At 71.4% G+C, this 54717-nt stretch carries 58 protein-coding genes and 2 tRNA genes (1 of these 60 cut by a window edge); 38 read left to right on the forward strand and 22 right to left on the reverse strand.

Features of this window, described 5'->3' with window-relative positions; all coding sequences use genetic code 11:
- Positions 1–618, reverse strand: a 618-nt coding sequence (locus tag FFT09_RS23240; RefSeq protein WP_244231275.1) for a DUF3662 domain-containing protein, incomplete at its 3' end; no start/stop codon positions are given.
- 125 nt (positions 619–743) lie between these two features.
- On the opposite strand from FFT09_RS23240, the gene FFT09_RS08410 reads away from it, so the two are divergent.
- The 5 genes from FFT09_RS08410 (at position 744) to FFT09_RS08430 (ending at position 4405) form a co-directional block, all read left to right on the forward strand.
- Positions 744–829, forward strand: a tRNA-Leu gene (locus FFT09_RS08410).
- Positions 830–899: 70 nt separating this feature from the next.
- A complete protein-coding gene (locus FFT09_RS08415) occupies positions 900–1952 on the forward strand; it encodes a trans-sulfuration enzyme family protein (protein ID WP_138382322.1) in 1053 nt (350 codons plus the stop codon).
- 133 nt (positions 1953–2085) lie between these two features.
- Positions 2086–3279, forward strand: coding sequence for a thioester domain-containing protein (locus tag FFT09_RS08420; protein ID WP_138382323.1), 1194 nt, complete (start codon positions 2086–2088; stop codon positions 3277–3279).
- A 168-nt stretch (positions 3280–3447) separates the two neighbouring features.
- On the forward strand, positions 3448–3705 hold the full coding sequence (locus FFT09_RS08425; protein ID WP_138382324.1) for an AfsR/SARP family transcriptional regulator: 258 nt from the start codon (positions 3448–3450) through the stop codon (positions 3703–3705).
- Between the two features lie 160 nt (positions 3706–3865).
- Positions 3866–4405 carry a hypothetical protein gene (locus FFT09_RS08430; protein WP_081192808.1) on the forward strand — a complete coding sequence of 180 codons (540 nt, stop codon included), beginning with the start codon at positions 3866–3868 and terminating at the stop codon, positions 4403–4405.
- Here the strand turns inward: FFT09_RS08430 and FFT09_RS08435 are convergent.
- Entirely contained in the window at positions 4385–5263 is an 879-nt protein-coding gene (locus FFT09_RS08435) for an HpcH/HpaI aldolase/citrate lyase family protein (protein ID WP_081192810.1), read from the reverse strand. The genes FFT09_RS08430 and FFT09_RS08435 overlap by 21 nt on opposite strands.
- A 303-nt stretch (positions 5264–5566) precedes the next feature.
- On the opposite strand from FFT09_RS08435, the gene FFT09_RS08440 reads away from it, so the two are divergent.
- Both FFT09_RS08440 and FFT09_RS08445 read left to right on the forward strand, forming a co-directional pair.
- A complete protein-coding gene (locus FFT09_RS08440) occupies positions 5567–6226 on the forward strand; it encodes a hypothetical protein (protein WP_081193493.1) in 660 nt (219 codons plus the stop codon).
- A gap of 10 nt (positions 6227–6236) precedes the next feature.
- Entirely contained in the window at positions 6237–6899 is a 663-nt protein-coding gene (locus FFT09_RS08445) for an NAD(P)H-binding protein (protein ID WP_138382325.1), read from the forward strand.
- Here FFT09_RS08445 and FFT09_RS08450 read toward each other — a convergent pair.
- A complete protein-coding gene (locus FFT09_RS08450) occupies positions 6896–8209 on the reverse strand; it encodes a D-arabinono-1,4-lactone oxidase (RefSeq protein ID WP_138382326.1) in 1314 nt (437 codons plus the stop codon). The genes FFT09_RS08445 and FFT09_RS08450 overlap by 4 nt on opposite strands.
- A 79-nt stretch (positions 8210–8288) precedes the next feature.
- Here FFT09_RS08450 and FFT09_RS08455 point away from each other — a divergent pair, with 79 nt between their 5' ends.
- A complete protein-coding gene (locus tag FFT09_RS08455; RefSeq protein WP_425273050.1) occupies positions 8289–9485 on the forward strand; it encodes an alanine racemase in 1197 nt (398 codons plus the stop codon).
- 23 nt (positions 9486–9508) lie between these two features.
- Here FFT09_RS08455 and FFT09_RS08460 read toward each other — a convergent pair whose 3' ends face one another.
- The 3 genes from FFT09_RS08460 to FFT09_RS23245 form a co-directional block, all read right to left on the reverse strand.
- A complete protein-coding gene (locus FFT09_RS08460) occupies positions 9509–10150 on the reverse strand; it encodes a TetR/AcrR family transcriptional regulator (RefSeq protein WP_081192816.1) in 642 nt (213 codons plus the stop codon).
- A gap of 399 nt (positions 10151–10549) precedes the next feature.
- A complete protein-coding gene (locus tag FFT09_RS08465; protein ID WP_051473432.1) occupies positions 10550–10888 on the reverse strand; it encodes a hypothetical protein in 339 nt (112 codons plus the stop codon).
- Positions 10889–10901: 13 nt separating this feature from the next.
- Complete coding sequence (locus FFT09_RS23245; protein ID WP_420852696.1) at positions 10902–11198, reverse strand: hypothetical protein; 297 nt, start codon at positions 11196–11198, stop codon at positions 10902–10904.
- Between the two features lie 304 nt (positions 11199–11502).
- On the opposite strand from FFT09_RS23245, the gene FFT09_RS08475 reads away from it, so the two are divergent.
- Positions 11503–12873 carry a helix-turn-helix transcriptional regulator gene (locus tag FFT09_RS08475; RefSeq protein ID WP_081192818.1) on the forward strand — a complete coding sequence of 457 codons (1371 nt, stop codon included), beginning with the start codon at positions 11503–11505 and terminating at the stop codon, positions 12871–12873.
- Positions 12874–12906: 33 nt separating this feature from the next.
- Positions 12907–13794 (forward strand): phosphotransferase family protein, encoded by an 888-nt coding sequence (locus tag FFT09_RS08480; RefSeq protein WP_138382327.1) that lies wholly within the window; start codon positions 12907–12909, stop codon positions 13792–13794.
- A 117-nt stretch (positions 13795–13911) separates the two neighbouring features.
- On the opposite strand, the gene FFT09_RS08485 is transcribed toward FFT09_RS08480, so the two are convergent.
- Positions 13912–14970, reverse strand: coding sequence for a copper resistance D family protein (locus FFT09_RS08485; RefSeq protein ID WP_081192822.1), 1059 nt, complete (start codon positions 14968–14970; stop codon positions 13912–13914).
- A 146-nt stretch (positions 14971–15116) separates the two neighbouring features.
- Here FFT09_RS08485 and FFT09_RS08490 point away from each other — a divergent pair, with 146 nt between their 5' ends.
- Positions 15117–16766 carry a BCCT family transporter gene (locus FFT09_RS08490; protein WP_138382612.1) on the forward strand — a complete coding sequence of 550 codons (1650 nt, stop codon included), beginning with the start codon at positions 15117–15119 and terminating at the stop codon, positions 16764–16766.
- 56 nt (positions 16767–16822) lie between these two features.
- Here the strand turns inward: FFT09_RS08490 and FFT09_RS08495 are convergent, their stop codons facing one another.
- The 3 genes from FFT09_RS08495 to FFT09_RS08505 are packed head-to-tail and all read right to left on the reverse strand — an operon-like array spanning position 16823 to position 18737.
- Positions 16823–17449 (reverse strand): copper resistance CopC family protein, encoded by a 627-nt coding sequence (locus FFT09_RS08495; protein ID WP_138382328.1) that lies wholly within the window; start codon positions 17447–17449, stop codon positions 16823–16825.
- Positions 17446–18168: a YcnI family copper-binding membrane protein gene (locus tag FFT09_RS08500; RefSeq protein ID WP_138382329.1), complete on the reverse strand. Its 723-nt coding sequence runs from the start codon at positions 18166–18168 to the stop codon at positions 17446–17448. The genes FFT09_RS08495 and FFT09_RS08500 overlap by 4 nt, the downstream gene beginning before the upstream one ends.
- 41 nt (positions 18169–18209) lie before the next feature.
- Positions 18210–18737: a hypothetical protein gene (locus tag FFT09_RS08505; protein WP_024876940.1), complete on the reverse strand. Its 528-nt coding sequence runs from the start codon at positions 18735–18737 to the stop codon at positions 18210–18212.
- 121 nt (positions 18738–18858) lie between these two features.
- Between FFT09_RS08505 and FFT09_RS08510 the strand changes: the two genes are divergently transcribed.
- From FFT09_RS08510 to FFT09_RS08525, 4 genes are read left to right on the forward strand one after another with little or no spacing between them, the layout of a single operon-like run.
- Positions 18859–19506, forward strand: coding sequence for an ABC transporter permease (locus FFT09_RS08510; protein ID WP_024876939.1), 648 nt, complete (start codon positions 18859–18861; stop codon positions 19504–19506).
- A 4-nt stretch (positions 19507–19510) separates the two neighbouring features.
- Complete coding sequence (locus FFT09_RS08515; protein WP_024876938.1) at positions 19511–20683, forward strand: ABC transporter ATP-binding protein; 1173 nt, start codon at positions 19511–19513, stop codon at positions 20681–20683.
- On the forward strand, positions 20680–21456 hold the full coding sequence (locus FFT09_RS08520) for an ABC transporter permease (RefSeq protein ID WP_024876937.1): 777 nt from the start codon (positions 20680–20682) through the stop codon (positions 21454–21456). Before FFT09_RS08515 ends, FFT09_RS08520 begins: the two co-directional genes overlap by 4 nt.
- A complete protein-coding gene (locus FFT09_RS08525; protein ID WP_138382330.1) occupies positions 21453–22442 on the forward strand; it encodes a glycine betaine ABC transporter substrate-binding protein in 990 nt (329 codons plus the stop codon). The genes FFT09_RS08520 and FFT09_RS08525 overlap by 4 nt, the downstream gene beginning before the upstream one ends.
- 57 nt (positions 22443–22499) lie before the next feature.
- On the opposite strand, the gene FFT09_RS08530 is transcribed toward FFT09_RS08525, so the two are convergent.
- Positions 22500–22997, reverse strand: a complete 498-nt coding sequence (locus FFT09_RS08530; protein ID WP_024876935.1) for a DUF6474 family protein — start codon at positions 22995–22997, stop codon at positions 22500–22502.
- A gap of 112 nt (positions 22998–23109) precedes the next feature.
- Between FFT09_RS08530 and FFT09_RS08535 the strand changes: the two genes are divergently transcribed.
- Positions 23110–24747, forward strand: coding sequence for a TM0106 family RecB-like putative nuclease (locus FFT09_RS08535; RefSeq protein WP_138382331.1), 1638 nt, complete (start codon positions 23110–23112; stop codon positions 24745–24747).
- A gap of 7 nt (positions 24748–24754) precedes the next feature.
- Here the strand turns inward: FFT09_RS08535 and FFT09_RS08540 are convergent, their stop codons facing one another.
- Entirely contained in the window at positions 24755–25513 is a 759-nt protein-coding gene (locus FFT09_RS08540; RefSeq protein ID WP_138382332.1) for an SDR family NAD(P)-dependent oxidoreductase, read from the reverse strand.
- A 142-nt stretch (positions 25514–25655) separates the two neighbouring features.
- Between FFT09_RS08540 and FFT09_RS08545 the strand changes: the two genes are divergently transcribed.
- Positions 25656–27440 carry a gamma-glutamyltransferase family protein gene (locus tag FFT09_RS08545; RefSeq protein WP_138382333.1) on the forward strand — a complete coding sequence of 595 codons (1785 nt, stop codon included), beginning with the start codon at positions 25656–25658 and terminating at the stop codon, positions 27438–27440.
- A 41-nt stretch (positions 27441–27481) separates the two neighbouring features.
- Here the strand turns inward: FFT09_RS08545 and FFT09_RS08550 are convergent, their stop codons facing one another.
- Positions 27482–27850 (reverse strand): ester cyclase, encoded by a 369-nt coding sequence (locus FFT09_RS08550; RefSeq protein ID WP_081192838.1) that lies wholly within the window; start codon positions 27848–27850, stop codon positions 27482–27484.
- A 101-nt stretch (positions 27851–27951) separates the two neighbouring features.
- Between FFT09_RS08550 and FFT09_RS08555 the strand changes: the two genes are divergently transcribed.
- Positions 27952–28848 carry a hypothetical protein gene (locus FFT09_RS08555; RefSeq protein ID WP_138382334.1) on the forward strand — a complete coding sequence of 299 codons (897 nt, stop codon included), beginning with the start codon at positions 27952–27954 and terminating at the stop codon, positions 28846–28848.
- 152 nt (positions 28849–29000) lie between these two features.
- On the opposite strand, the gene FFT09_RS08560 is transcribed toward FFT09_RS08555, so the two are convergent.
- Positions 29001–30296 carry a flagellar basal body protein FliL gene (locus FFT09_RS08560; protein ID WP_081192844.1) on the reverse strand — a complete coding sequence of 432 codons (1296 nt, stop codon included), beginning with the start codon at positions 30294–30296 and terminating at the stop codon, positions 29001–29003.
- 141 nt (positions 30297–30437) lie between these two features.
- Positions 30438–31748 carry an alginate O-acetyltransferase AlgX-related protein gene (locus FFT09_RS08565; protein WP_244231277.1) on the reverse strand — a complete coding sequence of 437 codons (1311 nt, stop codon included), beginning with the start codon at positions 31746–31748 and terminating at the stop codon, positions 30438–30440.
- A 144-nt stretch (positions 31749–31892) separates the two neighbouring features.
- On the opposite strand from FFT09_RS08565, the gene FFT09_RS08570 reads away from it, so the two are divergent.
- Both FFT09_RS08570 and FFT09_RS08575 read left to right on the forward strand, forming a co-directional pair.
- A complete protein-coding gene (locus FFT09_RS08570; protein WP_138382335.1) occupies positions 31893–35159 on the forward strand; it encodes a glycosyltransferase in 3267 nt (1088 codons plus the stop codon).
- Positions 35160–35162: 3 nt separating this feature from the next.
- Complete coding sequence (locus FFT09_RS08575; RefSeq protein ID WP_138382336.1) at positions 35163–36311, forward strand: acyltransferase family protein; 1149 nt, start codon at positions 35163–35165, stop codon at positions 36309–36311.
- Here the strand turns inward: FFT09_RS08575 and FFT09_RS08580 are convergent.
- A complete protein-coding gene (locus tag FFT09_RS08580) occupies positions 36262–37365 on the reverse strand; it encodes a hypothetical protein (RefSeq protein ID WP_138382337.1) in 1104 nt (367 codons plus the stop codon). The two genes, FFT09_RS08575 and FFT09_RS08580, sit on opposite strands and share 50 nt — an antisense overlap.
- Positions 37366–37447: 82 nt before the next feature.
- On the opposite strand from FFT09_RS08580, the gene msrA reads away from it, so the two are divergent.
- Genes msrA through FFT09_RS08595 form a run of 3 tightly spaced genes read left to right on the forward strand, consistent with a single transcriptional unit; the run spans position 37448 to position 38704 of the window.
- Complete coding sequence (msrA, locus tag FFT09_RS08585; protein WP_138382338.1) at positions 37448–38107, forward strand: peptide-methionine (S)-S-oxide reductase MsrA; 660 nt, start codon at positions 37448–37450, stop codon at positions 38105–38107.
- A 58-nt stretch (positions 38108–38165) separates the two neighbouring features.
- Positions 38166–38417 carry a type II toxin-antitoxin system Phd/YefM family antitoxin gene (locus FFT09_RS08590; protein WP_138382339.1) on the forward strand — a complete coding sequence of 84 codons (252 nt, stop codon included), beginning with the start codon at positions 38166–38168 and terminating at the stop codon, positions 38415–38417.
- A gap of 20 nt (positions 38418–38437) precedes the next feature.
- Positions 38438–38704: a type II toxin-antitoxin system RelE family toxin gene (locus FFT09_RS08595; RefSeq protein WP_138382340.1), complete on the forward strand. Its 267-nt coding sequence runs from the start codon at positions 38438–38440 to the stop codon at positions 38702–38704.
- 74 nt (positions 38705–38778) lie between these two features.
- On the opposite strand, the gene FFT09_RS08600 is transcribed toward FFT09_RS08595, so the two are convergent.
- The 3 genes from FFT09_RS08600 to FFT09_RS08610 form a co-directional block, all read right to left on the reverse strand.
- Complete coding sequence (locus FFT09_RS08600) at positions 38779–39039, reverse strand: Txe/YoeB family addiction module toxin (RefSeq protein WP_081192862.1); 261 nt, start codon at positions 39037–39039, stop codon at positions 38779–38781.
- Positions 39036–39278 (reverse strand): type II toxin-antitoxin system Phd/YefM family antitoxin, encoded by a 243-nt coding sequence (locus FFT09_RS08605; RefSeq protein ID WP_081192864.1) that lies wholly within the window; start codon positions 39276–39278, stop codon positions 39036–39038. Before FFT09_RS08605 ends, FFT09_RS08600 begins: the two co-directional genes overlap by 4 nt.
- Before the next feature lie 127 nt (positions 39279–39405).
- A tRNA-Gly gene (locus tag FFT09_RS08610) sits at positions 39406–39478 on the reverse strand.
- A gap of 173 nt (positions 39479–39651) precedes the next feature.
- Between FFT09_RS08610 and FFT09_RS08615 the strand changes: the two genes are divergently transcribed.
- The 10 genes from FFT09_RS08615 (at position 39652) to FFT09_RS08660 (ending at position 49506) form a co-directional block, all read left to right on the forward strand.
- Positions 39652–41232: a sigma-70 family RNA polymerase sigma factor gene (locus FFT09_RS08615; protein ID WP_138382341.1), complete on the forward strand. Its 1581-nt coding sequence runs from the start codon at positions 39652–39654 to the stop codon at positions 41230–41232.
- A 56-nt stretch (positions 41233–41288) separates the two neighbouring features.
- The gene (locus FFT09_RS08620) at positions 41289–41729 is read left to right on the forward strand and encodes a hypothetical protein (protein ID WP_024876918.1); all 441 of its coding nucleotides are present in this window, start codon (positions 41289–41291) and stop codon (positions 41727–41729) included.
- 6 nt (positions 41730–41735) lie between these two features.
- Positions 41736–42620: an Fpg/Nei family DNA glycosylase gene (locus tag FFT09_RS08625; protein ID WP_138382342.1), complete on the forward strand. Its 885-nt coding sequence runs from the start codon at positions 41736–41738 to the stop codon at positions 42618–42620.
- Positions 42621–42730: 110 nt separating this feature from the next.
- Positions 42731–44014, forward strand: a complete 1284-nt coding sequence (locus tag FFT09_RS08630; RefSeq protein WP_081192870.1) for a sensor histidine kinase — start codon at positions 42731–42733, stop codon at positions 44012–44014.
- A gap of 60 nt (positions 44015–44074) precedes the next feature.
- Positions 44075–44917, forward strand: a complete 843-nt coding sequence (locus tag FFT09_RS08635; RefSeq protein WP_138382343.1) for a S49 family peptidase — start codon at positions 44075–44077, stop codon at positions 44915–44917.
- Positions 44918–45000: 83 nt separating this feature from the next.
- On the forward strand, positions 45001–45831 hold the full coding sequence (locus FFT09_RS08640) for a LytR/AlgR family response regulator transcription factor (RefSeq protein ID WP_081192874.1): 831 nt from the start codon (positions 45001–45003) through the stop codon (positions 45829–45831).
- 6 nt (positions 45832–45837) lie between these two features.
- Positions 45838–46338 (forward strand): hypothetical protein, encoded by a 501-nt coding sequence (locus FFT09_RS08645; protein ID WP_138382344.1) that lies wholly within the window; start codon positions 45838–45840, stop codon positions 46336–46338.
- Between the two features lie 31 nt (positions 46339–46369).
- The gene (locus FFT09_RS08650) at positions 46370–48139 is read left to right on the forward strand and encodes a sodium/solute symporter (protein WP_138382345.1); all 1770 of its coding nucleotides are present in this window, start codon (positions 46370–46372) and stop codon (positions 48137–48139) included.
- A gap of 43 nt (positions 48140–48182) precedes the next feature.
- Positions 48183–48536: a rhodanese-like domain-containing protein gene (locus FFT09_RS08655; protein ID WP_024876911.1), complete on the forward strand. Its 354-nt coding sequence runs from the start codon at positions 48183–48185 to the stop codon at positions 48534–48536.
- Positions 48537–48618: 82 nt separating this feature from the next.
- Entirely contained in the window at positions 48619–49506 is an 888-nt protein-coding gene (locus FFT09_RS08660) for a DUF4328 domain-containing protein (RefSeq protein WP_081192878.1), read from the forward strand.
- A gap of 8 nt (positions 49507–49514) precedes the next feature.
- On the opposite strand, the gene FFT09_RS08665 is transcribed toward FFT09_RS08660, so the two are convergent.
- Genes FFT09_RS08665 through FFT09_RS08675 form a run of 3 tightly spaced genes read right to left on the reverse strand, consistent with a single transcriptional unit; the run spans position 49515 to position 51778 of the window.
- A complete protein-coding gene (locus FFT09_RS08665; RefSeq protein WP_138382346.1) occupies positions 49515–50681 on the reverse strand; it encodes a cytochrome P450 in 1167 nt (388 codons plus the stop codon).
- 60 nt (positions 50682–50741) lie between these two features.
- Complete coding sequence (locus FFT09_RS08670) at positions 50742–51215, reverse strand: GNAT family N-acetyltransferase (RefSeq protein ID WP_138382347.1); 474 nt, start codon at positions 51213–51215, stop codon at positions 50742–50744.
- On the reverse strand, positions 51191–51778 hold the full coding sequence (locus FFT09_RS08675) for a GNAT family N-acetyltransferase (protein ID WP_081192882.1): 588 nt from the start codon (positions 51776–51778) through the stop codon (positions 51191–51193). The genes FFT09_RS08670 and FFT09_RS08675 overlap by 25 nt, the downstream gene beginning before the upstream one ends.
- Positions 51779–51802: 24 nt before the next feature.
- Between FFT09_RS08675 and cutA the strand changes: the two genes are divergently transcribed.
- The 5 genes from cutA to FFT09_RS08700 form a co-directional block, all read left to right on the forward strand.
- Positions 51803–52129 carry a divalent-cation tolerance protein CutA gene (gene cutA, locus FFT09_RS08680; protein WP_138382348.1) on the forward strand — a complete coding sequence of 109 codons (327 nt, stop codon included), beginning with the start codon at positions 51803–51805 and terminating at the stop codon, positions 52127–52129.
- A gap of 109 nt (positions 52130–52238) precedes the next feature.
- Entirely contained in the window at positions 52239–53117 is an 879-nt protein-coding gene (locus tag FFT09_RS08685; protein ID WP_081192886.1) for a DUF5926 family protein, read from the forward strand.
- Positions 53118–53129: 12 nt separating this feature from the next.
- The gene (locus FFT09_RS08690; protein ID WP_138382349.1) at positions 53130–53489 is read left to right on the forward strand and encodes a DUF952 domain-containing protein; all 360 of its coding nucleotides are present in this window, start codon (positions 53130–53132) and stop codon (positions 53487–53489) included.
- A gap of 90 nt (positions 53490–53579) precedes the next feature.
- Positions 53580–54173, forward strand: coding sequence for a SigE family RNA polymerase sigma factor (locus tag FFT09_RS08695; RefSeq protein WP_081192890.1), 594 nt, complete (start codon positions 53580–53582; stop codon positions 54171–54173).
- Positions 54170–54717 carry the 5' portion of a hypothetical protein gene (locus FFT09_RS08700; protein ID WP_138382350.1) on the forward strand. 292 nt of this gene lie beyond the right edge of the window, so only the first 548 of its 840 coding nucleotides appear in the window; it begins with the start codon at positions 54170–54172; its stop codon lies off the right edge, out of view. Before FFT09_RS08695 ends, FFT09_RS08700 begins: the two co-directional genes overlap by 4 nt.

A 54717-nucleotide genomic window follows, 5' to 3' on the forward strand; every position in this document is an offset into this window, starting at 1 on the left:
GTCGTAACCCGGCTGGCCGTAGCCCTGGTCGTAACCGCCGGGCTGGCCGTAACCCTGGTCGTAACCCGGCTGGCCGTAGCCCTGGTCGTAACCGGGCTGTCCCTGTCCGTAGCCGTACTGGCCCTGCTGGCCGTACGGGTCACCCTGGTCGTATTGGCCGTAGCCGCCGGGCTGGCTCATTGGTCGGTCTCCTGCGTCGCTCATTCGTGCCGACCGCGCGGGGGGCCCGGTGTCGCTTGCCTTGACGTCCGGGTCGACGGTCGAGCGGGTTCTGAACTTTCCAGTATGCAGCGCCTCGTTGCGCTCTAGCGAAACTACGACGTCACCATAGGTGTCCCAGCCGTGCTCAGCGAGGTGCTCGGAGACGGCTTCGGCGAGCATGCGGGTGACCCGCTGTTCCTCCGCCGCCATGCGGTCGTAGTCCCCGGCGCCCAACGACACGACGTAGTGGTTGGGAGCGAGCTTGCGCCCGCCCGCGAGGTCCCTGACGTTGTCCTCACACTCCCGCTCCAGTTCCAACGCCACTTCCTGAGTGACGACGTTGCCACCGAATATCCGGGCGAAGGCATCACCCACGAGGTTCTCGAGGCGCCGATCGAAGCGCTGCACGCGTCCCACCGGTGACCACCTCCTTCCACGTGTGCCTTCGAGGCGATCGTATCGGGTTTTGCCGGTGTCACACCGGGCCCCGTGAAAGGCGTCTCGACAGGCTTGCTACGCTGTCCTCACTGTCGCAGTTGCTCGGGCGAGTGGCGGAATGGCAGACGCGCACGGTTCAGGTCCGTGTGTCCGGAAGGACGTGAGGGTTCAACTCCCTCCTCGCCCACCACAGCGAGAACGCCGTCGGGGAAGTCTCCCTGGCGGCGTTTTTCGTTGTCGGCCTGGTTACGGTGTCCCGCATGAGCGAACAGTGGTCGGCGCGTACCAGGGCGATCGTGGCCGGACGGCCCTCGGGGCAGGGGCAGCCGATGAACACCCCCATCGTCCCCGCCAGCATGCTCGGGCTGGACTACGCCCGGCAGGACGGAACCCCGACCTGGGCCGCGTTCGAGGCGGCGATCGGCGAGCTGGAGGGCGGCAGGGCGACGGCGTTCGCCTCCGGTGTGGCCACCGTCTCCGCCGTCCTGGACGGTCTCCGCGCGGGTGCGACGGTGGCCGTGCCGAGCGACAGCTACGCCGGGACCCGCAGCCACCTCGCCCACGAGCAGCGGGCGGGCCGCATCACCGTCGTGCCGGTGGAGCCGGGGGACACCGCCGCGTGGCTCGCCGCCGCGGGCGAGGCCGACCTGCTGTGGCTGGAGTCACCCACGAATCCGAGCCTGCACGTCATCGACATCCCGCGCATCACGGCGGAGTTGGCCGGCCGGGAGCACGCACCGCTGGTCGTGGTGGACAACACGTTCGCCACGCCACTCGGGCAGCAGCCGCTGGCGCTCGGCGCGGATGTCGTGGTGCACAGCGTGACCAAGTTCATCGGCGGGCACAGTGACCTCCTGCTCGGTGTGGCGATCGCCACGGACGACAAGCTGGCGAATGCGCTGCGGGACGCGCGTACCCGGATCGGTGCGACTCCAGGTGCCCTGGAGACGTTTCTCGCACTGCGGGGGTTGCGTACGTTGCCGGTGCGATTCGCGGAGGCCTCCCGCTCGGCCGCGCTGCTCGCCGAGCGGTTGTCCGGTCATCCCGCCGTGAGCGCGGTCCGGTACCCGGGGTCGGGTGCGATGATCGCGTTCGAGCTGCCGGACGCGGGCCGCGCCGACGCGGTGTGCCGCACGCTGGAACTCGTGCAGCACGCCACCAGCCTCGGCGGCGTGGAGAGCACGGTGGAACGGCGCGCGTCGCTGGCCGGCGACGAGCACGTCGCACCCGGCCTGATCCGGTTCAGTGTCGGGCTCGAGGACCCCGAGGATTTGTGGGCCGATTTAAACCGTGCGTTGTGTTCACTGAACTGACGAACAGTGGCTTCGCTTGTTCGGACGGTGGTTTCACGGGAAATTGACACCCTGTGTATGCTCCGCATCGCTGGGTGTCTGATCTTCACCTGACTGGGTTTTCCCCTTCCACCGTTGTGCTCTTAGGAGACTCATGAACAGCAGAAGAACGTTCGCCAGACTCGGTGCGTTCGCCGGAGCCACCGCGCTCGCCCTCTCCATCGGTTCCGTTCCCGCCGCCGCCGACGAGGGCAAGGCCGACTTTACCGACGGCGCCACCACGGGCTACCGGGTCAATGTGGACGGTGGCTTCCAGAACACCACACTGTTCGCGCTCGACCACAACGGCAGCTCGCTGGGCGCGTACTGCGTGGAGATCAGTGTCCGCGTCGACAAGAACCGGTCGCTGTTCGAGACGCCGTGGGACGAGTTCCCGAACCCGGACTCGCCGTTCCACGCCAACCGCGACCACATCAACTGGGTGCTGCACCACGGCTTCCCCGTCCAGGACCTGGGTGCGCTGGAGCAGACGCTGACCGAGCAGGGCGCGGAACTCCACGACGGATTGAACAAGCGCGAGGCCGTCGCCGCCACGCAGGCGGCCGTCTGGCACTACAGCGACGGCAAGGACATCGACCGCGAGGACCCGGTCCGATCGGACGACCCGGGCGCCGACGCCGACGTGCTGGCGCTCTACGACTACCTGACCGGTGAGTCCAATGTGGGCGTCTCCGAGCCGAACGCCTCGCTGGAGATCGGCCCCGAGCACGCCACCGGCGAGGCGGGTGAGCGCATCGGCCCGTTCACGGTGACCACCGGTGGCCAGATCGACGAGCTGGCCACGAACGTTCCCGAGGGCGTCACCGTCACCGACGCCGAGGGCAACGAGCTGACCGCCGGCGACATCACCGACGGCACCGAGCTCTACCTCGACGTGCCCGCCGAGCTGGCCGAGGGCTCGGGCGAGTTCGCGCTGTCCGCGACCGCCCAGCTGCCCACCGGCAGGCTGTTCGTGAGCGAGGGCTACGACCGCAAGCCCGCGCAGTCGCTCATCCTCGCGTCCTCTGAGGACACCAAGCTTTCCGCGATGGCCGGTGCCGAGTGGACCGCGGCGCCCGCGCCGACGACGCCGGAGGAGCCGACCGAGACGACGCCCACCGCGCCCGGCACCACCGAGTCGCAGCCCGCGCCGGTGGAGACCTCGCAGCCCAGCGTGACGCCCCAGGCGAACTCCGACGACCTGGCTCAGACCGGGTTCTCGGCGCTGACGCCGCTGCTGATCGGTGTCGGCCTGGTCGGCGCCGGTGCTGGTGCGATCTTCCTGCAGCGTCGCCGCAAGAGCGCCTGACGCCCGAAGCAGCTCTTCACGGCTGAAACGGCCACCTCTCACCCCGGGTGTGGAGGTGGCCGTTTTTTTGGTTGCACCGATCGTCGGCACGCCATTCCTCCAAAAGCACTATCCCGCCGTTGTGGTGTTGTTATCGTCAGCGGCCGGACATGGTTTTGTGGGGGTGCCGTGGAAATCCGCATTTTGGGCCCGTTGCAGGTGGTCGACGGTGAACGGGACATCGCTGTCCCGGCCGGCAGAATCCGGGCGTTACTGGCGGTGCTGGCCTGCCGGGCAAACCGCGTGGTATCGGTGCCGGAACTGGTCTCACAGCTCTGGGACGAGCCCGGAGCGGGCGCGCACAGCACCGGGCGCTCGTACGTGCGCAGGCTGCGCACTGCGTGCCCGGTGCCGCGAAGGCCACCCTCGCTGCGTCTGGCGCCGTGAAGGCCACCCTCGCTGCGTCTCATGCAGTGAAGGTGGCCTTCACGGCACCACACCCACCCGTCCGGGCCTGGCATACGATGGCCGCGACCGAGTCCCGCCACCCCGCCGCGAGGAGCGCCCGATGGCCGCGAGCGTGTTCGATCCCGGAGCCGGGTAGGCCATGGCCACGGACTTCCTGCGCGACGGACTGTTCCTCGTCGCCTGGTTCGGGTTGATGACGTGCGTCTGGCTCGGCTGGGCGCAAGAGGCGCCGCCGAAGCGCGCGGTGGGCTGGCTCGGGCTCGGCAGCGTTCTCGGGACCGCTGCCGCGGCGGCCGGTGGATACGCCGTCTGGGCGCACTGGGACGGCGCGTCCGCACTCGAAGGCCGGTTCGCGTGGTTCGGTGTGCTCGTCGGCGCCGAGGTGGTGGCGGCGGCGGTGGCCTGCCTGGTGTTGTGGCGCCAGGGAAGGGCGCGCTGGTTCTCCTTCGCGGTGGCGCTCGTGGTGGCGGCACACTTCGTTCCGCTGGCCGTGTTGCTGCAGGACTGGGCGTTGGCGATCCTCGGTGTGCTCCAGTTCGCGCTCGTGGTGGCTGCGGCGCGGTTCGCACGGCGGTGGTCGCTGACACCGAGCTTCCCGATCGGCGTGGCGATGGGCTCGACGCTGCTGCTGGCCTCGGGACTGGCCGCGCTGTGGTGGCTACCGGCCGGTCTCGCCTGACTCGCGAGCGGTCACGGCCTCGTGCAGGGCGAGGACCCGCCGCGCCTGTTCCACGTGCAGGTTCTCCACCATGCGGCCGTCCACTGTGACCACGCCCCTGCCGTCCGCCACGGCCCGTTCCAGGGCCTCGATGACGCGGCGGGCGTGCTCCACGTCGGCTTCGGACGGTGCGAAGACGCGGTTGCAGACGTCGAGTTGGTTCGGGTGGACGAGTGTCTTGCCATCGAACCCGAACTGCCGGGCCTGGACGCACTCGGCCTCGAAACCCTCAGCGTCGCGTACGTCGTTGTAGACACCGTCCACGATGGACTTTCCCGCCGCGCGGGCGGCCAGCAGGCAGAGTGACAGGCTCGGCAGCAGCGGTGCCCGGCCGGGCACGAACTCGGCGCGCAGTTCCTTGGCGAGGTCGTTGGTGCCCAGCACGAGCACGGTGAGCCGCTCGGACGCCGTCGCGATCTCCTCGGCTCGCAGCACCGCCGCCGGGGTCTCCACCATCGCCCACACCGCGGTGCGGGCGGGAGCACCGGCGTCGGTGAGTGCCCGGTCGACGGCGTGGACGTCGGCGGCCGAGCCCACCTTGGGCACCACGACGGCGTCCGGCCCCACCGGGGCCACCGCGCGCACGTCGGCGTCGTGCCAGGCCGACCCGAGTCCGTTGATCCGTACGGCCGTCTCTCGCTCGCCGTAGGCGCCCGAGGCGACGGCCTCGCACACCCGGTCGCGGGCGGTCGCCTTGGCATCGGGCGCCACGGCGTCCTCCAGGTCGAGCACCAGGGCGTCGGCGGGCAGGGTCCGCGCCTTCTCCAGCGCGCGCTCGTTCGCGCCGGGCAGGTAGAGCACGGAGCGGCGCGGTCGCATGGTGGCCTCCTCGTCACGGCGCCCACGGTGGGCGGCTCGCCGCCACCGTAGTGCGGGCGGCGGCTCCGGCGCTGCGGTGCCGGTCACCGGTACCGGGGGCCGCTCGCCCGGGGCATCACCCATACGGCCGCACCGCCCGACCGAAGTCACTCAGCCGCCCACCGACCGATCACCGACCGTGGGACGCCGCCGATCGCAACCGCGCCCGTGGAGCGCAGACGACGCCCGTTTGCGCTGGTACTCAGGTCACGTGCCGTTTTCGGCGCGGTGATCCGGCAGGCGAACTTCAGGGAGGCGGACTTCGTGGCGGTACCACCTGGGCAAACCGCGACAACGAGTGAGTCGAACGGCGTCCGGTCGATTCCCGGCCGAGTCAGCCCCACCATCGAGCTCCCGTCCGATCCCGCGGAGCTGGCCTCCCGGGCGGCGCCGCTGCTCGGCTGGCAGGGAACGGTGCTGCCGCAGCTGACGCTGTTCGGCCGGCGCGTGTTCGTGGTGGCGCGGCTCCGGCCCGACGCCCACGCGGAGCGCATCGCCACGGGGCTGCGGCCGGTCACCGACAGGGCCACGGTGGCGACCTGGACGTGGCCGGAGCTGGCGCGGGTCGCGCCTCCGCCCGCGGTCCACATCGCCGGGGTGCTCGCCGTGGCCCGGCACTGGCGCACGGGCATGGCGGCGGCGGTGCCGTTCGCCCGCTACGGCGAGGCCGCGATGGTGCTGCCGACGTCGATCACCATGAGCCACGACTACGTGGACCACTGCCTGCCCCGGGCCAGGATGTACGGCATCGGCACGGTCGCCGCCGACGAGAACGCCACGGTGGACCTCGACGTGACGTGCGGCGAGGACCGCATCATGCTCGGGGACGACGAGGTGTGGCGCTGGGTTCACGAGGTCGCCTACGAGCGGTTGCTGGCCTGCGAGGCGGCGGGCTCCACTGCCTGTGAACGGCGGGACGGCTAGCCTCGACGGTATGCGAGTCGTCATCGCCGGAGGACACGGCAAGATCGCGCTGCGCCTGGAGTCGTTGCTCGCCGCCGCGGGTGACACCGCCGTGGGGATCATCCGCACGGCCGAGCAGGCGGGGGATCTGCGCGAACGCAGTGCCGAGCCCGCGGTCCTGGATCTGGAGACCGCCACCCTGGACGAGGCCGTCGGCGTGCTCTCGGGGGCCGACGCCGCCGTGTTCGCGGCGGGTGCGGGCCCGGGTAGCGGGCTCGCCCGCAAGGACACCGTGGACCGGGCGGCTGCCGTGCTGTTCGCCGAGGCCGCCGAAGCGGCCGGGGTGCGGCGGTTCGTCCAGGTGAGTTCGATGGGCGCGGGCGCGCCGGTCGACGCGGAGGTCGAGGCCAGGGTCGGTGAGGTGTTCGCCGCCTACCTGCGGGCCAAGGCGGCGGCGGAGGACGATCTGCGCTCGCGCGACCTCGACTGGACCATCCTGCGACCCGGCAGGCTCACCGACGACCCCGGAACGGGCCTGGTCCACCTGGCCGACGAGGTGCCGAGGGGCGACATACCGCGCGACGACGTGGCGGAGGTGCTGCGACTGCTGGTCGCCGACAGCACCACCTACGGCCGCGCGCTGGAGCTGACCGGGGGCAACACTCCGGTGGCGGAGGCGCTCGAACGACTCTAGGAACCGGGGCCGAGGACCCGGTCCAGGTAGGCGTTGGCGAACACACCGCCGGGGTCGAGTCGCGACCGCACGCGCCGGAAGTCGTCGAATCGCGGGTAGAGCTCGCGCAGCCGCCCGGCGTCCAGATCGTGCAGCTTGCCCCAGTGCGGGCGGCCGTCCACCCCGGCCGCGATGCGGGCGAAGCCGGCGAAGTACTCCTCGTAGGGCATGCCGACGTACTGGTGGACGGCCACGTAGGCGGTGTCGCGGCCGTACGCCGTGGACAGCCAGATGTCGTCCGAGGCGGCCACGCGGACCTCCACGGGGAACGCCACAGGGTGCCGCAGCCGGGACACCAGCGCACGCAGGTCGCGGAGCACGTCGCCCAGCGCCTCGCGGGGCACCGCGTACTCGGACTCGACGAACCGCACCGCGCGGTGGGTCGCGAACACCCGGTGGGAAGCGTCGCTGTAGCGGCGGGTGGACAGGGCCGAGGACGCGAGCGAACCGAGTGCGGGCACCAGGCGCGGCACCGCCCTGCCGAGCCTGCAGAGGCTGCCGAAGGCGACGTTCTCCATGACGGTGTAGTCGAGGAACCGCCGCGCGGCGGGCAGCGGGCGTGGCGGCGTGCCGTCGGTGCGGCGCGTGTTGCGCTTGAGCAGGGCGTTGCGGCCGTACGGGAACCAGTAGAACTCGACGTGGTCGGTGGTCTCGGCGAGGTCGTCGAACTCGGCGAGCACGGTGTCGAGCGGATGCGGGCCCTCGTGTGCGTCGAGCACGAAGGCGGGTTCGCACTGGAGCGTCACGCTGGTGATGACGCCGAGCGCGCCGAGACCCACCCTGGCGGCGTCGAACAGGTCGCTGTGGTCGGTGGGGGAGCAGCGGACGGTGGAGCCGTCGGCCGTGACGAGTTCCAGTGCGCGCACCTGGGTGGCGAGGCCGCCGAAACGCGCCCCGGTGCCGTGGGTTCCCGTGGAGATGGCCCCGGCGACGGTCTGGGCGTCGATGTCGCCGAGGTTGGTCATGGCCAGGCCCAGCGCAGCCAGCAGGGTGTTGAGGCGGCGCAGTGTCGTGCCTGCCCGCACCGTCACGAGCCCGGCTTCGACGTCCGCGGAGACGAGTCCGGTGAACGCGCTCAGGTCGAGGGCGTCGGCGCCGGGATCGGTGGCGGCGACGGGGCTGAACGAGTGGCCGCTACCCAGCGGGCGCAGTCGCCTGCCGTGCCGGGCCGCCTCGGCGACCGCGTCGGCGATTCCCGGGGCGTCAGCGGGGCGGTGAGTCCGCCGCGGCAGTGCCACGGCGGTTCCCGCCCAGTTCGTCCACGGTCGCACCCGGACCTCCCTCGCCGTGTGAGCCACCATAGGTGAATGTGATTCGCATTTCAACGCGGCTTGTCGTACCGTTCTCGACGTGACCTCCGTGACCGTGGATGACCGAGCCCGGTACGACTCGGCGACCCGGCATCTCGACCCGCCGCTGGCCGTGATCGACCTTGATGCCGTCGACGCCAACGCCGACGACCTCGTCCGCCGAGCGGCAGGTACTCCCATCAGGATCGCCACGAAATCGGTGCGCTGCCGGGCACTGCTCGACCGGGTACTCGCCAGGCCCGGCTTCTCCGGGCTGCTGTGCTACACCCTCGCCGAGGCCCTGTGGCTGCACGAACAGGGCACCGCCGACGACCTCGTCGTCGCCTACCCGACCGCCGACACGGGCGCGTTGCGTGCCCTCGCCGCCGACGACGCCGCGCGGCAGGCCATCACCCTGATGGTGGATTCCCGCGAGCACCTCGACCTCGTCGACACCGTGCTCGGAGCCGCGCACCCGGAGATCCGGGTCTGCCTGGAGTTCGACGCCTCGTGGCGGCCCTTCCCCGGCGTCCACGTCGGCACCCGCCGCTCGCCGGTCCACACACCGAAGCAGGTCGGCAGGCTCGCGGAGCGGATCGCGGCGCGGCGCGGCTTCCGGCTGGTCGGGGTGATGGGCTACGAGGGCCAGATCGCGGGCGTACCCGACGGCGGCCCCGGCGTCTCCGGCGCCGTGACGCGGTGGATGCAGCGGCGTTCGGCCGCCGAACTGGCCGCGCGGCGGGCGGCCGTGGTGGCAGCGGTGCGGCGGGTCGCCCCGCTGGAGTTCGTCAACGGCGGCGGCACGGGCAGCCTGGAGTCCACCTGCGCCGAACGGGCGGTCACCGAGGTCACCGCGGGCTCCGGGCTGCTGGGCCCCGCGCTGTTCTCGCGGTACCGCCGGTTCACCCCCGCACCCGCCGCGCTGTTCGCACTGCCCGTGGTGCGCAGGCCGGGGCGCCGGGTGGTCACTCTCGCCGCGGGTGGTTACGTCGCGTCGGGCGCGGCGGGCCGCTCGCGGCTGCCGTCGCCGCACCTGCCAGCCGGGCTGAGCCTGCTCGGGATTGAGGGCGCGGGCGAGGTACAGACCCCGGTCCGGGGGCGCGCTGCGCGCGCACTGCGGCTCGGCGACCGCGTGTGGTTCCGGCACGCGAAATCCGGTGAGCTGGCCGAGCACTTCCGCGACTACCACCTGGTGTCCGGTGGGACGCTGGTCGGCAGCGCACCCACCTATCGCGGCGAGGGCCGCTGCTTCGGCTGACTCCGGGCGACTCACTCGCTTCGTCAGTCGCCGAACTTGCTCGCCAGGTAGCCCTTGATCAGAGTCTTGGTCTCGTCGATGACGTCCTGGTTGCCTCGCGGATCGAGGCGGAAGGCGTAGTTGAGCAGTCCGTCGGCCGCCTCGACGGCGATGGAGATCGGCAGCGCGACCTCCTCCTGCGAGAGCGCGAGGTGGGTGGTCACCAGCCCCGCGAGCGCGTCCACGACCACGCGGTTGTTGGTGCGGCGGTCGTCGAGCAGGCGCAGGTCCACGACGTCGCCGAAGTGGACGGTGGAGAAACCGGGGACGTCGCGGTGCATGGCGAGGTAGATGTCCAGCAGCGAGTCGACGATGTCCCACCAGTGATGCGGGTCCAGCGTGCCGAGGCGGTCGTTGACGGCGGTGATGAAGCGTTCCAGGTTCCGCTGGGTCAGCGCCTGCACCACGGCCCGCTTGTCGGGAAAGAACTGGTACAGCGAGCCCACGGCCACGCCGGCCCGTTTGGCGATGAGCGTGGTCGTGAGCCCTTCGTAGCCCACTTCGTCGAGCAGTTCGGCGCTCGCGTCGAGCATCCGTTCGACTCGTTTGGCGCTGCGCTGCTGGACCGGCTGCCTGCGAAGCGGAGTGGTGGTCGCCGCCTGCGTCGCGGTGTTGTTCTCGGACACGAAGTGCTCCTTGCTGTGCAGGTCAGCGACTTTATCGTGTCCGGTATCGGGTTCACCGTCGAGTGAACGCCTGACGTCGCGGAGTAGAGGTGAGGCCGCGGACCGGTGCCGGTCGGGGGGAGGGGGAGTGCAACGGCACCGGCCCGCGGGGTATCGGGGCCCAACCACGGGGCGGGTTCTCGCGGTGTGCGATGTGGAGTTGTTCGACGATCGTGGTGGCCAACCTAGCGCCGCCACCCGGACAGAGCCATTAACAGAGGCAAATCTTTCCGATTAATCGCCGAGGAACCGGCGGCCGGATCGTCACGCTCGGGGGTACGGACGGTCCGGCCGCCGGCGACTGGGACCGCCGCCGGGCGGAAACTGGGGAGCTGGCCGGGAGTTCGGCGGTGTGGGCGGTCATCGGCTGTGCCCTCCGGCCAGCGCGTGCCGTCCCGTCGCCCGGCGCGACTCCGGCACGTGGGCCAGCCCGCCCGCGACGAGATGGTCGTGCGCCACCTGCCACACCGAGCAGGGAGCCTTGCAGCGGTGCCACCGCGTCGAGCACGTCGGACAGTCGCCGCGCTCGTCGGGTTCGTGCGCTCGCAGAATGGTCCGCCAGCCCTCGGTGAGCCGGGGAAGCTCGGACCGGGCCACCGAGATCAGAGCCGGGCTGTCCGCTTCGTGCGCGAGGTCGGCGAGCATGTCGAGGCGTTCCCACACCGCGTTGCGGAGCACCTGCCCGAGAATTTGGTCCACCTGGTCCTCACCGTCACCTTTCCGCCAGTTCGGCGGCTTCGTTGAGCGCGGCCCGGAGTTGCCAGAGTTGGTCGGCCGAAAGGCGCGCCGCCTCTCCGGGAGGTCCGACGAGGACCACCTCGCCGTCGTCCACATACACCGCAACACAGCGATCACGGCTGATCAGGTCGCCGCACTGGACGCGCCAGACCACCCGGGCGCCCTCGTGCCGGCGGCCCGAGTCGAGGACGGAGTGGGGTGACCCGCTGCCGAAGCGGGTGGGCGCGAGGCCCGTCCCGCCAGCGGCTGCTGCGATCGAGTACACGCCCACCACGTCCTTCGTCCCGTCACTACGTCACTACGTCGCCACGTCGCCACGTCACTGTCATCGGCGGGAGGTTCGCGATCGCGCAACGTGTTCGCCCGGCCACGCACCTCCTGCTCCTACATTGCGGCGAACCGGACGCCCTGAGAAGCCTCGGTGGGCCGTGCAGCGGCGACCGGCCCGGCCCGCACGCCGAACGGTCGCGGGAGTTCGGCCCGACCGATCAGAGCCCCACAACGAGCCTTCGCACGGTTCAATAGGCGTTGCTTACGCTGCACACGACGCCCGACGGGACTGTGGAGGGGCGGACATGGACGCCAACGAGGACGCGAGGCAGAACCGCATCGACCCCGACGTGTGGGAGACCGGTGACATGCGGGACGCGCTGGCGGCTCGCAACGTCAGTGAGGTCTACCGCCAACTGCGGATGCACGGGATCTCGCAGCGGCAGATCGCCGCGATGACCGGCCAGTCACAGTCCGAGGTGTCGGAGATCCTCAAGGGTCGCCAGGTGATGGCCTACGACGTGCTGTCCCGCATCGCCAAAGGCCTGCGCATCCCGAGGGGCTACATGGGTCTCGCCTACGACGAGGCCACGAGGACCGACGTCGTCGGCCACGCCGACGAGCAGCAAGCTGAGGAGGACGAGTCCGTGAAACGACGGAAGTTCCTCGCGCACGCCGCCCAGGTCACGATGGGGGCCGCCGTGTTCGGGCCCGCCTCGGCGGCCTGGGCGTCGAGCCCCGGGAGGACACCGGCGCCGGGGCGCATCGGAATCACCGACGTTCGCCAGGTCGAGGCGGCCACCCGGGCCCTGAGAGCGCTCGACTACCAGTACGGCGGCGGGTTCTGCCGCGACGCGGTGGTGGCGCAGCTCTCGTGGGGCCAGCAGATGCTTCAGGCGAGCGGGTCGGAGAACGTCAGGTCCCGGCTGTACGTCGCGCTGGCCGACCTGCACAGTCTCGCGGGCTGGACGTCGTTCGACATCGATCTCGTCGACTCCGCGCGCAACCACTTCGCGCAGGCGCTCGAACTGGCGAAGCAGGGCGAGAACCACCCGCTCGTCGCCAACATCCTGTATCGCATGGGCAGGGTGTACCTGCACCAGGACGCGCCCAACGACGCGCTCAAGCTGTTCCAGTTGGGACAGTTGGCCGCGCAGGACTCCGGCTCCGAGCTCGCGGTGGCGGTCCTGTGCGCCAACGAGGCGTGGGCGTACGCCATGATGGGCAACGCCGAGCAGGCCATGAAGCTGCTGGGCAGGACGAGGGACGAGTTCCAGCGGGCCGACATCGCCAACGCGGAGTCGTGGGTGCGTTTCTTCGACGAGACCGACGTCCACGCGATGGTCGGCACCGTCCACACGACACTCGCCCAGCAGGCCGACCCCGCCCACACGCGGTACGCGATCCCGGCACTGCGCAGGGCCACCGACGCCTACGGCGACGACATGGCCCGCAGCAAGACGTTCAGCCTCAGCATGCTGGCGACCAACCACATGCTGGAAGGCGACATCGACCACGGCGCGAAGGTCGGGGGCAAGGCGCTGGAATGCGCCGAGGGACTGAAGTCGGCGCGGGTGAAGAAGCGGATGGAGCCGCTGCGTCAGGAGGCGGTGCGCCGCAGCAACAACGGCGACGCCCGCGACCTCGCCGAGCGGATGACCGACTTCTTCGCCTGAGGGGCGCGGAGCTGACCGGGCGGGGCGCGCGGCTTGGACGGGCGGTTCACCAGGGCCGAACTGGACGAGGTGCTGCGCCGGACGTGTGCCCGGCTCGGCCTGGACCACCGCGGCGCCGCACTCCTGCGGTTCACCAACAACGCCGTGTACTCCCTGGCCCGCGAGCCCGTCGTGGTGCGCATCGTGGGGTCACGGGCACTGCGGCACCGGGTGGCGAAGGTCGTGCGGGTGGCCCGCTATCTCGCCGAACACGAGGTACCCGCCGTGCGGCTGCTCGACGGCGTACGGCAACCGCTCTATGTCGGCGAGCACGTGGTGACCGTGTGGCACCGCGTGCCCGGCGCGGGACAGCAGGCCAGGCCGGCGGAGCTGGCCGGACTCCTGCGCCGGGTCCACGCACTGCCGCCTCCGGCTGAGCTGGTGCGCTGGGCGCCGCTGGCCGACGTCCGGGCCAGGGTCTCCGACGCCGAACAGCTCGCGGCGTCCGACCGGCGGTTCCTGCTGGACCGGTGCGCCGAGGTGGAGGAGGCGCTGCGCGGGCTGACGTTCCCGCTGCGGCCGTCGCTGGTCCACGGGGACGCGCATCCGGGCAACGTCATCGTCGGTGAGTCCGGTCCCGTGCTGTGCGATTTCGACTCCAGTTGCGTGGGCCCGCCGGAGTGGGATCTCGTGCCCCTCGCGGTCGGGCACGAGCGATTTCACGACCCGCCGCAGCGCTACGGCGAGCTGGTGCGCCACTACGGCTTCGACGTGACGGCGTGGGAGGGCTTCGAGGCCCTGCGTGCCGCGCGGGAACTCAAGCTGACGACGAGCGTGCTGCCGATCGCGCGCAGCCATCCGAGGGTGCGCCACGAGTTGGCGCGCAGGCTCGGTGACCTTCGCGCGGGCAGGACCGACACCCGATGGCGCCGTTATCGCTGACGCCGAAAGCACGCATTCGGCGACGGCTACCCGCCGTTCGTCGCTTGCCCGGAACGGGGTGAGCGAGGGCGGGAAGCCGGTGAAATTCGGCCGGGCCGAACCCGACTGTAATCCACGTCACGTGGTGGTCGTCAAGGGTGTCCTCGTGAGAACGGCCGCGATTCCCAACGCCAGGCCGAGCACGGCCAGTTCGACGAGTGCGAACGAGGTGAGGGCCGTGCGCCGGTGCCGGACGACGCCGGGCAGCAGCTTCCACCGCGTGTAGCCACCGAGCGCGGCGATCGCGCCCAGCGCCACGATCTTCGCGAGCAGCAGGTGCCCGTAGGTGGTGGTGACGATTCCCGGCCACGGCTCGACGGTGGGGTGCTGGACGAACTCGACCAGCCCGCTGAGGGCGCCGGTCGCCACCGTCACCGCGAGGCACGCCGTGGCCAGGCGCGAGAACCGGGGCAGCGCGACGGCCAGCAGGCCGCGGTGCCGCCCGGCGAGCACGACGACGGCCGCGAGCCCGCCGGTCCAGGCCACGGCGCTCACGATGTGCAGTTCGAGCAGCACCATCGTGTACTCGGCGAGGTGGGACGTGGCGGCGTGCCCGGTGACCGGCAGCGGGAGCAGCGCGAACAGGCCGCAGCCCACCACGAGTTCGGGCGGAACCCGCCGTCCGAGGCGCTGTGCCGCCACGGCGAGTGCGGCCTGGACCAGGGCGAAGCCCGCCACCACCAGCAGGGCCTTGCCCGCCGCCACCGTGGCGACGTAGGAACGGAGGTCGGCGAACGAGACGGCCGGGGCCGAGGGGCGGTACTCGGCCGCCTGGAGCACCAGGCTCACGAGTGCGGCCACCGCCCACACCACTGCCGCCACCGCGACGCCGGTGCGGGCGCGGCCGAACGCCGCCGCGGCCGAAGCGGGCGCCCGTTGCCCGGCCAGCAGGGGAAACAGGGCGAAGCCCACGGCGGCGACGGCGGCGAGGTCGAGCGTGGCCCGTGCGAGTGGCAGCCCCACGCGCACGGCGGTGTCCACCTGGGCGATACCGCTGACCGGTGCCGCCGCGGTGAGCCCGAGCCCGGCGAGTACTCCGGCCAGCGCGGCCGTGACCACCGCGACCACGGGGCCGAGCCGGGACAACCACGAGGCCGGTGCGGCGGCGGGTCTGCTCACCCTGTCGAGATTACGCATCGCGCCTCCTGTCGAGAGCGATTAGCCGGGCGGCGAGCGGGCACCCTCTCGGCCGTACGAGCCCAGGAAGGCGGCTGATGACCGGGTACTCCGAAGACCCCGAGCACCCCGAGCACCCCGAGCATCCCGCGAAGCCGGACCAGCGGATGCGGGCCGACGTGGAGCCGGAGCCCGGGCGGGCCGACCGGCCCGCCAGGACCGACCGCGTCGTCTTCAGCGTGGCCGCGGTGATCGCCCTCGCCATCGTGGCCTGGGGAGTCTCCTCGCCCAGCAGCCTGGCCGCCGTGGCGGACACGGCGCTGAACGGCGCGGTCATTCCGTACGGCGGGTGGGCGTTCGTCCTCACGGCGGGCGGGTTCGTGGTGTTCGCCCTGTGGATCGCCGTCAGCCGCTACGGCCGGATTCCGCTGGGCAGGGACGACGAGCTGCCGGAGTTTCGGACGGTCTCGTGGATCGCCATGATGTTCAGCGCCGGAATGGGCATCGGGCTCATGTTCTTCGGGGTGTTCGAGCCCGTGGCACACCTCACCAGCCCGCCGCCCGGCACGGTGCCCGCCAACTCCGACGACGCCGTGCATCTCGCGATGGCCACGACGCTGTTCCACTGGACCGTCCACCCCTGGGCGATCTACTCGGTCGTCGGCCTGGCCATCGCCTACAGCGCGTTCCGCAGGCGGCGCAGCCAGTTGATCTCGGCCGTGTTCGAGCCGCTGATCGGCAGGCGGCGCAGCGAGGGGCCGCTGGGCAAGGCGATCGACGTCATGGCGATCTTCGCGACGCTGTTCGGTTCGGCTGCCTCGCTGGGGCTCGGCGCGTTGCAGGTCGGCGGCGGACTCGCCTCGGTGGGGTGGATCGACGATCCGGGCACCGGGCTGCTGGTGGTCATCATCGCGGTGCTGACCGTGGCGTTCGTGGCCTCGGCCGTCTCCGGGATCGCCAAAGGAATCCAGTGGCTTTCGAACATCAACATGGTGCTCGCCGCCCTGCTGGCCGTGTTCGTGCTGGTTGTCGGTCCGACGGTGCTGATCCTCAACCTGGTCCCGGGGGCCATCGGCGACTACCTGCGGGAACTGCCCGCGATGTCCGGGCGCACGGGGGTCACCGGCGGTGCCGACATGCAGGCGTGGCTGGGGAGCTGGACCGTCTTCTACTGGGCGTGGTGGATCTCCTGGACCCCGTTCGTGGGCATGTTCATCGCCCGGATCTCCCGTGGTCGCACGATCCGGCAGTTCGTGATCGGCGTGATCGCCGTACCCAGCGTCGTGAGCCTGGTCTGGTTCGCGATCTTCGGTGGCGCGGCGATCGAGGCGCAGCGTTCCGGCGTGGACATCGCGGGCGCGGGCGGTGAGGAGGCGGCGACGTTCGCCCTGTTGGAGACCCTGCCGTGGTTCGTCCCGCTCGCCGTGCTGGTGATGCTGCTCGTGTCGATCTTCTTCGTGTCCGGTGCCGACGCGGCCTCGGTCGTGATGGGAACGCTGTCGCAGCGCGGGTCCGTCGGCCCGCACCGCAGGATCGTCATCTTCTGGGGTGTGGTGATGGGTGCCGTCGCGGCCGTGATGCTGCTGGTCGGCGGCGACGACGCGCTCACGGGGCTGCAGAACCTCACCATCCTCGTCGCGGTGCCGTTCGTGCTCGTCATGATCGCGTTGTGCGTCTCGCTGTACCGGGACCTGCGTCGCGATCCGCTGGTGACCAGTGAGGACGAGATCATGCGCTCGTTGCGGCGCCAGCACCACGACCGCGAGGCCGGGCGGGCCGCGACGCTGCGGCATCCGCTGCGCGGGCGCAGGCGGTAGGGTCCGGCTCGGCTTTCCCGGCCGGGCCCCACCGCCTTCGGGAGGGCCGGAGCCCGTCAGTCCTCCGAGCGGCCCATGCGCAGGGCCACCACGAGGCCCGCCACCAGCAGCACGGCCGCACCCGCGAGCCAGACCCACACCGGCACGCCGCCGGAGCCGTCCTCGCTCGCGGTCCGATCCTGCTCGGCGCCGTCCTCACCGGGAGCGGCACCGTCCTGCTGCTGTTGCTCGGCCCCGGAGTCACCGGAATCGCCCTGCCCGGCACCCGGCACCTCGGTGTCGGGCGCACCGCTGGCCTCGCCGGGCCCCGGCGCCGTCAGCGTGAACCGGATCTCGTCGGACACCGGGTGCCCGTCGGCGGAGAGGATGCGGTAGCCGACGACGTACTCCCCGGCTGGGCCGAGCGGGCGCAGCGGGGCGGTGACCGTGTCGCCGTCCACCGTCACGGTGCCCTCGGCCCACTGGTCGCCCTGCGGGCCGGTGAGGGCGACCTCGTTGACGTCGGCTTCCTGCACCGGCTGGTCGAACGTCAGCACGACCTCGGTCGGCGCGGTGTCCAGCTCGTCGCCCTCGGCCGGCGCGGACGAGATGAGCACGTTGTGGGCGGAGGCGGGCAGTGCCGTCACGGCCAGGCCCACGAGCGCGACCGCGAGGGCGGTGACCAGCGCCGCGAGCCGCCTCACGACCGGCCTGCCTTCCTGGCGCGCAGCGTGGCGCCCACGCCGAGGCCGAATCCCAGCGCGCCGAGTGCCAGGCCCACGCCGCCGAGCCAGCGGGCGGTCTCGTCGGTCGAGTCGCCGCCGTCGGCGTCGCTGGCGCTGTCGGCGCTGCCGGTGTCCTCCTCGGCCGCACCTGCTCCGCCGTGGCCGTGGCCGTCTCCCGAGGATGCGGCGAGTTCCACGACGGGGGCGGGCCGCTCGGGCTCGTCGCCGGTCGTGGGGTCCTCGTCCCAGTTCACCACGGTGCCGTCGGAGTAGGTCTGCGCGGCGGGCAGCACCATCGTGTCCACGTCCTCGGGCAGGGAGCCGAGCACGAGTTCGAACTCCTCGTACGACGCGGTGCCCGCCGCGATCTCGTGCCCGTCCTCGGCCGTCCAGGTGACGGCGGTGACGACGTTGTCGTCCTTGCTCACCTCGGCGGTCCACCCCGCGACGGGCTTGGTCCGCGCGGTGGTGATGCCGTACTCGGCGGGCAGCGTGACCTCCACCTTCGTGGTGCCCACCTCCTGCTCCTCGTTGGGCACCCGGAGCGCGACGGCCCCGTAGCCGCCCTGCTCCGGCGGGTCGCCGTAGACGTTGGCGGTGACGTGGGCCGAGGCGAGGCCGCCCGCCAGCAGCAGGCTCGTGGTGGCGGCGGCGGTGACGACCGCGCCGCGCACAAAACGTCGATTTGTCGACAACAAAGGATCCTCCTGATCCGGGGAATGGTGACTGCGTCGATCGATCAGGAGGTGGGTGGTGGTCCGCGCAACGGGTGGGCCCTGCGGAGCAGGACCTCGACGGCGCGGAAGGCGCCCTGGGGCGTGCCGCCGAGGGGCGCGGTTCCCTCGGGCGCCGGTGAGCCGCACACCACCACGAACAGCACTCGCAGTGCCCACAGCGCGCTGATCGCTACGGCGAGCATCGCCTCGGCGTGGGCCAGGACCAGTGCCGTGACCACCGTGGCGACGACATGGCACGCCAACATGGCCGGGCCCTCCACCGCGTGCCCGGACAGCTCCCCGAGAACGAGGTGGGTGACGAGCTGCGCACCGCCGAGGACCAGCAGGATGCCGCCCCGGCCCCGGGTCTGCGATGCGAGCGCGGTGGACACCCAGCCGATCAGCACGGTCATCGCGACGGTGGGAACCAGGTGGGGCAGGTGCCCGCCCCCGAGTGTGTGTGCCGTCACACTGAGAATGGCCGAGCAGCTCGCGAGCAGAACGCCCCGGATTCCGCGCAGTGCGCGGTCGGGGGCTCGGCTGCGGCTCACGAAGACCAGCCTATGGGATGGACCGGTCGAGACGAATCCCGTCCATTGCTTGCTACTTGCGCGAGGATCGTGAATTGTAATTGCGCCACTGACATCTGCCAAGCGACCGAGCGGGTGGTCCATGAGTCTATTCGAGTACGTAGCCGATCGATGGGAGCGGTTGTCGCTCCAGGCGTTCCTCCACGTGAGTGAGGTCGTGCAGGCGACGATCATCGCGGCGGTGCTCGGGGTCCTGATCGGCATCGCGGTCTACCGCAGCCCCGCCGGGTCCGCGGTCGCCACCGCGCTGGCCAGCGCGATCCTCACGATCCCGTCGTTCGCGCTGCTGGGGCTGCTGATTCCGGTGGTCGGGCTGGGGGCGACCCCCACGATGATCGCGCTGGTGCTGTACGCGCTGCTGCCGATCACCCGCAACACGATCGTCGGGCTCGCCGGGGTCGACCCCGCGATCAGCGACGCGGCCAAGGGCATCGGGATGAACCGCGTGTCGGTCCTCAGCAGGGTGGAACTCCGACTCGCCTGGCCGGCCATCCTCGCCGGGATGCGGGTCGCCACGCAGATGTTGATGGGCATCGCGGTGATCGCGGCCTACGCCAAGGGCCCTGGCCTCGGCAGCGAGGTGTTCTCGGGCCTGACCAGGGCGGGCAGCGCCAACGCGACCAACCAGGCGCTGGCCGGGACGCTCGGCGTCGTGATCCTCGCCCTGCTGCTGGAGGGCGTCTACTTCCTGATCGCTCGCCTCACCGTTTCGAGGGGTATTCGTGGTTGACACAGTGTCTGACCAGGCTGACCAGCCCACTGGCGCCGAAATCCAGTTGGAGAACGTCACCAAGCGCTATCCGGGCAGCGCGGAACCCGCTGTGGCCGACGTCAGCATGACGATCCCGGCCGGCAAGATCGTGATTCTCGTCGGCCCTTCGGGGTGCGGCAAGACCACCACGATGCGGATGATCAACCGGTTGATCGAGCCGACGTCGGGCCGCATCACCATCGGCGGCGAGGACGTCCAGGCGATCGACGGCGACCGGCTGCGCCGCAAGATCGGCTATGCCATCCAGCAGGCCGGGCTGTTCCCGCACTTCACCGTGGCGCAGAACATCGCGGTGGTGCCGGGCCTGCTCAAGTGGGACCGCAAGCGCATCAGCGACCGGGTCGACGAGCTGATGGACCTGGTGGGGCTCGACGCGGGCGAGTTCCGGGACCGCTATCCCCGCCAGCTCTCGGGCGGGCAGCAGCAGCGCGTCGGCGTGGCCAGGGCGCTCGCCGCCGACCCGCCCGCTCTGCTCATGGACGAGCCGTTCGGAGCGGTGGACCCCATTACCAGGGGCAATCTCCAGGACGAGTTGCTGCGGCTCCAGTCGGACCTGCGCAAGACGATCGTGTTCGTCACCCACGACTTCGACGAGGCCGTGAAGCTGGGCGACAAGATCGCGGTGCTCGGTGACCAGTCGTCCATCCAGCAGTACGACACGCCGGAGGCAATCCTGGCCAACCCGGCCAACGACATGGTGGCCGGGTTCGTCGGCGCGGGCGCGTCGCTCAAGCAGCTGACCCTGCTGCGCGTGCGCGACGTCAGCTACAGCGACAACACGCTCACCGCGTCGGCCGCCGACACCACCCCGGCGGCCCTGCGCACGCGGATGACCGAGCAGGGCCGGACCTACGCGCTGGTGCTCGACCGGCGGCGCAGGCCCGTCCGGTGGGTCCACGTCCGCGACCTTGGCGCGGCGACCTCGCTGGTGACGGCGGGCAGGCCGGTCGGCGACGCGGTGAGCACCCAGTCGACGCTGCAGGACGCCCTGGAGGCGATCCTCGCCGAGGGCGGAAACGCGGTGGTCACCGGCTCGCGCGGCGAGTACGTCGGCACCATCGACATCGCCACCGTCACCGACACCATCCAGCAGCTGCGCACCGAGCACGTCGAGGCGGGACGGGGTGAGGCATGACCACCACGGAGCTCTCGGGGTTCTCCACGGAATCGGGCTCGACCAGAGCCGAGCGCGTCCGCCTGCTGGCCCAGCCCGCCGTGGTGGTCGTGCTGGTCGGTGCCGTGGTGACGTGGGCGCTGACCCGTGAAAGCGACGCCATCGAGGCCGAGCTGCTGACCGGCGGCGAGCTGCTGACCAAGACGTGGGAGCACCTGCTGATCACCGCGGTCGTGACGGCGATCGTGGTGGGGATCGCGGTGCCGCTCGGCGTGGTGCTCACGCGCTCGTGGGCACGACCGGTGTCGCCGGTGTTCATCGGCATCGCCAACATCGGCCAGGCCGCCCCGGCGCTCGGTGTGCTGGTGCTGTTCTTCCTGTGGAGCGAGTGGGAGGGCCTGTGGGCGGCGGCGCTGCCCATCGCCTTCTACTCACTGCTGCCCGTGCTGCGCAACACCATCGTCGGGATCGACTCGGTGGACCCGGCGCTGGTCGACGCGGGCAGGGGCATCGGCATGTCGTCGTCGGCGGTGCTCCTGCGCATCGAGCTGCCGCTCGCCGTGCCGTTGATCCTCGCGGGGCTGCGCACCTCGCTCGTGCTGGCCGTGGGCACGGCCACGCTGGCGTTCTTCGTCAACGGCGGCGGGCTCGGTGAGCTGGTAGACGCGGGCTACAAGCTCAACCGCACGTCGGTGCTGGTGGTCGGTGCCGTGCTATCCGTGGGCCTCGCCCTGATCGTGGACTGGCTCGGTGCGCTGCTGGAGAACTACCTCGGACCGAAGGGACTGACATGAGCACCTCAGGCGTGGCCAGGCGGGTGCGGGCCCTGCTCGCCGTCGTGCCGCTCATGGCAGTGGGCGCGTGCGGGCTGAACCTGAACGCCGCGCTGCCGTTCGACGTGCAGCCCGGGTCGATCCGTGCGGTGCCGGAGCTCGACGGCGTCGAGGTCACGGTGGGGTCGAAGGACTTCACCGAACAGATCATTCTCGGCTACATCGCCGAGCTGGCCCTGGAGGCCGCGGGCGCCGAGACGATCGACCTCACCAACATCAGCGGGTCGAACAGCTCGCGGTACGCACTGCTGAACGGGCAGGTCGACCTCCAGTGGGAGTACACCGGCACGGCGTGGCTGTCCTACCTCGGCAACGACGAGCCGCTGCCCACCGAGCAGGAGCAGTACGAGGTCGTGCGGGAGGCGGACCTGGCCGAGAACGGTGTCGTGTGGCTGCCGTACTCGCAGGTCAACAACACCTACGCCTTCGCGACCACGGAGGCGTACGCCCAGGAACACGACCTGCGCACGATGAGCGACGTCACGGACTTTCTGAAGGAGAACCCGCAGGAGGCCGTGTTCTGCATCGAGACCGAGTTCGCGAACCGGCCGGACGGGATGCCGGGCGTGCAGGAGACCTACGGGTTCCCGACGACCACCACGAAGACGTTCGGGACCGGCGCCATCTACGCCGCGGTGGACAACGGGACCTGCAACTTCGGCGAGGTGTTCACCACCGACGGTCGCATCGCGGGGCTGGACCTGCGGGTCATCGAGGACGACAAGCAGTTCTTCCCGCAGTACAACGCCTCGGTGACGTTGCGGGAGGACTTCGCGTCCGAGCACCCGCAGCTCGCCGACGTCATGGCGCCCGTCACGGAGGCGCTGGACAACGAGGAGATCATCGAGCTGAACAAGCAGGTGGACGTGGACGGCCGCGACGCGGCCACGGTCGCGAGGGACTGGATGGTGGAGCAGGGCTTCATCACGGTGCCGGACGGCCAGTAACTCCGTGTCCGCAGATTACGTAGCCGTGTCCTCAGCCCGCGTAGCCGTGTTCGCGGTTCAGGGAGCCTCGCCGGGAGCGTGAATCCCCAGCCTGCGCAGCACCTCGGTCTCCACGGTGTCCAGTTCGGCCCCGACCGCGCGGTGAGCCGCCTTGCGGCGCGCGGCCGGCATGCGCTCGGCCGCGCGCACCGAGGCGGTGAGCTGTTCGAGCGTGCCGCGCGAGCGGGTGACGAACTCCCGGTCGTCCGCGGTGGCCCGGGAAGCGTTCGCGAGCTGGGTGAGTCCGTCGGCGGCCCCCGCGATGCGGGCGAGCAGCATGCCGCCTCTGCCGCTGTACTCGGGTAGCTGCGCCACGTCGATGCCCAGCCGCCGCGCGTGCTGCCGGTCGTAGGCCTCCCGAAGCGCTCCGGCCGCGCGCACTAGCAGCGGCGCGAGCGCGGGCACGGCGGCGGGAACGACGACCTTCGCCACCTTCACGGCGTTCTTGGCGCGTTTCGGCGTGATCCCGGTGTCGTCGCCGGTTCCGCCGTGTGCTCGCTTCGCCCTGCGGCCCATCACCGGGTCCCTTCGTCGTGCTGGTGCCTGCGGTGTTCGATCGTGAACTTACTGGCCGCCTCCGGCGCGGGCACGTCGGCTCCGTGTCAGTGGCCTCTCATACAGTGAAGGCATGGCAGTCGAGGTGTTGTTGGACGCGGGGGTCGTCACGCGGTGTCGCCGTCGTGTCCACCTCGACCACGAACCCATACCCCGGGACGTGCCGCTCACACCGCCTGATCCGGCGGCCGAGCAGCGCATCGCCGACGCGAGAACGCACCGCGCGCGGATCTCCGAGTGGCTGCGAGCCGACACGGAGGGTAGCTGGGCCGTCATCCCGGGGGAGTTGCCCGCCGCGGAGCGACGGCGGCTGACGCGGGAGGCGCTCGACGACGGCGTGTCCTACGTCTGGGGCGCGCTGCTGCCGTCGGACGACGAGGCGGGCAGGCGTGGCGGTGTCGAGCTGCTGGTGCGGGCCTCCTCCGGCTACGCGCCGGTGCTGGTGGTGCGACACCGCGTCACGGACCCGGGGCAGGGTGCCCGCACCACCGTGTTGCCCACGGTCGACCCGGACGCCGCCGTCGTGGACACCACCCGGCGACCGCGTTCGCAACCTCGGGACCAGTTGCGGCTCGCGCACGCGCGCCGGTTGTTGCAGGCTGCGGGGTACGCGGAGCCGCACCGCGCGGTGGGCGGGGTCGTCGGGCTGGACGCCGACGTCGTGGTGTGGCACGACCTCACGGCGCCGACGTGGCCGGGTCACCGCAGCGCGCTGCGCGAGTACGACGACCGGTTCGCCGACCGGCTCGCGGTCGCGCGCGCGGCGGCCACGCGCGCCGAGGCGCTGGCGGTGCCCTCGCGAATTCTGGAGTGCAAGCGCTGCCCCTGGTGGCCGGTCTGCGAGGCGGAGCTGCGGCAGGCCAGGGACGTGAGCCTCGTCGTGCGGGGCGAGGACGCGGTGGAGCTGCGCAACGCCGGTATCTCCACTGTGGACAAGCTGGCCGCGCTCGACCCGGCCGAGGAGTCGCCGATCCAGTGGACCGGAGCGCCGTTCGCCGACGCGGTGGCGCTGGCGCGGGCCTGGCTCGCCGACCTCACGGTGGTGCGGCGGGTGGAGACGGTCCACGTGCCGAGGGCCGACGTCGAGGTCGACATCGACATGGAGAGCTTCGGTGACGCGGGCGCCTACCTGTGGGGATGCCTGCTCAGCGGGGCGGACATCGGCGTCGAGCGCGGCTACCGCGCGTTCGCGACGTGGGAGCCGCTGCCGACCGACGACGAGGCGCGCTCGTTCGCGCGGTTCTGGGCGTGGCTGACCGACGTGCGCGAACGCGCGACCGCGGCAGGACTGTCGTTTCGCGCCTACTGCTACAACGCGCTGGCGGAGAACCGCTGGCTGTACGGGTCCGTGGAGCGCTTCGCGGGCCGGGACGGCATCCCGGAGCGCGAGGAGCTGCGGCGCTTCACGGAGTCGCCGGAGTGGGTCGACCTCTTCCGCAGTGTCTCGGAGCAGTTCCTGTGCGCGCGGGGCAAGGGCCTGAAGGTGGTGGCGCCGGTGGCCGGGTTCTCGTGGCGTGACCCGGAGGCGGGTGGTGAGGCGTCGATGCGCTGGTACCGCGACGCGGTGGGGATGGACGGCGGCGTGCCGGACCCGGCTCAGCGGGAGCGGCTGCTGCGCTACAACGAGGACGACGTGCGGGCCACGTACGCGCTCCGGACCTGGATGAGCGACGAGGCCGGGCACGCCGTCCCGTTCATGGGCCAGCTGTAGCGCCCGCTCAGCGTGGCGACATGCGCAGCCCGCCGTCGAGGCGGATGACCTCGCCGTTGAGGTAGTCGTGCTCGACGATGTCCACGGCGAGCTGGGCGTACTCGTCGGGGCGGCCGAACCGCTTGGGGAAGGGCACGGAGGCGGCGAGTCCCTCCCGGAACTCGTCGGTCACGCCGGCCATCATCGGGGTGTCGATGATGCCGGGGGCGATGGTCATCACGCGGATGCCGTGGGAGGCGAGGTCGCGCGCCGCCGGGACGGTCATCCCGGCCACCCCGCTCTTGGACGCGGAGTAGGCGATCTGCCCGATCTGCCCCTCGAACGCGGCGACCGAGGCGGTGTTGACGACCACGCCACGCTGACCGTCGTCGAGGGGTTCGGTGTCGGCCACGGCCTGCGCGGCCAGGGTCATGACGTTGAAGGTGCCGATCAGGTTGATCTCGACGACCCTGCGGAACAGGTCGAGGTCGTGGGGTCCCTTCTTGGACAGGATGCGCGAGGAGTGCCCGACCCCTGCGCAGTTCACGACGATGCGCAGCGGTGCCTCGGACGCGGTGGCGGCCTCGACGGCACCCCGGACCTGCTCGGCGTCGGTGACGTCGGCCTCGACGTAGGTGATGCCCTCGCGGGTGTCGGCCTTGGCGATGGACGGGGCCAGGTCGGCCGCGAACACCCGCGCTCCCCTGGCGGCCAGTGCCGCCGCCGTCGCTGCGCCGAGGCCGGACGCGCCCCCGGTGACGAGTGCGGTGGTGTTGGCGATCTGCATGCGCGTGATCCTCCTGCTGTCGTCGGCCCGCCGGGGTTGTCGGCGGGGCATCCCGGACCTAGGTTAACGGGCGTTCGCGTCACTCGGGATGCTGTGCGGATCGCGACCGGCTGTTAGTTGTGCGTACGAAGTGATCACCCTTATGGTCGATGTCGTGTTCACGTCCAGACCGGAACTCGCCGGGACGCACGGCATGGTGGCCACGACCCACTGGCTCGCCTCCGCCACGGGGATGGCGGTGTTGGAGGACGGCGGGAACGCCTTCGACGCGGCCGTGGCGGCAGGGTTCGTCCTCCAGGTGGCCGAACCGCACCTCAACGGGCCTGCCGGGCAGGTACCCGCGCTCTTCGTGACCGCGGCCGATCCCACCCCGCGCGTGCTGTGCGGGCAGGGGACCTCACCCGCCGCGGCCACGCCGGCCCGCTTCGCCGACCTCGGGCTGGACCTCGTCCCGGGAAGCGGGCTGCTGTCCGCGACCGTGCCGGGAGCGTGGGACGCCTGGCTGCTGCTCCTGCGCGACCACGGCACGAAAAGTCTGCGGGACGTGCTCAAGTACGCCATCTCGTACGCCTGGAAGGGTGTGCCCGTGGTCGGGCGCATCACCGCGACGATCGACGCGGTCTCCGACCTGTTCGTCCACCACTGGCCCAGTTCGGCTCAGCTGTGGCTGCCGGGAGGCGAGGCACCGTCGCCGGGGTCGCTGCACCGCAACCGCACGCTCGCTCGCACCTGGCAGCGGCTGCTGGGGCAGGCCGAGACACAGACGGACCGCGAGGCCCAGATCGACGCGGCGCGCAGGGCGTGGTCCCACGGCTTCGTGGCGGAGGCCGTCGACGAGTTCAGCCGCACCGCGTTCCGCGACGACTCCGGCCGTGACCACGCGGGACTGCTCACCGCGGACGACCTGGCTTCGTGGGAGGCCACCTACGAGGACGCGGTGGTCACCGACTTCGGCGAGTGGAGCCTCGTCAAGTGCGGTGCCTGGACGCAGGGCCCGGTGCTGGCCCAGCAGTTGCGGCTGCTGGAGGGCTTCCGTGACCGGTTGCGCTACGACAACGGGCGTCCCGACGCGGAGACCGTGCACCTGGCCACGGAGTGCGCGAAGCTCGCGTTCGCCGACCGGGAGGCGTGGTACGGCGACACCGACGTCGATCTCGCGACCCTGCTGTCGTGGGAGTACGCGCAGCAACGGCGCGCGCTCGTGGGGGACGAGGCCAGCGGCGAACTCCGGCCGGGCGGGCCCGATCCACGGTTGCCCGCCGTGCTCGCACGCACCCGGGGCGAGGCCGCCGGGACCGGCGCGGTCGGGGAGCCGACCGTGGACCCCGCCGGCCGCACGCGCGGCGACACCGTGCAGCTCGACATCGTCGACGCCGAGGGCAACATGATCTCGGCGACGCCGTCGGGCGGGTGGTTGCAGTCCTCGCCCACCATCCCCGAACTCGGCTTCTGCCTCGACTCGCGGGCGCAGATGTTCTGGCTGGAGGAGGGCCTGCCGAACTCGCTGGCCCCGCGCAAGCGGCCCCGCATCACGCTGTCGCCGTCGATGGCACTGCGTGGGGGCGAGCCGACGCTCGCGTTCGGCACTCCGGGCGGCGACCAGCAGGACCAGTGGCAGCTGTGCTTCTGGCTCGCGCACACGCTGGGCGGGCTGAACCTCCAGGAGGCCATCGACTCGCCCGCGTGGCACACGACCGCGTTCCCGAGCTCGTTCTTCCCACGCACGTGGCAGCCGAGGGAGCTGGTCGTGGAGTCGCGGCTCGGCCAACCCACGATGCGGGAACTGGCGGAGCGCGGTCATGCCGTGGTCGACGCGGGTCCGTGGGCGCTGGGCAGGCTGTCGGCGGTCTCGCGCGACCCCGGAAGCGGCATGCTGCGGGCCGCGGCCAACCCACGCGGGATGCAGGGCTACGCCGTCGGGCGCTGATCCGTTCCGGGTCGCCGGCAGGTCGCGCCCGTGCGGCGTGGTCAGGCGGTGGGGTCCTCCGCGATGACCCAGTACTCGGCGAACCGGTCGCCGTCGAGCCGCATCAGGTCGTGGCCGTGGAAGGTGACCGGCCTGCCCTGATAGTGGCCGCGCCCCACCCAGCGGGCGGCCACGAGACCGTCTTGCACCACGGGGCCGACGGCGGGCTCGAAGGTGCTGCCCTCGATCATGCCGCGGCCCTGGCGGACGATGTCGGCGAGCTGGTCGGGGCCCTGGGCGAGTCCCGGGTTGCCGGGCCAGTGGCCCACGAAGTCCTCGGTGACGAGGGTGCGCGCCGCCTCGGCCAGCCGGTCGAGATCGCCGTTCCACAGCTCGTCCAGCCACCGCCGGTACAGCTCCGCTGCCATCATCCGTTCGCTCCTCTCGATGTTGCCGGTTTCCCCCGCACGAGGGAGCGCGGCGCCACTCTGGCGGGAACCGTAGCGGGTGCCGTGGCGGCAGGCTCGACGGCATGAACTCGATCGCATCGCCGCGGCTGCGGCCCGTACTCGGCTACGTCACCGTGCTCGGCATCCTGCCGTACCTGTCGTTGAAACTCGCCTGGACCGCGGGCAGCGAGGTGGGGGTGACCACGCCCGGCCTGCTGCACTCCGCCGAGATGCGTGCCGCCAACGGGTTCACCGCGGTACTGGACCTCGTCGCGGTGGTGCTGGCGCTGGCACTGACCCATCGCTGGGGACTGCGGCTGCCGGCGTGGCCGATGCTGGTGCCGCTGTGGGTCGGGACCGGCCTGCTGCTGCCCATCGCGCTCGGAGCGCCCGCCATCGCCGCGCAGTTCGCAGGCTCGGGAGCGGGTGGCATGGGGCTCGCCGCGTGGGTCACCCCGCTGGTCTACACGAGCTTCGTGTGGCAGGGCGTGGCGCTGCTGACCGCCTTCGTGCTCTACGCGCGGGCGCGGTGGACGGTGGTCTTCGCCGGGACCGGGACCGGCGGTGTGGGCGTGGCCGGGGGCGCCGGGGCCGTGCTGGCGGTGCTGGTCGCGGTGGGTACGGTCGCGCGCCTGGCCGACGGTGAGGCACCGCGCGTGGGAACGCTCGGGATCGAGGCCGTCGAAGTCGTGCTGGCGCTGGGGGCGGTGGCGGGCATCGTGGCGCTGCGGCGGCCGGGGCGCCGGCTGCGCGGGCCGGTGCTGCTGCTGTGGGCGGGCTCCGCCGTGCTCGCCGCGCAGGCGTTCTGGGCCGGTGTCTCGGCGGTGTTGGGTGTGCCGCTGGACCGGATGGGCTGGTTCCTGGTCGCGGCGGGGGGCTGTGGCGGGCTGCTGCTCGCGGTGGCGCTGCTGGCTCACCTCGGCGCTACGACTCGGGCCGGTCGAGCCGTGCGTGGATCACTCGCACCGCACGCACCATGAAGATCATCGCGAACAGCGCGACGAGCAGTACCTGGAACCACACGAGAACCTCCCGCAGCATCGGTGAGCCCCCGATGCTGCGGGTCCGGCGCCGGCGGGCGGTGCAGGCGCGGGGCGCGTCGCCCCGGATTCACCCGCCGGCCCGACCGCCGTCAGGATTCCGTGTGGCTCGGCGGAGCGTGGTTCACCTGCTCGTCGAGCAGGTCCGTGAAGACCGGCTCGACGTCCTCGTCCTCCGAGAAGGCCTCGACGATGACGACGCGGTCGTAGAGGGTGTACACCGCACGGAGCACGGTGTACTCGCTCGCCCCGGCGCCGAAGACCTGCACGCCCTGCATGGACAGCTTCCGCTGCGCGGGGATGCCGCCCTCCTGCTGGGCCACGCCGTACTCGTTGGCGACGGCAACGGCGTCGTCCTCGCTGCCGACCTCGATCGAGTAGAGGCCGTAGGTGATGTCGTCGTCGACGGTGGTCTTCAGCAGGCCGTCGCCCATGTCGGTGTCGCCCAGCGCATCGATGACCGTGGGGGGCAGCATGTCGCTGTTGCTCTCCAGGACCTCGTAGTCGAACGATCCAGCACCGGGACGCTCCTCGCCGGGAGGATCGATCAGCGCGGCTTTGTTGTCCGCGGGCTCCTCCTTGGGGGGCGGAGGCTTCGGCAGCGGCGTACTCGTGGGTGTCTGCGGCGGCGGTTGCTGCTGCGACGTTGAGGGGGCGGGAGGCTGCGCCGTCTGGGAGTCGCCGCCCGCGATGAACAGGAAGTACACGGCGGTGCCGATGCCGGCCACGAGCACGACGGCCAGCGCGGAGAACAGCGCCTTGCGGCCCTTCCCGGACGGCTCGGGCTCGTCGAAGGACTCGGGGCCCTGGCTGACTCCCCACTCGGGACTGCCCTGCGGGGTCAGTGGCGGGAACTCCCCGCCGCCCCACGGCGGCGACGAGTCGTGTTGCGGCGCGTTCCAGGGCTGCTGTTGCTGCTGCTGGTTCTGCTGAGCGGCGAAACCACCGGGTGGTGACGACTGTGGCTGCGGGAAGCCCCCGGCGGGCGACTGCTGTGCCTGGTGCGGCTGGGGGAATCCTCCCGAGGGGGAACCGGGATACTGCCCGCCCTGCTGGGGTGGGTGAGCCTGCGGGTGCTGCGCCTGCCAGGGTTGCACCGCCTGGGTGCGCTCGGGCCCCGCGTCGGTGGACGAGACCACCTGGGTGGCGTCACCGCCCTGCTGTGGTGGCTGGCCCTGCTGCGGGTGCTGTTGCTGCTGGTCGGAGAGCGGAGCGATGATCTGGGTCGAGTCGGCGTTGCCGTCGCCGCCCGCGCTCCCCTCGACCTGGTCCGGCGAGCTCACCGCCGACGACAGGATCTGGTCCCGACGGGTGCGGTACTCGTCCGCCGAAAGGTTGCCGGACGCGAGACTCTCGTCCAGCTTGCGTAGCTCTTCCTGCCAGGTCACCCCCGGCCCCCCTTCGGGACATGTGTGGCAACGAACGTCGTGCGCTCGCTTCGTCAGCGCAGCGCGCCAGCAGTAACTTACTGGGTGACGCCCGGTGGTATGCAGGCAGATCAGGACTCACACCGGGCCGAGACCGGGTTGTTATCTGGGGTTGTCGGCCAGTGCCCGCCCCACCGAGTCGATGACGTCGTCGCGCAGCAGTGAGCTGCCGCCGCCCGACAGGATCCGCTCCACGAACTCGAAGACCACCACGTCCCGGTCGCCGAGCAGTTCGGCGATCCGTTGCGGCGTCCCCTGAGCGATGGTGTCGGAGTGGGTGATCACGAGGTCGCGGTTGGTCGCGACCAGGAACGGAGAGGCGAACTGCGTGAACGAGTCGGCCACCACCCCCACCGTGCCCTGGTGGACGCCGGGGACGGGGTCGCCGAACTGCTGCGTCCGCAGCGGGGTCCTGAAGTCGCTCGCGAGGTAGCGAGTCGTGTCCTGCCCGCCGTCGGGAGCGAGTGCGTACTCCTGCAGGTCGCGTTGTTCGTCCTGACCGAGCATCCGGTGCAGGTCGGCGGGCCAGCCGCGCCGCCCGGTCTTCTCGATCTCCCAGGTCTCGGTGCTCCCGGGGCTGATCTGCTCGGCCACGGCGTGAGTCATCGCGAATCCGCCGCCGAAGGTCCAGTGGCTGTCGCCGGTGTCGTACATCTCGTCGCCGAGCCGTTGCCCCGTCTGCGGCAGCAACGGCCGGAGGTCGATCGCGCCGGTCTCGGCGGGGACCCGTCGCCAGAACTCGCGGCCCCGCTCGGTGGCACAGTCCTTGCCGAGGTAGTCGTCGGGGAGGTGTTGCGGCCGCATCGTCGTCTTGTCCGGGGCGATCACCAGGACGAACTGGCGGCCGGACGCCTCGACGGCTCGGCGCAGGTCGTTCAGCGCCGCCACGATCCGGTCGACGTTCATGACCGGGAAGCACTTGGCGATGACGTCCTCGCCGTAGAACAGCCAGCCGTCGTCGCCGGGGATCACCTCGGGGTAGAGGTCGTACGGCGTGTCCGGCTGCTCGGTCTGCCCGTCCGGTTCGACGCCGACCGTGCCGGAGCGGGCACCGGACTGCGTGCCGGGCGGGTCACCGAAGAGTCCCGTGCTGACCGCGTCGGCGGCGCTCACACCGGCCTCGCGCAACGGCAGATGGTCGGTGGCCCATCCCGCGAACCCCGTGAAGAACCCCCAGCCGTCGGCGAGGCTGGGAAACTCGTGCAGTTCGCGGTTCTCGAACGGCTGGGCCCGCACTCCCACCACGAAGGACAGGGCGGGTGCGAGGAAGAAGACTATGGCGCAGACCAGCGCGGTCCGCTGCCTGGCGCTGTGGCGGGGCCGGTAGAGGTTGTGTTCGTGCGGCAACCACGACTCGGGGGTGGGCGGGAGCACGGGCCCGCGTGGCGGGTGTGGCGATATGCCGGGGAGCACGGGCCGTATCGTAGCCGCGGTTGCCCGCGCGTGAGGGCCGGTCGGTGTGATCGGCTGGCAGCGGTGTGAACGACTGCCGCGTTACGTGGCGAAATGCCACCACCTGGCACCGCGAGTGGACGGGCAGCCGCTACTGTGCCCGTCATGGCTGGCAGGGCTACGGGTTCGACGGGTGCGGCGGGCGACGGCCGACTGATCGAGTGGACCGGGGAGCGGTGCGTCCCCTGGGCCGACGACTACCAGGTGATCTACGAGCACTACCACCGGTACGCGCTCGCACTGGGGTTCGTCGCGGGCAAGCGGGTGCTGGACCTGGCCAGTGGTGAGGGCTACGGCAGCGCCATGCTGGCCACGACGGCGGCCCAGGTCGTCGGCATGGACCTCGACGAGCCGACGGTCGCGCACGCGAGCGCCGCCTACCCGCTCGGCAACCTGCGGTTCGCCGTCGGCTCGATCACCGACCCCTCTGCGCTGGCCGACGAGGAGCCCTTCGACGTCATCACGTGTTTCGAGGCGGTGGAGCACGTCGCGGAACAGGACGAGCTGATGCGCCTGGTGCGGTCGCGGCTCGCTCCGGGCGGAGTCCTGCTGTGCAGCACGCCCGACGTCGAGGTCTACACCCACGACCACGGCAACGAGAACCCGTACCACGTCAGGGAGCTGACGCGGGAGGACTTCCGGGCGCTGCTGCGCGGCTCGTTCGAGCACGTGGCGCTGCTGGAGCAGAACGTGGTCGCCGGGTCGCTCGTGCACGGCGGACCGGAGGGCGGCGGGGTACAGACCCACACCCTCACCGGGACGTCCGGCGAGAGCTGGACCGTCACGCCGGGTGCGCCGCACACCTACCTGCTCGGCCTCGCCTCCGACGAGCCACTCGACGTTCCCGCCGCCTCGGTGCTCGCCGACCCGGACCTGACGCTGGTCGCGCGCAGCCACGACGGTGAGCTGGCCGAACTGCGTACGGCGGCGACGGCCCTGCGCGGGCAGCTCGACCTCACCGAGGACACGCTGGTCCGGGAACAGCGGGCCGCGCAGCTCTTCGCCGAGGAGCGGGACGCGGCGCTGGCACGGGCCACCGAGGCCGAGCGCAGGCACACCGAGAGCGAGCGCAGGCACATCGAGGCCGAGCGCAGGCACATCGAGGCCGTCGACGAGAACACCGGGCTGCGCGAACGGCTCGATCGCAGTGCCAAGCGGCTGACCTGGCTGTCGGAGCAGACCGCCTCGCTGCGCCGTGGCATCGGCGAGCTCGCGGCGGAGAACGCGACGCTGCGCTCCGAGCACTCGGCCCTGGCACAGCGCCTGCTCAGCCGCTACCGGGGCACCGTCGAGCGCATCGCCCCGCGCGGCACCCGCCGCCGGGACGCCTACGAGGCCGCGCTCGGCAGGCCCACGGGCGTGCCGCCCTCGCCCGAGGACACCCAGGACACCTCCCCGGTGGGCGTGACCACGAGCGAGCACCCCATCGTCAGCGTCGTGATCCCCGTGTACGGCCAGTGGGCGTACACGCGCCGCTGCCTCGCCTCGCTGGCGGCGCACCTGCCGGACACGCCGTTCGAGGTGATCGTCGTGGACGACGCCTCACCCGACGGCTCCGCCGACCTCGTCGCGCGCTGCCCCGGGGTCCGGTTGGTGCGGGCCGAGCGCAACCAGGGCTTCGTCCACTCCTGCAACCTGGGCGCGGCACACGCGGGCGGTGAGTTCCTGCTGTTCCTCAACAACGACACCGAGGTTCACGCGGGCTGGCTCGACTCGCTGGTCGCGGTGTTCGAGACCCATCGCGACGTGGGCCTCGTGGGCTCGAAACTGGTCTACCCGGACGGCAGCCTGCAGGAGTGCGGCGGCATCGTGTGGGCCGACGGCAGCGGCTGGAACTACGGCAGGGGCGGCAATCCGCACGAGCCGAGGTTCTCGGTGCTGCGCGACGTGGACTACTGCTCGGGTGCGGCCGTCATGGTGCGAGGCGGCCTGTTCGAGTCGATCGGCGGTTTCGACACTCGTTTCGCCCCCGCCTACTACGAGGACACCGATCTCGCCTTCGCCGTCAGGGCGGCGGGGTTTCGCACCGTGGTGCAGCCCGAGTCGGTCGTCACCCACCACGAGGGAGTCTCCAACGGCACCGACACGTCGTCGGGCGTGAAGCGGCACCAGGAGCTCAACCGCGACGCCTTCGTCGAGAAGTGGGCCGATGCGCTGGCGCACCACCGGCCGGAGGCCGGCCCGCGCGCTCTCTGGCTCGGCCGCCACCGCACCCGTCTCGGCCACGACGGCGGCATCGTGCTCGTCGCCGACTACCAGGTGCCGCGCCCGGACGAGGACTCCGGTTCGGTGCGGATGTCCCGCGTGCTGGAGTTGCTGACCGGACTGGACCAGCGTGTCGTCTTCTTCCCCATGAACGGGGCGCTTCCCGAGCGCTACACCCGCGAGCTGTACCGCGCGGGAGTGACCGTGGTCGCCGACGAGGGGCAGCGACAGGAGTTCCTGCGCGAGGCGGGTGCCGAGCTGCGCCTCGCCGTGCTCTCGCGACCGCAGGTGGCGTGGCAGCTGCTCGAACAGCTCCGAGAGCACGCGCCGCATTGCGTGGTCGCCTACGACACGGTGGATCTGCACTTCGTCCGGCTGGAACGCCAGGCACGGCTGGCGAAGGAACTGGGTGACGAGGCGGAGTACACGTCGTTGTCGCGGCGTTCGGAGACGCTGCGCGAACTCGAACTCGGGCTCACGCGCGCCACGGACGTGACGCTGACCGTGTCGCAGGACGAGCGCGAGCTGCTCACCGAGCTGGTACCGGGCGCGTGCGTGCGGGTGCTGTCCAACGTCCACACCGCCGCAGCCGCGCCCACGTACCCGCAGGAGCGGGCCGACGTGCTGTTCGTCGGCGGATTCGACCACGTCCCCAACCGGGACGCCGCACGCTGGCTCGCCGAGGACATCATGCCGCTGGTGCGCGAACGGGTTCCCGGAGCCGTCGCGCACATCGTCGGCAGCAGACCGACCCCGGAGGTGCTCGCCCTGGCCTGCGACGGGGTGGTCGTACACGGCTGGGTCGAGGACCTGGCCGCGCTGTACCGCGCCGCGCGCGTGGTCGTCGCGCCCCTGCGGTTCGGCGCGGGGGTGAAGGGCAAGGTCGGCGAGGCACTGGCCCACGGTGTTCCCGTGGTGGGAACCGGACTCGCGGTCGAGGGCATGGATCTCGTCGACGGCGAGAGCGCACTGCTCGGCGAGACCGCCGAGCGGCTGGCCGACGGCATCGCGTCGCTGCTCGGCGACGACGAGCAGTGGACCCGGCTGGCCAGGGCGGGCCGAGCCGCCGTGGACGCCGGATTCGGCCCCGAGGTCGCCAGACGCACGCTCGCCGCGCTGCTCGCGCGGCCCGACGTGACCGACCAGGAGCCCGACGACCGGGGGTAGACCGTGGTGCGCAGGACCGGCAAGCGCGAGGACACCGCATACGCCGACCCGAACACCGGTTTCGGGTGGTTGCGCCTGTTCGGTGCCACCGCCGTCGTGGTGGACCACTCGTGGCCCGCGCTGTTTCCCGCGCAGCTGACGGTGTTCCCGGAGAGCTGGAACGCCTCGCCCGGCTACCTCGCACTGCTGGCGTTCTTCGCCATGAGCGGCTACCAGATCAGCCAGAGCTGGGCGAGCGACCCGTCGTGGCGGCGGTTCTGCGTGAAACGGCTGCTGCGCATCTTCCCACCCGTCGTCGTGGTGGTGGCCGTCACCGTGTTCGTGATCGGTCCGCTGTTCACCACGCTGCCGGCGGCGGAGTACTGGGGCGACAAGCAGACCTGGCGCTACCTGGTCGGAACCTCGCTGCTGTTCCTGCTTCAGCACGATCTGCCCGGCGTGTTCGCCGACAACCCGTACCCGTGGTCGGTCAACGGGTCACTGTGGACACTGCCGATGGAGCTGCTGGGTTACGGTCTCGTTCTGGTCGCCGGGCTGCTGATGGTGCTGGGCCTGACGCGGTGGGTCGTGGTGCCGCTACTGGTGGTGCTCGTCGTGGCGGACAGCCGGATCCTCGCGGTGATGGGGTACCACGGCGACGCCGGGTCGCTGCTCGAAATTCCGATCGGCTCGACGGTGGCGTTCCTGGTGCCCTTCGCGATGGGGATGCTGGTGTTCGCGTTCCGCGACCGGATACCACTGAACCCGTGGGTGGCGATGGCGCTGGTGCCGCTGTGGCTCGCCCTGCACTGGACACCGCTCGACCGGTACGCGATGGCGATTATGGCGTGCTACGGCGCCATCGTGTGGGCGCATCACTGGCCGAAGCGGCTCGACATCGACGGCCGGTGGATCTTCGGCAGCTACGGTATGTACATCTGGGGTTTCCCGGTCCAGCAGATGATCATCGCGGCCGGGGTGTCGAACCCGTGGGTGCTGGTCGCGCTGGCGGTGCCCGCCGCGTACCTGTGCGGCGTCGCGTCCTGGATGTTCGTGGAGGTGCCGACGCAGCGCTGGCGCCGGTACCTGAACAAACCCGCACGCTCGGGCTCGTCCGGTCCCGTCACGCGGGCGGCAGTGCCTCCTGCAACGTCCCGACAGCCCGCTCCGTGAGGGTGGCGAGCCGCTCGCCGTCACCGGCGCCGCCGTGCGAGACCCACAGGTTCACGGCCGCGGCGCCGGAGGCATACCAGGCGCCGCGCACCTCGCGGTCGTCGAGAGTTCCGGTGAGACCCCCTCGCACGCCGTCGAGTTCGGCGAACCCGGCGCCGACCATGAGCGAGCCCAGCTCGTCGGCGAGCGAGGCGGCCTGCCGCTCGTCCGGGGTGGGCACGACCAGCAGGAAGTAGCTGGTGGCGCCGTCGGTGGAGGAGCGGTGGACGACCTCGGTCACGCCGTGCTCGGCGAGAATCGTCGCGGAGTGCTCGGGGTAGAGGTTCAGCTCGACGCCCTTGTCGACGGCGACCGTCGAGTCGTTGGCGCCGGGTGTGCCCGGCAGCGCGGGGATGCGGTCCGCCAGCGCGGGCTGCTCGTCGTCCCCACCCGCTTCGGCACTCTGTCCGGGGGGTGAGGCAGCGGCGGCGGGCGGCGGTTCGGTGCGGTCCTGCCCGAGCCACCACGCCCCGCCGACGACGGCGCCGAGTGCGACGAGCACCGCGCCGGAGATCGCCACCCACGTCAGTCCGGTGCGGCGGGGGCCGTCCCTGCCGGGCTCGGTGGGCCCCGGATGCCCGCTGTCCACGCCCGAGGCCGGTGGCGCGGCGGAGTAGTCGGGGAGGCGCAGCATGACGGTGGGGCGCTCGTCGGCCGGGCTCGGCGCGGTGGTGCGCCGGGTGGTCGACAGCAGCGCGGAGGCGGGCGTGCCCGAACGGTCGTCGGCGGGGGCCGGTGGCTGCGCGGGTGCCTCCGGCGCGGGCGGGTCTGGTTCGGGTTGTTGCTGCTGCTGCGGCGCCGGAGGCCGGTCAGCGGCTTTCGCCGGGTTGGTGGCCTGCCAGCCCGGCTGCGGCGCGAGCGGCGGCGACTCGGCGCGTGTGGGCGTTGCCGACGCGAGCGGCGAACCGGACACCTCGGCGAGGATGTCCTCCCTGCGCCGCCGGTGCTCGCTCCCGCTGATCCTGCCTGCGGCGAACTCCGAGTCGAGACGGCGCAGCTTTTCCTGCCAAGACATCGCCAACCCCCTGGGCCTGTGCAGCGAGTACACCTTAGTTCGCCACCCGTAGGAGTGACATTCTGGCGGTAGAATCGAGCGCATGGTGTTGTTCGGCCGAAACAAGACGCAGCTCGTGTCCGCCGACGAGGCGCTGCCGGGACGCCCCGAACCGCTGGTGACGCCCGAGTTCCACGCCGTCTTCGGTGACCGCAGGATCAAGCCGCCGTTTCCCGAGGGCCTGCGGACGGCGGTGTTCGGCCTCGGCTGCTTCTGGGGCGCGGAGCGGATCTTCTGGCAGACGTCCGGCGTCTACTCGACGGCCGTGGGTTACGCGGGCGGGCACACCCCGAACCCGACGTACGAGGAGGTCTGCACGGCCCGCACCGGGCACACCGAGGCGGTGCTCGTGGTGTTCGACCCGAAGCAGGTGTCGTACGAGACGCTGCTGAAGGTCTTCTGGGAGGGACACGACCCCACCCAGGGCATGCGGCAGGGCAACGACGTCGGCACCCAGTACCGGTCGGCGATCTACTACGTCGACGACGAGCAGCGCGAGGCCGCCGAGGCGTCGCGGGTGTCGTACGAGCGGGCGCTCGGCGCGGCGGGACACGGTGGGATCACCACCGAGATCGCCCCGCTGCGCGACTTCTACTACGCCGAGGACTACCACCAGCAGTATCTGTACAAGGTCCCGAACGGCTACTGCGGTATCGGCGGGACGGGAGTGAGCTGTCCGGTGGGGCTGGGCGTCGGCGAGTAGCGAAGCGTGCACTCGAAGGACGCTGACGATCACTTTCTACGTTTTGTACAATTTGGGTATGTCCGAGCTTTCGATCAGTGCTGCCCGCGATCGTCTCGGTGAAGTGGTCGCGAAGGTCGAGCACGCACATGACCGGGCGGTGTTGACTCGCCACGGTCGGGCGGTGGCCGCGGTTGTGTCGATCGAAGATCTTCGTGCGCTCGAGGCGGCGGAAGACGAGGCCGATCTTGCGGCGGCTCGTGACTCGCTGGCGTCGGAGGAGTCGCGCGTTCCTCATACCGAGGTCCTCGCCGAACTCGGTCAGGTCTGATTTGCTGGGTTCTCGCGTCGGTGGACTATCGCATTGAGTGGACGGCTCCGGCCGTCCGTGAGCTTCGCAAGCTGGATCGCGGTGCCGCGCGGCGAGTCGCACGTGCGGTGACCGCACTCGGATCCGAACCGCGACCGGCCGGTGCGAGGAGCCTGGTGGGGCAGCCGTCCGGGGTGATGTGCATCCGGGTGGGCGACTATCGCGTCGTGTACCGGATCGAGGATGACCATGTCGTCGTCACTGTCGTGCGCGTGGCGCATCGCCGTGAGGTCTATCGGAACCTGTGAGGTACGGGCTGAGCCTGTGGTCGCCCGGTTCGAGGCCCGGGGGCACGGTGTCGACGCGGAAGTTCTCCGGTTCGTCACCGGCCGTAGTGATAGCGGCAGGCGGCGATCCGGATCTCGTCGCCGGCGATCTTGTAGATGAGGCGGTGCTCATCGGTGATGCGCCGAGACCAGTAGCCCTGGAACCCGTGCTTCAGCGGCTCCGGTTTGCCCAGGCCCTCATTGCCGTTGCGCTGGATGTCGGTGAGCAACTGATTGATGCGTTTGAGAATCTTCCTGTTCTCCTGTTGCCACCAGAGGTAGTCCTCCCAGGCGAACTCGTCCCAAACCAGCTTCACTGGACGAGATCCTGCTGGCTCCCACCGCCTGCTTCCAGGCGCTCGATGGCGGTGACGAGGCGGCGGGCATTCTCGGGGCTGCGCAGGAGGTAGGCGGTTTCCTTGAGCGATTCGTAGTCGTCCAGCGACACCAGGACCACCGGTTCGTGCCCCGCGCGGGTGATCACCACTTCTTCCCGGTCATTGACCACGGAGTCGAGGGTCTCGGCGTAGTGTGCCCGGGATTCGGAGTAGCTCATGGTCCTCACGTGACACCTCCGGCATTCGCTGCTTGTACAGATTATTGTACGCCCACTGCGGCGTCCTGTCCTGCGTCGCTCACGAGAAAGGGGCGGCGGCCCGTGGCCACCGCCCCTTCGTGTTGAGAGCGGACGACGGGATTCGAACCCGCGACCCTCACCTTGGCAAGGTGATGCGCTACCAGCTGCGCTACGTCCGCATGCACCGGTCTGTCGTCCAGTGCGGCACCCAGTCTATACCGTCCCTTCCGACACCCGATAGCGGGTGGTTTGGTTACACCCTCGACACGAAGCGTGCGGGTGCCGGGATGGCTCCGTATGGTGTTCAAAGTTCAACCGAAAGGGCTACGGCCCGGAGGGGGTGCCTGGCTGAATGTTGAAGGACTCGGTCTCCGCATCCGACCAACTCGGGTTGATCGAGCGCATCCGTGGCGGCGACGACGCCGCGTTCGGCGAACTCTTCCAGGCCCACCAGGCCGCCGTGCGCAGGCTGGCCCGGGGCCTGGTCGCCGACGCCGCCGAGGCCGAGGACGTCACCGCCGAAACCTTCTTCCGGGTGCTGCAGGCGCTGCGCCGGGGCAACGGCCCGCGCGAGAACGTGCGTGCCTACCTGCTGACCGTGGCGAGGCGGGTCGCGTGGGAGTGGCAGGCCGCGCGCCGCGACGTGCCGGTCAGCGACGAGGAGCTCACCGAACACGCGGGTGTCGGCGCCGACTGGCAGGTCAGCAACGCGGACGCGTCGCTGGTCACCCGTGCCTTCACCAGCCTGCCCGAACGCTGGCGGACGGTGCTGTGGCGCACCGAGGTCGAGGGCGAGCAGCCCGCCGTGCTGGCGCCCCACTTCGGGCTCAGCGCCAACGCCACCGCCGCACTCGCGCGGCGCGCCCGCATCGGTCTGCGCGCGGCGTATCTCCAGGCGCACCTGGCGGCCGAACACAGCTCGGGTCACTGCCGTGGCGTGGTGCGCAAGCTCGGCGGTTACACGGCGGGCAGCGTCACCGGTACCGAGGCGACCAAGATCAGTCACCATCTGCGCCGCTGTTCGTCGTGCCGGTCGACACACGCCGAGTTGCGTCAGGTGTGCTCGTCACTGCGGGCCTACGCGGGCGCTCTCGCCGTGGTCGTGCCGTTGTCGGGGCTGGCGTCGACCGCCTCCGGTGGCGCCGCCACGACGGGCGCCGCCGTGGCGGCGGGCGGCTCGGCGGCGGTCGGCGGTGCCGGGGCGGGTGGAGTGAGCGTCTCGACGGCGACCGCCGTCGCCGTGTCCGGCGGCGGCAAGGTCGGGCTCACGTTCGTGTCCGCGGCGGCGGTGGTCGGCATGGTCGGCACGCCGATTCTCGACGACACCGCGCCCGGTTGGTCGGGCGCTCCACCGCAGGGCGGGGTGGTCATCGAGCGGTCGAGCGGTGAGCAGGCGGACTCGTCCGGCACCGGGTTCGGCTCGGGCAGGGACATCGCGGGCGAGGGCGCGTTGCCGGGCTCGTCGGGATCGGAGCTGTCGTCGTCGGGAGCTCCGTCGACTTCGCTGCCGACCTCCCTGCTGTCCTCGCTGACGGGAGAGGGGCCAGCGGGGTCGGCGGGGTCGGTCTCGGGAGCGCTGAAGGACACGGAGTACACGCTGCCCGCGTGGAGTACCACCGGAGCCGTCACGTCGGTCGTCAAGTCGGAGGTGTCGGAGGTGTCGGACACCGTGCCGCCCGATGTTCCCGGCGGTCCCGGCGTAGGCGACGAGATCCGGGACGATCTCGGTGTCGGCGGTGACGATCAGGACGGCGCCGACGAGGCCGACCCCGTGCGCGGGCCGGACGATCGCCCGGGCGGCGGGCCGCCGATCGACCCCGGCAGGCCGCCGTGGGCCGGATCGCCGCACGAACGGGTGGCACCCGACACCGTGACCGAGGCCGTGGGTGACTCGGCCGAGTCACCAGGTGGCGTGGACTTCCCGGGACCGTGACGATCACGGTAACGTTGCGGTGACGATCTGCACGAACGCGGTAGCGGAGGAAGCGGATGAACCGGCTTGTCCAGGGCTCCGACGGCCGGGACTGGGTGATCCGCGCGCAGATGGAATGGCGCCGGCCCGCCACGGCCGACGACTTCGATCACGACGTCGCGGCCAACTACACCCCGGGTCTGGCGATGATGGGGGTGGCCATCGCCCTCGGCGTCGTCGTACTCGTGTGGATGCCGGAGGACGTCGTGGTGCCGAGCTGGGTCCCGCTGGCGTTGCTGCTGCTGGCCCTGTTCTTCCCGCTGCGCTGGGTGCTGCGCAGGCCGTGGACCGTGGTGGCCGAGACGGAGGGCGACGAGACGGGCGAGCGGCCGTCGGAGCGGTGGGTCGGTACGGTCATCGGAATCGTCAACGTCCGGGGCGAGGTGCAGCGCATCGCCAAGTCCATCCAGCGCCACGACCTGCCCGACTTCGACGGTCCGCTACACCCGGTCGAGTGAGTAGCCGTGCCTGAACTCCCCGAGGTCGAGGCGCTCGCGTACTTCCTGCGGGAGCACGCGGTGGGGCGCGAGGTCACGCGCCTCGACGTCGCGTCGCTCACGGTGCTCAAGACCGTGAGCCCCGCCTGGACCGAACTCCACGGCAGGCAGGTCACGGGAGCGGCCCGGCACGGCAAGTATCTCGACGTGGACTGCGCCGGGCTGCATCTCGTCGTCCACCTCGCCAGGGCGGGGTGGGTGCGTTGGTCCGACGCGCTGGCGCCCGCGCCGCCGAAGCCGGGGCGTGGGCCGGTCGCGCTGCGCGTCCGGTTGTCCGGTGAGCCGCCCGCCGGGGGCAAACCGGGCGCGGGGCCCGGCTTCGATCTCACGGAGGCCGGAACGAAGAAGGACCTCGCCGTGTGGATCGTGGGCGATCCCGCCGAGGTGCCGGGAATCGCGCGGCTGGGGCCCGACGCGCTGGAGGTGGACCGCGAGGGTTGGGCGCGGCTGCTGCACGGCAGCACGGCCCGGTTGAAGACGGCACTCGTCGACCAGTCGCTCGTGGCCGGGATCGGCAACGCCTATTCCGACGAGATCCTGCACACGGCGCGCCTGTCGCCCTACGCCACGGCGGGCAAGCTGTCGAGCGAGTCGCTCGACGGCCTCGCCCATGCCGTGCGGGAGGTCCTCACGGGTGCGGTGGAGCGATCGGTCGGACAGCAGGCCGCCCGGCTCAAGAGCGAGAAGCGTTCCGGGATGCGTGTGCACGGCCGGACCGGCCTGCCGTGCCCGGTCTGCGGTGACACGGTGCGCGAGGTGTCCTTCGCGGACCGCGCACTCCAGTACTGCCCCACGTGCCAGACGGGCGGTAGGCCGCTGGCCGACCGGCGGCTGTCCCGGCTGCTGAAATGAGCGCCACACCAAGAGTTCGTGACTCCACGTGTCCATATCGGAACGCTGTGTCATGAAGCATACGGACCGTGTCGGGCCAGATCTTGCACGTGACGGGGTGAACACCGAGCATGGACGCTGTGTCAAGTGTGTTGACCACGCAGACCCTGGTGGCCTTCGGCGCGGGCGCCTGCCTCGCCGGGCTGGCCGCACTCCTCGCCGTCGTCATCCGCCGCCGTAACCCAGGCGGCGCGGTCGAGGACGCCGTGCTCCGGGCGGTGGTCCTGCTGTCCGGCTCGCCGATGGAACTCGAGCACGGCCTCAACCAGAACGCCGCCGACAAGATCACGTCACGGAAGCTCGCGCTGCTGCGCTGTGTCGCCGTGGGACTCACCGACCGCGAGGGCACGCTGCTGTCGTGGGACGGTGAGGCGAACGATCACTATGTGGACCTCGTCGATCCGGTCGGCGCTGCCATCCGCAAGAAACGGCACGAGGTGGTCTCCCACAACAAGGTGCCGTGCAACCATCGCGGCACCTGCCGCATGCGCACCGCGGTGATCGTTCCGTTGCTGATCGAGGACGAGCCCGAGGCGGTACTGATCGTCGTGGGTCGCTCGCGTGGGCGGCGCATCGTGAAGATGTCCGAGGCGGTCGCCACGTTCATCCGGACCCAGCTGGAGGCCGCCCGGCTCCAGGACGCCCGGCAGGACCTGCACCAGGCGGAGATCAAGGCGCTGCGGGCACAGATCTCTCCCCACTTCGTCTACAACGCACTCAACACGATCTCGGCGCTGATCCGGACCGATCCGGAGGAGGCGCGCGAACTGCTCCAGGACTTCGCGGACTTCACGCGCTACTGTTTCCGCGCCGAGGGAACCTACACGACGTTGTCCGAGGAACTGCGCAACATCGACCGTTACCTGACCATCGAGGGTGCCCGATACGGCAACCGGCTCAACGTGCGCCTCAAGATCGCGCCGGAGGTGCAGTCGGTCGTGGTGCCGTTCCTGCTCATCCAGCCGCTCGTCGAGAACGCCGTGAAACACGGGATCGCGAACAAGCCCGGTGGGGGCACGGTCACCGTGGTCGCACAGGACATCGGCAACGAGGCCGAGATCAGCATCGAGGACGACGGCGTGGGCATGGATCCCGCGCTGTTGGAGGGCATGCGCAACTCACACGGCAGCGCCCACATCGGGCTCGCGGGCATCAACCGACGGATGTTCCAGGTCTATCGCGACCGGTACTCGCTGATGGTGGAGACGGCAGTCGGGGCGGGCATGAAGGTCACCATGCGGGTGCCGAAGTTCGTACGCGCGGTCCGGCCCGACATGCCGGGTTACGTCGACGAGGTGGTGCCGCAACGTCGTGGCCCCTCCCAGCCCCGTGCGGGCGCCGCGCTCGGCTCGTGAGGCGTGAAGGTGCCTTCGCCGCACCACCGGCACCGGCGCGAATTCCCCTACGCTGGGGCCATGAGTCGCAAGGACACCCTGGTCTCGCGTATCCCCAAGCTCGGTGAGCGGGTCGAGCGCAAGGACGTCGTCGCCGTCGTCAAGCTGCACGGTGTGATCACGCCGCAGGCCTCGCCGCTGGCCGCGCGCGGGGTCATCAACCTCGCGTCGCTGGAGTCGGCGTTGAAGCGTGCCTTCGGGCACGAGCGGCTCAAGGCCGTCGCGTTGCAGATCAACTCACCCGGTGGCGCCCCGACGCAGTCCGGGCTCGTGGCCGAGCGCATCCGCCAGCTCGCCGACGAGAAGGGTGTCCCGGTCATCGCGTTCGCCGAAGACGTCGCGGCCTCCGGCGGGTACTGGCTGGCGTGCGCGGCCGACGAGATCTACGCACACCGCACGTCGCTGGTCGGCTCGATCGGCGTCATCACCGGGACGTTCGGCTTCGCGGGCCTGCTCGAACGGTTCGGCGTGGAGCGCAGGCTCTACACGGCAGGTGAGAACAAGTCGCGGCTCGACCCGTTCAGCCCGGAGAAGCCGGAGGACGTGGAGTGGCTGCACACGCTGCACACACAGCTGCACGAGCTGTTCGTCGACTGGGTCACACAGCGCCGCGGCGACCGGCTCGCCGACACCCAGGACCTGTTCAACGGTGACGTGTGGCTGGGAACCAAGGCGACCGAGCTGGGGCTCGTCGACGGCGTCGGCAACCTGCGTGACGTGCTGGAACAGCGGTATCCCGACGCGGAGATCGTCGTGGCGGAGCCCAAGAAGGCGCTCCTGGCACGACTCGGGGTCGGGGCGCCCGCGGCGGCGGTGCTCGACGCCGTGAACCACCGCTCGTTGTGGTCCCGCTTCGGACTGTGATCGGTCGACGCTACTCTGGGGTACCCGGGTGGCGCCCGATTCGCCCGGCAGCGTAGTGGACATCGACCCCCGCAAGCGGCAGGATGCGTTTCACTGTGAGTGCTCCCCATGACACCTCGGCGCTGCTCGTCCTGGCTGTGGATGACGAGCCGCCCGGGCTTGACCAACTGAAGCACTGCCTTGAGGCCAGCCCGCACGTCGGCGACGTGATCTGCGCCGTGGACGCGTCGGAGGCCCTGCGCATCCTCGGTTCGGACAACCCCCACATCCGCGCGCGGCAGCAGCGCGGACTGCCGCCCGTGGACGCCGTGTTCGCCGACATCAACATGCCCGGGCTCTCGGGCATGGAGATGTCGCGGGTCTTCGCCTCGCTCAACCCCGCTCCGGTGCTGGTGTTCGTCACCGGGCACGCGAACGAGGCCGTGGACGCGTTCGACCTCGGTGCGGTGGACTACGTGCTCAAACCGGCCCGGCAGGAGCGCATCGACAAGGCGGTGGCGCGGGTACTGGAGAAGCTCCAGGCCGCGACCGGGCAGCGGTTGCCGCCCGAGCCCGCGGCAGGCAGCCGGGACGAGGAGGTCATCCCGGTCGAGCTGGCCGGCACCACCAAGCTCATTCCCCGCTCGTCGGTGCGGTGGGTGGAGGCGCAGGGCGACTACGCCAGGCTCTTCACCACCGAGGGCAGCCACCTGGTGCGCATCCCGCTCGCGCAGCTGGAGGACCGCTGGTCCAAGGCCGGGTTCGTGCGTATCCACCGCTCGTATCTGGTGGCCATCCAGCTCATCACCGAGCTGCGCATGGGGCAGGGCGGATACCAGGTCGTGATCGGCAACGACGAGAAGGTGTTGCCGGTGAGCCGCAGGCACACCCGGGAGCTCAAGGACAAGCTGGTCGGGTCCTCCCGCCTCGGGTAGTGGCCCATGAGCGACGAGGACATCTACCGCGCCGTCGACGGCATCCGCGAACCTGACCCCACACTCGGCAAGCGGCCGAAGCCCTCGGAGGTGGAACGTCCCGCCGTCGCGCTGTCGCCCCCGGACCAGGGCGGGGACGCCCCCGTCAGGCCGCGCCGCAAGCGGGTGGTGCTCGCACAGCCGAGGCGGACGTCGAGCGCGTCCATGCGGGCGCGGGTGGAGCTGGCCGAGCAGACCAGCTGGGGCAAGCTCCTCGTTCACGACCTGGTCAAGGTGCAGCTGCGGCTCGGGGTCTCACTGTTCGGCCTCGTCGTCGTGCTGCTGGGCCTGTTGCCACTGCTGTTCCACCACCTGCCCGAGGTCGCGACGTGGCGGGTGATCGGCATTCCCGTGTCGTGGATGCTGCTGGGTATCGCGCCGTTTCCGCTGCTGTTCGGCGTCGGCCTGTGGTACAACCGCCAGGCGGAGCGACACGAGCGTGACTTCGTCGCGATGATCGAGAACTGACGCCGGCGGCAACGGAGCGAGGGAACAGTCCGTGCAGCTGAACCCGTGGGCCCTCGCCAGTGTCGCGCTGGTGATGCTCGCGACCGCCTATCTCGCGGTGCGCGCTGCGCTGTCGGCGACCGCCACGGGCGACTTCCGGCTCGCGCGCCGCATGGTGCGGTCGCGGCGTAACGCGTCGGCGATCTCCGGCGAGTACCTGTGCGCGGCGTCCTTCCTGGGGGTCGCGGGGCTGGTCCTCAAGGACGGTGCCGACGCGCTGTGGTTCCCCATCGGCTTCACCGCGGGTTTCCTCGCGCTGGTGATCTTCGTGGCGGCTCCGCTGCGGCGCTCGGGCGCGTACACGATCCCCGACTTCCTGGAGGCCCGGCTCAACTCCCCGTCGTTGCGCCGGGTCTCCAGCTTCTTCGTGCTGGCGCTCGGGATCGTGTATCTGGTGCCGCAGTTGCAGGGCGTCGGGCTGGCACTGCGCACCATCCTGCCGGGGGCGCAGCCGTGGTGGGGCCCGGTCGTCGTGGTGGTGCTCATCGTCGCCCACGTGCTGTGGGGCGGGATGCGGGCCGCCACGCTGGTCCAGGCGTTCCAGCACTGGATCAAGCTGTTCGCGCTGGCGATCCCGACCTTCGTGCTGTGCGCGGTGTTCCTCGGCAGCGGAGGCGCGGGGTCCTCGGGTGAGCTGGGCGCGCAGGCACCGCCGGAGTTCTCCGGCGAGACCACCGTGACGGTGGGCACGGACGTCACACTGCGGGTGGGCGAGCCGACCGTGGTCCACGAACTCGACGGCGACCGGCCCGGCCCGACGATGTGGTTGCCGGGCGTCGACCACTCGGTGAGTGAGGGGCAACGGCTGCTGTTCCCGCCCGGCTCGGCGGTGCCCGTGGTCACCGATGCGGCACTCGACAACGCGAGTTGGCTGCGGCCCACCGAGGACGCCGACGAGTTGTGGTGGACGTACTCGGTGATGGTGGCGACCTTCCTGGGGACGATGGGCTTGCCGCACGTGCTGGCCCGCTTCTACACCAACCCCGACGGCAGGGCCGCGCGCCGCACGACCGTGCAGGTGCTGTTGCTGCTCGGCCTGTTCTACCTGTTCCCGATCCTGCTGGGCTCGCTGGCGCGCCTCTACGCGCCACGACTGCTGGTGACGGGGGAGACCGACGCCGCGGTACTCCAGGTTCCCTCGGCCATGGTCTCCGGCATGGCAGGCCAGATCATCGTCGCCGTGGTGGCGGCGGGGGCGTTCTCGGCGTTCGTGTCCACGTCGTCGGGGCTGATCGAAAGCGTCGCCGGGCTGGTGTCGGCGGACCTGCTGACGAACCAGGCCCGCGACTTCCGCATCGCGGTGATCGTCGTGGCGAGTCTGGCCGCCGCCGCGGCGGCGACGCTGCCGCTCGACGACATCGCCCACACCGTGGGCCTCGCGTTCGCGCTGGCCGCCTCCACGTTCTGCCCGGTGCTGCTGCTGGGGATCTGGTGGCGCAAACTCACCGACCTCGGCGCCATGCTGGGCATGCTCGTCGGCGGGGCCGGGGTGCTGACAGCCGTCGGGTTCTCCGTCGCGGGCCTCGTCCTCGGCGAGCCGATGCCGTGGTTCGTGACGCAGCCCGCGCTGCTGACGGTACCGGCCGCACTGCTCACCGCCGTGATCGTCAGCCTCGCGACCTCCCACCGGATCCGCGGTGACGTGGACGTCGTGATGTTGGAGCTGCACGCTCCCGACCGGCTCGGATTCCTGCGTGACCGGCGCGGACCCGGTTCGGCCGACACGCGGCGCGACACAGCGGGCAGGCACCGCAGGGGCTGACGGCTCACGGGCATCGCACGGACCGGCATGCGACGATGGGGCCGTGAACCACTCCGCCGATATACCCACGGTCTCGATCGACGAACTCCCCACGGAGGAGTACGTGCTGCTCGATGTGCGGGAGCCCGACGAGTGGGCGGCGGGCCATGCGCCCGACGCGATCCACATCCCGCTGGGGGACCTGCCGTCGCGGGCCGGGGAGCTGCCCGAACTGGCCGACGACCGCCCCGTCCACGTCATCTGCCGCACCGGTGGCCGGTCGGCACGCGCGGCGGCGTGGCTGAACGCGGCCGGGATCGTGGACGCCGTGAACGTGGCGGGCGGCATGAAGACGTGGCAGGCGGCGGGGCGGCCGATGGTCGGCGAGCACGGCGACGCCGCGCCCGAGGTGCTGTGACGCCGGAGGCCGACACGTGAACGGGACGGCACCGGGACGGCCTCCCTCCCCGGGACATCGCGACGGGCGTTACTGGCCCGCCGTGCGCTGGGTGGCGACGGTGCCCGGCGCGGGAAGCAGGCCGCCTGCTTCCCGCCCCCGCGGGCGAGGCGGCCGGTACTCGGGGCCCCCGTCCTACGACATCCCCCCGCGCTGGGGGTTCCCGCACGTGGTGTGGCGGTGGCCCACGGCGGTGCCGGGCACGAACTCGGCGGTACTGGTGCCGTCGCAGCGGCTGCTGCTGATCGCGCGCAACGCCGTCGCCGTGCTGTGGGCGCTGGCGGGGCTGGCCGCCGTGGCCGCCGGTGCCGAGATCTGGCGTTACGCGCTGCTGGTGCTCAGCCGGGACACCGCGCTGGACCCCGCCGTGGTGGGCGCCTCGGACGTGCTCGTGCTGACGTTCGCGTTGTTGACGTTCGTCATGACGGTGTTCGCCGTCGCCGTCACGGTGTGGTGGCTGCTGGTCGCGCGCACGGCGGCGGCGGAGGAAGCGGGCCAGCGACCTCCGCGCAGCACCGGGCAGGTGCTGGTTGGCGTGCTGGTGCCGGGGGTGAACCTGGTGCTGGCCGGCCCGATCCTCGCCGAGCTGGAACACGCCGCCACCCGCAGGCCCGCGAACCGGCGGCCCCGGCCGTCGCGCCTGGTGCTCGGTTGGTGGGCGGCGTGGGTCGGCAACGCCGTGCTGCTCGTACTCACCGTGGTGTGGCGGGCGCGCGAGGGTGTCCAGGCCCAGGTGGACGCCGTGTTCCTCACCGCCCTGACCGACCTGACGGCCCTGGCGCTGGCCGTGCTGACGGTGCGGGTCGTCCGCCGGTTCACTCGCCTGCTCGCGCCGGTGGAGGAGCAGTGGGTGCGGCCCCCGAGGGTGCTTCGGGTGGCGAACGCGCCCGAGTTACCGCGCCGCGCGCGCCCGAGGACCGCGGCGCGCTGAGCCGGAACTCAGGCGGTCACGGGCAGGTGGGCGAAGCCCCGGATGACGAACTCCGGTCGCCGCCGGGCGGTGTCCGCGAGCCGCAGCCCGGGCAGCCGCCGGGCCAGCGCGGTGAGCGCCGCCGCGATCTCGATGCGGGCCAGCGGAGCGCCAAGGCAGTAGTGCACACCTCCGCCGAAGCCGAGATGCGGGTTGGGTGTGCGCCCGATGTCGAGGACATCGGGTCGCGCGAACACCTCCGGGTCCCGGGCGGCGGCACCCAGCAGCGCCGCGATCCTGTCACCCGCCGCCACGCGGTGCCCCGCGATCTCGACGTCCGTGGTGGCCGTGCGCTCGAACAGCTGGAGCGGCGAGTCGTAGCGGATCAGCTCCTCGGTGGCCGTCGGCGCGAGATCCGGGTCCGCCACGAGCCGCTCCCACTGCTCCCGGTGGGACAGCAGTGCGTGGACGCCGTTGCCGACGACGTTGACGGTGGCCTCGTGGCCCGCCATCAGCAGCAGCACGGCGGTGGCCACCACCTCGTCACCGGTGAGGTCGGCGGCGACGAGGTGGCTGAGCAGGTCGTCGCCGGGGCTGATGGCGCGGTCGTCGGCCTTCGCGCGCAGGTAACCGGCGAACGCGGCGGCGGCCTGCTCGGCGGCCTCGCGCCGGGGCTGTGGCAGGCCGTACTCGTACATCTTGACGATGGCGTTGCTCCACTCCACCAGCCTCGGCCCGTCGGCGGCCGGGATGCCCAGCAACTCGGCGATCACCGCGACCGGCAGCGGCTGGGCGAGGTGTTCGAGCAGATCCGCCTCGCCGTCGGCGGCGATCCGCTCGGCCAGGTCTGCCACCAGCCGGTCGGCCAGTGCGTCGACAGCCGGTCGCAGCCGCTCCACGTGCCCGCGCGCGAACGCCGACGACACCAGCCGCCGCAGGCGGGTGTGCGCGGGAGGCTCGTTCTCCAGCAGGGAGTGGCGGTGCAGCAGGTTGAACGAGGCGAACTGCTCCAGCGGCGTGGCATCGACCCAGATCCGGCCGAGACCGCGGTGCCGCAGCACGGCGGAGGCCGCCTCGTGGGACACGGCGACCGAGAGGCCGAGCCCGTCGTGCCGGTGGACGGGACCACGTGCCCGCAACTCGGCGAACGCGGGATACGGGTCGGCGAGGAACGCGGGATCGCGAGGGTCGAACACGCCCTGAGCGTAGTTCCCCGGCGACCCGGCACGGCTCCGCCCGGCGAGGACGTTGGCGAACTAGCCGACGTGGGGCGCCCACTCGTCGACGAGAATCGAGAACAACACCGAGTCGCGCCACGCTCCGTTGGTGAACACGTGATCGCGGAGTACTCCCTCGCGGGTGAACCCGACCCGCTTGATGACGGCGAGGCTCGCGACGTTCTCCGGGCCGATCGCGGCGGACACCCGGTGCCGCCCGAGGGGACCGAACGCGAAGTCGAGCATGGTTCGCACGGCGTCGGTCGCGTAGCCGCGCCGCTGTTGGTCGTGAGCGATGGCGTAGCCGAGTTGCGCGCTTTGAACACCGGCGAATGCCAGCCTGGCGAAGCCGACGAGCTCCACCCGCTCGGCGGCTTGCTGGCTGGTCACGACGGCAAGGCTAAACGTTCGCTGGTGAACGTGTGGAGGTGTTCGGACAGCTCGGCCGCGGCTCGCCCGCCTTCGACGCCGACAAGGGCGGCCCGGCCTCAGTCCTCCCTGCTCCGCCGCCATTCGGGGGCGAGGAGGGAGAACAGCACCGAGTCGCGCCAGGCGCCGTTGGCGTGGACGTGGTCGCGGAGCACGCCCTCGCGCGTGAAGCCGATGTTCTCGACGAGCGCGAGCCCCGCGCGGTTGTCGGGGCCGACGGCGGCGGTGATCCGGTGCAGCCGCAGCGTGCCGAACGCGAAGTCGAGCAGGGTGCGCACCGCGTCGCCCGCGTAGCCCCGGCCCTGGTGGGCGTGGGCGACGGCGTAGACGAGCCTGCCGGAGTACGGGTGCGTCCGCTGCAACCGCGTGAAGCCCACGACCCGGTCGTTGTCGGCCGCGCGGTCGGCGTCGCGCGGCGTGATGGCGAGGTAGAACTCGCTGCGCGGCCGGGCCCGGGCCTGCTCGACGATCGTGTGCAGGAGTTCCCGCGCCTGCTCGGCGTTGCGCGTGTTGAACGAGAGGTGGTGGGCGACGCGGTTGTCGCCGATGACGCCACGCACGCCGTCCAGGTCGGCGAGGGTGAACTCGCGCAGCCGGACAATTCGGCCGTGGAGCACGACCGGGCCTTCGTCGTGCCGAGTCGTCATCTTCCCCAGGTTAGCCTGACGGGCATGATCCCGGAACAGGTTCTCGTGTCCACGACGACGGATTCGGACGCCGCCGCGCGGCAGCTCGCGGCTGACGCGGTCGAGGCGCGGCTCGGTGCATGCGCGCAGGTGGTCGGCCCGATCACGAGCGTGTACCGCTGGGAGGGGCGGGTCCACACCGACCCGGAGTGGCGCGTGGAGGTCAAGACGGCGGCCGATCGGGCGGACGCGCTGGTCGCGCATCTGCGGCAGCGTCACACCTACGACGTGCCGGAGGTCATCACGACGCCGATCGTGGGCGGCAGCGCCGACTACCTGGCGTGGGTGGTCGAACAGACGCGGCCGGAGTGAGGTCCGCCGTGCCAGCCGGGCGGCGAGCCTCCGTGGAGCACACGCCCTAGTCTGAACGCGGGTCCGGGAAGCGTCGGGCCGATTCGGCAGACACGCAGGAGGCGACACCGTGGGCAAGGGCGCACGCAGGAAGAATCCGCAGAAGGACGGCAGGCGGAAGGTCCGCGACGTCTTCGTGGCGCGCCCCTTCGAGGGACTCGCCGCGGAGCCGGAGCTGATCGCCCTGCGCGAGTTCGTGCCGTCGGCCACGGCCGCACTGGCGGTCCGGGACGCGGGCGATCGGACGGTCACCCTGGCCTCGGTGCTTCCGGTGGCCGCGGCGGCGATGGTGCGCGCCGAGAACGGCGAGATCCTGCTGGGCATGCAGGTGCAGACGCGGTCGTCGGACGTCAGTCGCGACCTCGGCCGCGCGCTGCGGTGGGCGCTCGACGCGCAACCCGGCCAGGTGCTCTCGGTGCCCGACACGACGAGCGAGCCGCAGGCGGGTGAGCGGTTGCAGGACCTGCTCGTTCCCGACGCCGAGCTGGACGTGGAGCTGCACTCCGACTTCGGCTGGTGGCTGCAGGACGACGCCCAGCCCACGGGCGAGGTGGCGATGTCGCTCGAACGGGCCAACGCCGCGATCATGCCCACCGAGCGGCTCCGCCCCGGCGCGTACTGGACGCTCGCGGGCGAGAAGGCGCATCTGCGCTGGGTGTGGCCCGCCGACGAGAACAGGCTGCTGCAGGCGCTCGCGCGCCTGTCGGCCGCGGGGGAACTGTCACTGGGCGAGGGCTCGCGCTACGCCGGGTCGTTCCGGGCACACGGGCTGCTGGTGCCGGTGTGGGACCTGGACGCCGAGGCGCACGCGCGCGAGTGGAGCGAGCCGGCCGAGCAGCTCGCCGCCCGGCTGGACAAGGCGCTGACCTCGCTGGACGACACCCCGCTCGACGCGGCGGAACGGCGGGCGCGCGACGGTCTGGTGGGCAGGCAGCTCACGCTGCGCTGATACGTTCGGCGCATGATCCTGCACCTCTGCCCGGCCGCCGACTGGGAGGCCGTGCCCCCGGGCGGGTCGTACCGCGCGGCATCGCTGGACGACGCCGGATTCATCCACTGCTCCGACCCGGGCACGGTGCATCTGCCGGCGAACCGGTTGTACGCGGGGCGCACCGATCTCGTGGTGCTGTGGATCGACCCCGCCCTGCTCGGTGTCCCGGTGCGCTGGGAACCGGGCGAGCCGGGGGAGAGCCCCTGGTTTCCGCACGTCTACGGGCCGGTGCCGTCGGCGGCCGTGCGGGCGGTGCTGCCGTACCGCCCCGGCCCCGACGGCCGGTTCGTGCCGCCCACCACGCCTCCGCCGCTTTCGGGGACGGCCTGAGTCGCGGGGCAACCTCGCGGCGTCCTCGCGCGTGAGCACGGCAGCCGAAAGGTCGAGCCAGGCACGAGGCCGCGTGAGGGAGGGACTACGGTGACCGCGTTCGTACCCACCGTGTCCCCCGTCTGCCCGGACGGTGGCTGGGCGGGCTCCATCGGCCACAGGAAGGAAGCGGTCGTGTCTGGCGACCTCACGGACTTCACCGAGTTCGTGCGGGCCAGCCTGCCCGGCTTGTTGCGTTACGGCCACGCCCTGACGGGCAACCCCCACGACGCTGCCGACCTCGTGCAGTCGGTGTTGGAGAAGATCGGGTCGAGGTGGGGTTCCGTCCAGCGCAAGACGGGTGACCCGCTGGCGTACGTGCGGCGCTCGATGGCGAACGCGCACATCAGCCGGTGGCGGCGGTTCCGGAGGGAGAATCTCGTCGCCGAGGTTCCCGAGTCGGACGCCCCGGCATCGACGGACCCGTTCGAGCACGAGCCCCTGTGGCAGGCGTTGCGGGAGTTGCCTCCCCGGCAGCGTGCCGTGATCGTGCTCCGGTACTACGAGGGCCTCAGCGAGGCGGAGATCGCCGACTCACTGGGTGTCAGTCCCGGCACCGTCAAGAGCCAGGCCAGTAAGGCGCTCACGTCTCTGCGGGGCAAGCTGCGCCAGGGCGAGGGCAGTGAAGGGAGGGAAGTGGTGTGAACGTTCCCGACTCCGACGGCGACGAGGTCGACGCCCGGCTGCGCGCGCTGTTCGCCGATTCCCGGCTCGACGTGGCCGTCCGGCCGAGCGCGGAAGCCGAGATCACCGCGGGAGCGCGGCGGCTGCGCAGGCGCCGCGCCACCCTGGCCGGTGGCGGCACCGGCCTCGCCGTCGTGGCCGTCGCCGTGGTGGGCATGCTGGTGGTCCCCGGCACCCGGCCGCAGGAGGAACGCGCGGAGGCACCGGCGGCGGCCTCGCCGCCGGACGAACGGACCGCGGCGATGACGGCGTTCACCGCGCCCCTGGACAGCAGCGAGCCGCCCACGCGCAGCCCCGAGCGAGGCGAACCCCTGCCGCCGCCGGCTCAGGACGAGGTGCCCGAGGCGGCCACCACGTCGCCGCAGGCGTCGTCGCCGGAGACCACGCACTCCGGCAGCGTGGCTCTGGGACGCAGCGTCCTCGGCCCCGACGGCTACGGCCCGCTGAGGCTCGGCATGCCGTTCGAGGAGGCCGTGGCCACCGACCTGCTCATGGTGACCGGCGA

Source organism: Saccharomonospora piscinae, assembly GCF_005862235.1.
GTDB lineage: Bacteria > Actinomycetota > Actinomycetes > Mycobacteriales > Pseudonocardiaceae > Saccharomonospora > Saccharomonospora piscinae.

Coding starts and splice junctions, on each gene's coding strand:
- FFT09_RS08415 (WP_138382322.1), top strand. CDS start 900: ATGAGCGAACAGTGGTCGGCGCGTACCAGGGCGATCGTGGCCGGACGG.
- FFT09_RS08420 (WP_138382323.1), top strand. CDS start 2,086: ATGAACAGCAGAAGAACGTTCGCCAGACTCGGTGCGTTCGCCGGAGCC.
- FFT09_RS08430 (WP_081192808.1), top strand. CDS start 3,866: ATGGCCACGGACTTCCTGCGCGACGGACTGTTCCTCGTCGCCTGGTTC.
- FFT09_RS08435 (WP_081192810.1), bottom strand. CDS start 5,263: ATGCGACCGCGCCGCTCCGTGCTCTACCTGCCCGGCGCGAACGAGCGC.
- FFT09_RS08445 (WP_138382325.1), top strand. CDS start 6,237: ATGCGAGTCGTCATCGCCGGAGGACACGGCAAGATCGCGCTGCGCCTG.
- FFT09_RS08475 (WP_081192818.1), top strand. CDS start 11,503: ATGGACGCCAACGAGGACGCGAGGCAGAACCGCATCGACCCCGACGTG.
- FFT09_RS08485 (WP_081192822.1), bottom strand. CDS start 14,970: ATGCGTAATCTCGACAGGGTGAGCAGACCCGCCGCCGCACCGGCCTCG.
- FFT09_RS08490 (WP_138382612.1), top strand. CDS start 15,117: ATGCGGGCCGACGTGGAGCCGGAGCCCGGGCGGGCCGACCGGCCCGCC.
- FFT09_RS08510 (WP_024876939.1), top strand. CDS start 18,859: ATGAGTCTATTCGAGTACGTAGCCGATCGATGGGAGCGGTTGTCGCTC.
- FFT09_RS08520 (WP_024876937.1), top strand. CDS start 20,680: ATGACCACCACGGAGCTCTCGGGGTTCTCCACGGAATCGGGCTCGACC.
- FFT09_RS08525 (WP_138382330.1), top strand. CDS start 21,453: ATGAGCACCTCAGGCGTGGCCAGGCGGGTGCGGGCCCTGCTCGCCGTC.
- FFT09_RS08530 (WP_024876935.1), bottom strand. CDS start 22,997: ATGGGCCGCAGGGCGAAGCGAGCACACGGCGGAACCGGCGACGACACC.
- FFT09_RS08535 (WP_138382331.1), top strand. CDS start 23,110: ATGGCAGTCGAGGTGTTGTTGGACGCGGGGGTCGTCACGCGGTGTCGC.
- FFT09_RS08540 (WP_138382332.1), bottom strand. CDS start 25,513: ATGCAGATCGCCAACACCACCGCACTCGTCACCGGGGGCGCGTCCGGC.
- FFT09_RS08545 (WP_138382333.1), top strand. CDS start 25,656: ATGGTCGATGTCGTGTTCACGTCCAGACCGGAACTCGCCGGGACGCAC.
- FFT09_RS08550 (WP_081192838.1), bottom strand. CDS start 27,850: ATGATGGCAGCGGAGCTGTACCGGCGGTGGCTGGACGAGCTGTGGAAC.
- FFT09_RS08555 (WP_138382334.1), top strand. CDS start 27,952: ATGAACTCGATCGCATCGCCGCGGCTGCGGCCCGTACTCGGCTACGTC.
- FFT09_RS08570 (WP_138382335.1), top strand. CDS start 31,893: ATGGCTGGCAGGGCTACGGGTTCGACGGGTGCGGCGGGCGACGGCCGA.
- FFT09_RS08580 (WP_138382337.1), bottom strand. CDS start 37,365: ATGTCTTGGCAGGAAAAGCTGCGCCGTCTCGACTCGGAGTTCGCCGCA.
- msrA (WP_138382338.1), top strand. CDS start 37,448: ATGGTGTTGTTCGGCCGAAACAAGACGCAGCTCGTGTCCGCCGACGAG.
- FFT09_RS08590 (WP_138382339.1), top strand. CDS start 38,166: ATGTCCGAGCTTTCGATCAGTGCTGCCCGCGATCGTCTCGGTGAAGTG.
- FFT09_RS08605 (WP_081192864.1), bottom strand. CDS start 39,278: ATGAGCTACTCCGAATCCCGGGCACACTACGCCGAGACCCTCGACTCC.
- FFT09_RS08615 (WP_138382341.1), top strand. CDS start 39,652: ATGTTGAAGGACTCGGTCTCCGCATCCGACCAACTCGGGTTGATCGAG.
- FFT09_RS08620 (WP_024876918.1), top strand. CDS start 41,289: ATGAACCGGCTTGTCCAGGGCTCCGACGGCCGGGACTGGGTGATCCGC.
- FFT09_RS08630 (WP_081192870.1), top strand. CDS start 42,731: ATGGACGCTGTGTCAAGTGTGTTGACCACGCAGACCCTGGTGGCCTTC.
- FFT09_RS08635 (WP_138382343.1), top strand. CDS start 44,075: ATGAGTCGCAAGGACACCCTGGTCTCGCGTATCCCCAAGCTCGGTGAG.
- FFT09_RS08640 (WP_081192874.1), top strand. CDS start 45,001: ATGCGTTTCACTGTGAGTGCTCCCCATGACACCTCGGCGCTGCTCGTC.
- FFT09_RS08645 (WP_138382344.1), top strand. CDS start 45,838: ATGAGCGACGAGGACATCTACCGCGCCGTCGACGGCATCCGCGAACCT.
- FFT09_RS08670 (WP_138382347.1), bottom strand. CDS start 51,215: ATGGCGGCGGAGCAGGGAGGACTGAGGCCGGGCCGCCCTTGTCGGCGT.
- FFT09_RS08675 (WP_081192882.1), bottom strand. CDS start 51,778: ATGACGACTCGGCACGACGAAGGCCCGGTCGTGCTCCACGGCCGAATT.
- cutA (WP_138382348.1), top strand. CDS start 51,803: ATGATCCCGGAACAGGTTCTCGTGTCCACGACGACGGATTCGGACGCC.
- FFT09_RS08690 (WP_138382349.1), top strand. CDS start 53,130: ATGATCCTGCACCTCTGCCCGGCCGCCGACTGGGAGGCCGTGCCCCCG.